Source organism: Streptomonospora wellingtoniae (genome assembly GCF_031845375.1).
Taxonomy (GTDB): Bacteria; Actinomycetota; Actinomycetes; order Streptosporangiales; family Streptosporangiaceae; genus Streptomonospora; species Streptomonospora wellingtoniae.
The window spans coordinates 1-57,671 of the sequence record NZ_JAVREK010000019.1 but is presented as its reverse complement, the minus strand read 5'-3'; the positions used below and the strand labels follow the sequence as shown (position 1 = coordinate 57,671).

Annotated in this window: 46 protein-coding genes (1 of these 46 running past the window's edge); 20 read left to right on the top strand and 26 right to left on the bottom strand. The window is 74.0% G+C overall.

Features of this window, described 5'->3' with window-relative positions:
- The 4 genes from RM446_RS17290 to RM446_RS17275 form a co-directional block, all read right to left on the bottom strand.
- Window positions 1–268, bottom strand: the 5' portion of a protein-coding gene (locus RM446_RS17290; protein ID WP_311546367.1) for a DUF421 domain-containing protein. The gene continues 278 nt to the left of window position 1, outside the view; only the first 268 of its 546 coding nucleotides appear in the window; the start codon lies at window positions 266–268; the stop codon falls past the left edge of the window.
- Between the two features lie 148 nt (window positions 269–416).
- Window positions 417–1,031, bottom strand: coding sequence for a TetR/AcrR family transcriptional regulator (locus tag RM446_RS17285; RefSeq protein ID WP_311546415.1), 615 nt, complete (start codon window positions 1,029–1,031; stop codon window positions 417–419).
- A 191-nt stretch (window positions 1,032–1,222) separates the two neighbouring features.
- Window positions 1,223–1,870: a response regulator transcription factor gene (locus RM446_RS17280; protein WP_311546366.1), complete on the bottom strand. Its 648-nt coding sequence runs from the start codon at window positions 1,868–1,870 to the stop codon at window positions 1,223–1,225.
- Window positions 1,867–3,156 (bottom strand): sensor histidine kinase, encoded by a 1,290-nt coding sequence (locus RM446_RS17275; protein WP_311546365.1) that lies wholly within the window; start codon window positions 3,154–3,156, stop codon window positions 1,867–1,869. Before RM446_RS17275 ends, RM446_RS17280 begins: the two co-directional genes overlap by 4 nt.
- 397 nt (window positions 3,157–3,553) lie before the next feature.
- Here RM446_RS17275 and RM446_RS17270 point away from each other — a divergent pair, with 397 nt between their 5' ends.
- From RM446_RS17270 to RM446_RS17255, 4 genes are all read left to right on the top strand, one after another.
- Window positions 3,554–4,327: an ABC transporter ATP-binding protein gene (locus tag RM446_RS17270; protein WP_311546364.1), complete on the top strand. Its 774-nt coding sequence runs from the start codon at window positions 3,554–3,556 to the stop codon at window positions 4,325–4,327.
- Window positions 4,328–4,333: 6 nt separating this feature from the next.
- Window positions 4,334–6,838, top strand: a complete 2,505-nt coding sequence (locus RM446_RS17265; RefSeq protein ID WP_311546363.1) for an ABC transporter permease — start codon at window positions 4,334–4,336, stop codon at window positions 6,836–6,838.
- Between the two features lie 143 nt (window positions 6,839–6,981).
- On the top strand, window positions 6,982–8,493 hold the full coding sequence (locus RM446_RS17260; protein ID WP_311546362.1) for an MFS transporter: 1,512 nt from the start codon (window positions 6,982–6,984) through the stop codon (window positions 8,491–8,493).
- A gap of 10 nt (window positions 8,494–8,503) precedes the next feature.
- On the top strand, window positions 8,504–9,283 hold the full coding sequence (locus tag RM446_RS17255) for an FAD/NAD(P)-binding protein (protein ID WP_311546361.1): 780 nt from the start codon (window positions 8,504–8,506) through the stop codon (window positions 9,281–9,283).
- Window positions 9,284–9,355: 72 nt separating this feature from the next.
- Here the strand turns inward: RM446_RS17255 and RM446_RS17250 are convergent, their stop codons facing one another.
- The 3 genes from RM446_RS17250 to RM446_RS17240 all read right to left on the bottom strand — a co-directional run bounded on the left by RM446_RS17250 (window position 9,356) and on the right by RM446_RS17240 (window position 11,267).
- Window positions 9,356–10,138: a polyprenol monophosphomannose synthase gene (locus RM446_RS17250; RefSeq protein WP_311546360.1), complete on the bottom strand. Its 783-nt coding sequence runs from the start codon at window positions 10,136–10,138 to the stop codon at window positions 9,356–9,358.
- Window positions 10,139–10,226: 88 nt separating this feature from the next.
- Window positions 10,227–11,033, bottom strand: coding sequence for a DeoR/GlpR family DNA-binding transcription regulator (locus RM446_RS17245; protein ID WP_311546359.1), 807 nt, complete (start codon window positions 11,031–11,033; stop codon window positions 10,227–10,229).
- A gap of 63 nt (window positions 11,034–11,096) precedes the next feature.
- Window positions 11,097–11,267 (bottom strand): hypothetical protein, encoded by a 171-nt coding sequence (locus RM446_RS17240; RefSeq protein WP_311546358.1) that lies wholly within the window; start codon window positions 11,265–11,267, stop codon window positions 11,097–11,099.
- A 191-nt stretch (window positions 11,268–11,458) separates the two neighbouring features.
- Between RM446_RS17240 and RM446_RS17235 the strand changes: the two genes are divergently transcribed.
- The 3 genes from RM446_RS17235 (at window position 11,459) to RM446_RS17225 (ending at window position 16,375) form a co-directional block, all read left to right on the top strand.
- Entirely contained in the window at window positions 11,459–12,202 is a 744-nt protein-coding gene (locus tag RM446_RS17235; RefSeq protein ID WP_311546357.1) for a 4'-phosphopantetheinyl transferase family protein, read from the top strand.
- A 424-nt stretch (window positions 12,203–12,626) separates the two neighbouring features.
- Complete coding sequence (locus tag RM446_RS17230) at window positions 12,627–14,798, top strand: prolyl oligopeptidase family serine peptidase (protein WP_311546414.1); 2,172 nt, start codon at window positions 12,627–12,629, stop codon at window positions 14,796–14,798.
- 398 nt (window positions 14,799–15,196) lie between these two features.
- Window positions 15,197–16,375 (top strand): JmjC domain-containing protein, encoded by a 1,179-nt coding sequence (locus tag RM446_RS17225; protein ID WP_311546356.1) that lies wholly within the window; start codon window positions 15,197–15,199, stop codon window positions 16,373–16,375.
- 99 nt (window positions 16,376–16,474) lie between these two features.
- Here the strand turns inward: RM446_RS17225 and RM446_RS17220 are convergent, their stop codons facing one another.
- The gene (locus RM446_RS17220; RefSeq protein WP_311546355.1) at window positions 16,475–17,305 is read right to left on the bottom strand and encodes a TetR/AcrR family transcriptional regulator; all 831 of its coding nucleotides are present in this window, start codon (window positions 17,303–17,305) and stop codon (window positions 16,475–16,477) included.
- A 293-nt stretch (window positions 17,306–17,598) separates the two neighbouring features.
- Between RM446_RS17220 and RM446_RS17215 the strand changes: the two genes are divergently transcribed.
- From RM446_RS17215 to RM446_RS17205, 3 genes are all read left to right on the top strand, one after another.
- On the top strand, window positions 17,599–18,618 hold the full coding sequence (locus tag RM446_RS17215; RefSeq protein WP_311546354.1) for an ATP-binding cassette domain-containing protein: 1,020 nt from the start codon (window positions 17,599–17,601) through the stop codon (window positions 18,616–18,618).
- Window positions 18,615–19,484: an ABC transporter permease gene (locus RM446_RS17210; protein WP_311546353.1), complete on the top strand. Its 870-nt coding sequence runs from the start codon at window positions 18,615–18,617 to the stop codon at window positions 19,482–19,484. Before RM446_RS17215 ends, RM446_RS17210 begins: the two co-directional genes overlap by 4 nt.
- A gap of 348 nt (window positions 19,485–19,832) precedes the next feature.
- Complete coding sequence (locus RM446_RS17205) at window positions 19,833–20,699, top strand: (2Fe-2S)-binding protein (protein ID WP_311546352.1); 867 nt, start codon at window positions 19,833–19,835, stop codon at window positions 20,697–20,699.
- Window positions 20,700–20,792: 93 nt separating this feature from the next.
- Here the strand turns inward: RM446_RS17205 and RM446_RS17200 are convergent, their stop codons facing one another.
- A complete protein-coding gene (locus tag RM446_RS17200) occupies window positions 20,793–21,407 on the bottom strand; it encodes a TetR/AcrR family transcriptional regulator (protein ID WP_311546351.1) in 615 nt (204 codons plus the stop codon).
- A gap of 129 nt (window positions 21,408–21,536) precedes the next feature.
- Between RM446_RS17200 and RM446_RS17195 the strand changes: the two genes are divergently transcribed.
- On the top strand, window positions 21,537–21,821 hold the full coding sequence (locus RM446_RS17195; protein ID WP_311546350.1) for a hypothetical protein: 285 nt from the start codon (window positions 21,537–21,539) through the stop codon (window positions 21,819–21,821).
- Between the two features lie 85 nt (window positions 21,822–21,906).
- Here the strand turns inward: RM446_RS17195 and RM446_RS17190 are convergent, their stop codons facing one another.
- Window positions 21,907–22,449 carry an MOSC domain-containing protein gene (locus tag RM446_RS17190; RefSeq protein WP_311546348.1) on the bottom strand — a complete coding sequence of 181 codons (543 nt, stop codon included), beginning with the start codon at window positions 22,447–22,449 and terminating at the stop codon, window positions 21,907–21,909.
- A 221-nt stretch (window positions 22,450–22,670) separates the two neighbouring features.
- Here RM446_RS17190 and RM446_RS17185 point away from each other — a divergent pair, with 221 nt between their 5' ends.
- Genes RM446_RS17185 through RM446_RS17175 form a run of 3 tightly spaced genes read left to right on the top strand, consistent with a single transcriptional unit; the run spans window position 22,671 to window position 24,099 of the window.
- Window positions 22,671–23,009 (top strand): ArsR/SmtB family transcription factor, encoded by a 339-nt coding sequence (locus RM446_RS17185; protein ID WP_311546347.1) that lies wholly within the window; start codon window positions 22,671–22,673, stop codon window positions 23,007–23,009.
- On the top strand, window positions 23,006–23,476 hold the full coding sequence (locus RM446_RS17180; RefSeq protein ID WP_311546346.1) for an SRPBCC domain-containing protein: 471 nt from the start codon (window positions 23,006–23,008) through the stop codon (window positions 23,474–23,476). The genes RM446_RS17185 and RM446_RS17180 overlap by 4 nt, the downstream gene beginning before the upstream one ends.
- Window positions 23,473–24,099 carry a dihydrofolate reductase family protein gene (locus tag RM446_RS17175; protein WP_311546345.1) on the top strand — a complete coding sequence of 209 codons (627 nt, stop codon included), beginning with the start codon at window positions 23,473–23,475 and terminating at the stop codon, window positions 24,097–24,099. Before RM446_RS17180 ends, RM446_RS17175 begins: the two co-directional genes overlap by 4 nt.
- 175 nt (window positions 24,100–24,274) lie before the next feature.
- Here the strand turns inward: RM446_RS17175 and RM446_RS17170 are convergent, their stop codons facing one another.
- The 3 genes from RM446_RS17170 to RM446_RS17160 form a co-directional block, all read right to left on the bottom strand.
- A complete protein-coding gene (locus RM446_RS17170; RefSeq protein ID WP_311546344.1) occupies window positions 24,275–24,880 on the bottom strand; it encodes a dihydrofolate reductase family protein in 606 nt (201 codons plus the stop codon).
- 250 nt (window positions 24,881–25,130) lie between these two features.
- Window positions 25,131–25,772 carry a DNA alkylation repair protein gene (locus RM446_RS17165; protein ID WP_398695380.1) on the bottom strand — a complete coding sequence of 214 codons (642 nt, stop codon included), beginning with the start codon at window positions 25,770–25,772 and terminating at the stop codon, window positions 25,131–25,133.
- Window positions 25,773–26,001: 229 nt separating this feature from the next.
- Complete coding sequence (locus RM446_RS17160) at window positions 26,002–26,586, bottom strand: PadR family transcriptional regulator (RefSeq protein ID WP_311546342.1); 585 nt, start codon at window positions 26,584–26,586, stop codon at window positions 26,002–26,004.
- A gap of 108 nt (window positions 26,587–26,694) precedes the next feature.
- Between RM446_RS17160 and RM446_RS17155 the strand changes: the two genes are divergently transcribed.
- The 3 genes from RM446_RS17155 to RM446_RS17145 all read left to right on the top strand — a co-directional run bounded on the left by RM446_RS17155 (window position 26,695) and on the right by RM446_RS17145 (window position 30,218).
- Window positions 26,695–27,828 (top strand): aromatic ring-hydroxylating dioxygenase subunit alpha, encoded by a 1,134-nt coding sequence (locus RM446_RS17155; RefSeq protein WP_311546341.1) that lies wholly within the window; start codon window positions 26,695–26,697, stop codon window positions 27,826–27,828.
- Window position 27,829: 1 nt separating this feature from the next.
- The gene (locus RM446_RS17150; protein WP_311546340.1) at window positions 27,830–28,834 is read left to right on the top strand and encodes a PDR/VanB family oxidoreductase; all 1,005 of its coding nucleotides are present in this window, start codon (window positions 27,830–27,832) and stop codon (window positions 28,832–28,834) included.
- A 76-nt stretch (window positions 28,835–28,910) separates the two neighbouring features.
- A complete protein-coding gene (locus RM446_RS17145; protein WP_311546339.1) occupies window positions 28,911–30,218 on the top strand; it encodes an MFS transporter in 1,308 nt (435 codons plus the stop codon).
- 108 nt (window positions 30,219–30,326) lie between these two features.
- Here RM446_RS17145 and RM446_RS17140 read toward each other — a convergent pair whose 3' ends face one another.
- The 3 genes from RM446_RS17140 to RM446_RS17130 form a co-directional block, all read right to left on the bottom strand.
- Window positions 30,327–31,145: a DUF4352 domain-containing protein gene (locus tag RM446_RS17140; RefSeq protein WP_311546338.1), complete on the bottom strand. Its 819-nt coding sequence runs from the start codon at window positions 31,143–31,145 to the stop codon at window positions 30,327–30,329.
- Between the two features lie 177 nt (window positions 31,146–31,322).
- On the bottom strand, window positions 31,323–32,651 hold the full coding sequence (locus tag RM446_RS17135) for an MFS transporter (RefSeq protein WP_311546337.1): 1,329 nt from the start codon (window positions 32,649–32,651) through the stop codon (window positions 31,323–31,325).
- Between the two features lie 292 nt (window positions 32,652–32,943).
- Window positions 32,944–33,183 (bottom strand): hypothetical protein, encoded by a 240-nt coding sequence (locus RM446_RS17130; protein ID WP_311546336.1) that lies wholly within the window; start codon window positions 33,181–33,183, stop codon window positions 32,944–32,946.
- Window positions 33,184–33,561: 378 nt separating this feature from the next.
- On the opposite strand from RM446_RS17130, the gene RM446_RS17125 reads away from it, so the two are divergent.
- Window positions 33,562–35,493, top strand: a complete 1,932-nt coding sequence (locus RM446_RS17125) for a sigma-70 family RNA polymerase sigma factor (RefSeq protein ID WP_311546335.1) — start codon at window positions 33,562–33,564, stop codon at window positions 35,491–35,493.
- 230 nt (window positions 35,494–35,723) lie between these two features.
- Here the strand turns inward: RM446_RS17125 and RM446_RS17120 are convergent, their stop codons facing one another.
- Window positions 35,724–36,554, bottom strand: coding sequence for a helix-turn-helix transcriptional regulator (locus tag RM446_RS17120; protein ID WP_311546334.1), 831 nt, complete (start codon window positions 36,552–36,554; stop codon window positions 35,724–35,726).
- 120 nt (window positions 36,555–36,674) lie between these two features.
- Between RM446_RS17120 and RM446_RS17115 the strand changes: the two genes are divergently transcribed.
- The gene (locus RM446_RS17115) at window positions 36,675–37,739 is read left to right on the top strand and encodes an aldo/keto reductase (RefSeq protein ID WP_311546333.1); all 1,065 of its coding nucleotides are present in this window, start codon (window positions 36,675–36,677) and stop codon (window positions 37,737–37,739) included.
- A 67-nt stretch (window positions 37,740–37,806) separates the two neighbouring features.
- Here the strand turns inward: RM446_RS17115 and RM446_RS17110 are convergent, their stop codons facing one another.
- On the bottom strand, window positions 37,807–38,769 hold the full coding sequence (locus tag RM446_RS17110; RefSeq protein ID WP_311546332.1) for a Scr1 family TA system antitoxin-like transcriptional regulator: 963 nt from the start codon (window positions 38,767–38,769) through the stop codon (window positions 37,807–37,809).
- Window positions 38,770–38,880: 111 nt separating this feature from the next.
- On the opposite strand from RM446_RS17110, the gene RM446_RS17105 reads away from it, so the two are divergent.
- The gene (locus tag RM446_RS17105) at window positions 38,881–39,153 is read left to right on the top strand and encodes a hypothetical protein (RefSeq protein ID WP_311546331.1); all 273 of its coding nucleotides are present in this window, start codon (window positions 38,881–38,883) and stop codon (window positions 39,151–39,153) included.
- 107 nt (window positions 39,154–39,260) lie between these two features.
- On the opposite strand, the gene panD is transcribed toward RM446_RS17105, so the two are convergent.
- The 8 genes from panD to RM446_RS17065 all read right to left on the bottom strand — a co-directional run.
- Window positions 39,261–39,695, bottom strand: a complete 435-nt coding sequence (panD, locus tag RM446_RS17100; protein ID WP_311546330.1) for an aspartate 1-decarboxylase — start codon at window positions 39,693–39,695, stop codon at window positions 39,261–39,263.
- Window positions 39,696–39,996: 301 nt separating this feature from the next.
- A complete protein-coding gene (locus tag RM446_RS17095; RefSeq protein ID WP_311546329.1) occupies window positions 39,997–40,818 on the bottom strand; it encodes a siderophore-interacting protein in 822 nt (273 codons plus the stop codon).
- A 96-nt stretch (window positions 40,819–40,914) separates the two neighbouring features.
- Window positions 40,915–42,279: an enterobactin transporter EntS gene (entS, locus tag RM446_RS17090; protein WP_311546328.1), complete on the bottom strand. Its 1,365-nt coding sequence runs from the start codon at window positions 42,277–42,279 to the stop codon at window positions 40,915–40,917.
- 76 nt (window positions 42,280–42,355) lie between these two features.
- Window positions 42,356–42,568 (bottom strand): MbtH family protein, encoded by a 213-nt coding sequence (locus RM446_RS17085; protein ID WP_311546327.1) that lies wholly within the window; start codon window positions 42,566–42,568, stop codon window positions 42,356–42,358.
- Between the two features lie 37 nt (window positions 42,569–42,605).
- Window positions 42,606–43,880 (bottom strand): enterobactin transporter EntS, encoded by a 1,275-nt coding sequence (entS, locus tag RM446_RS17080; protein WP_311546326.1) that lies wholly within the window; start codon window positions 43,878–43,880, stop codon window positions 42,606–42,608.
- A gap of 48 nt (window positions 43,881–43,928) precedes the next feature.
- A complete protein-coding gene (locus RM446_RS17075) occupies window positions 43,929–44,564 on the bottom strand; it encodes a GNAT family N-acetyltransferase (protein ID WP_311546325.1) in 636 nt (211 codons plus the stop codon).
- Between the two features lie 80 nt (window positions 44,565–44,644).
- Window positions 44,645–52,180, bottom strand: coding sequence for a non-ribosomal peptide synthetase (locus RM446_RS17070; RefSeq protein WP_311546324.1), 7,536 nt, complete (start codon window positions 52,178–52,180; stop codon window positions 44,645–44,647).
- A partial coding sequence (locus RM446_RS17065; RefSeq protein WP_311546323.1) for a non-ribosomal peptide synthetase occupies window positions 52,177–57,671 on the bottom strand: 5,495 nt, incomplete at its 5' end. The genes RM446_RS17065 and RM446_RS17070, both read right to left, overlap by 4 nt.

The following is a 57,671-nucleotide window of genomic DNA, read 5'->3' as shown; positions in this document are numbered from 1 at the left end:
GGCGGGCCCAGGCGAGGACGCCCTGCGCCGTGAACAGCACGCCCAGCGCCACCACACCCTCCAGCAGCGACGTCTTGGCGCTGACCGCGGTGGTGGCCACCATCGACCCGAAGGCCACGGTGGCGGCCATGTCGAAGTTGGTCATCTGGGAGAAGGAGCGCAGTCCGGCTATGCGCGAGAACAGGACGAGGGACAGGTAGGCCCCGCACGTGGCCGTGGCCACGATCAGCAGGGACTCCATGGGGGCTCCGAGAGCGCTGAACTGCACTTATTCCTCCTGAGACGTCGACTGCCCCGCCCACTACCCAAAAAGAACTTTGCCGCACTTAATCCACATTTGACCGTTCGACGTCCGGGTGCGCCGTATCCCGGGACGTCGCTTCGGCCGTCTTCGTGGACGGCCGGCGGCCGCGCGCTCAGCGGCCGGCCGGTGCCGGGCGCAGCGCGTCCAGCAGGAGCCGGGCGTAGTACGCGCCGATCTCGCGGGGGCTCAGCGCGCCCTCGGGGTGGTACCAGGTGCTGAGATGGTGCACGCTGCCGAAATAGAAGTCCACGACGATGTCGGCGGGCACGCGGGCGGTGAAGGCTCCGCGGTCCTGGCCCTCGACGATCAGCGAGCGGAACAGCTCGTGGTAGCGGCGGCGCTCGTCGCGCACCTCGCGCTGCTTCTCCGGGCGCAGCTGGTGCAGCGAGCGGAAGGAGATGGTCGCGTCGTCCAGGTTGTCGATGGTGCTGACCACGACGTCGGCGGCAGCGCGTTCGACGCGCTCGGCCACCGGCCCCTCCTGGCGGGCGATCTCGGAGAGCCGCGACATCTGCAGGCGCAGCACGCGGGCGTAGATCTCGGCGAGCAGGTCGTCTTTGGAGTCGAAGTAGTGGTACATCGCCCCCTTGGTGACGTCGGCCGCGTCGACGATCTCCTGCACCGAGGTGCGGTCGAAGCCCTTCTCGGCGAACAGGCGGGTCGCCACGGCCAGCAGCCGCCGCGGTACCGACGACTCGGCGGACTCGGCGGAGGTCACGGCCGGCATCCCCGTGCCCCCGTGGGTGCGAACGGCCACGGCACGCCCTTTCTCCCAGACTGCGAACGTCCTGCGCGCCCGCCGGCCTCCCCTGGGTCGCCGTGCGGAACACCACCACACAATAGACGCACACCGGTCGTACGCGGTTGCCGAGGCCGCTCGCGTCCGGCCGTGCCGCGCGCCGCGGACCGCCGGCGGGCTCAGGCCCACCCGGCGTCGTGGGCGAGGATGGCCGCCTGCACCCGGTTGCCCATGCCGAGCTTGGACAGGATGCTGCTGACGTGGGCCTTGACCGTCGCCTCGCGCATGCCCAGGCTTCGCCCGGACTCGGCGTTGGACATGCCCTGAGCGACGGCGACCAGCACGTCGCGCTCGCGGTCGCTGAGCACCTGGAGCCGCCGGGCGGCCTCGGCGGCGGGGCCGGCGGCCGGGACGGTGAACCGCTCCAGCATCCGCTTGGTGATGCTGGGCGCCAGCATCGCGTTGCCCTCGTCGATGGTGCGCACCGCGCCGATGAGGTCGCGTGGCGGCGTGTCCTTGAGCAGGAAGCCCACTGCGCCGGCGCGCAGCGCGCGGTGCACGTACTCGTCGAGGTCGAATGTGGTCAGCAGGACGACCTTGGGCGGGCGGGGCAGGTCGGCCATCGCCGCCGCAGCGGTCAGCCCGTCGGTGCCGGGCATGCGGATGTCGAGCAGCACGACGTCGGGCTCCTCCCGCGCAGCCAGGTCGAGCGCGGCGCCGCCGTCGCCGGCCTCGCCGACGACTGCGATGTCCTCGGCCGTGTCGAGGATCATTCGCAGCCCCGAGCGCACCAGCTGCTCGTCGTCGACCAGCACGGTGCGGATCATTCCGCCGCCGCCTGCACGCGTCCGCGGTCGGCGCGCGCCGCCGGCAGTACGACGCTGAGGCGCCACCCGCCGTCGGGCAGCGGCCCCGTCCGCAACTCTCCCCCCGCCAGCGCGACGCGTTCGCGCAGCCCGGCGAGCCCGTAGCCGCTGGAGGGCGGCGCCTCGGCGGCCGCGGGAGGCGGCGGGGAGTTCTCCACGGTGATCTCCAGGTTCTCGGGACGGTAGTGCAGGTGCACGCGCACGGCAGCGCCGGGAGCGTGCTTGGCGGCGTTGGTCAGCGCCTCCTGGACGGTGCGGTAGGCGGTGCGCTGAGTCTGGGCCGGCGCCTCCACCGGCGTTCCCTCGGCGCTGCGGTCCACGGTCAGCCCGGCTGCGCGCCATTCTTCGACGAGGCGGTCGATGTCGGCCAGCACCGGTTGGGGCGCGGTCGGGGCACCGCCCGCCTCGGGGTCGTCGCGCAACACGCCCAGGATCTCACGCAGCTCCGACAGCGCGTCCCGCCCCGTGCTGCGGATCAGTGCCGCGCTCTGCGCGGTGCGGTCATCGGGTGCCGAGACCTCCAGCCCGCCGGCGTGCAGCACCATCAGGCTCACCCGGTGGGCGACCACGTCGTGCATCTCGCGGGCGATGCGGGTGCGCTCAGCGGTGATGGCCTGATCGGCGAGCAGGTGCTGCTCGTGCTCCAGCCGCTCGGCGCGCTCGCGCAGGTTGGCGACGAGCGCGCGGCGCGTTCCGAACCACAGGCCCACGGCCAGCGGCAGCCCGTACACCATGATCAGCACGCTGTAGGCCTGGAAGCCGCCCATCGGACCGAGGAACCTGTAGACGGCCAGGAAGCACACCGACAGCCAGAAGGCCCACAGCGCAAGCCTCCGCCGGTCCTCGAACCAGCCCGCATAGGTGAACAGGCCCAGTGCGGCCAGGCTGAAGTCGCCGTAGAGGAGCAGCGCGGCCGTGGCCGCGACGAGCAGAATCGAGGGCCGGGTGCGGCGGAACAGCACGACGGTCGAGACCGCCGCGCACACGGTCAGCGCCCCCCAGACGGCAGGAAGAGCGGCGATGGGAGCCAGGTCGCCGACCAGCGCGACACCGCCCGCCACAGCCATCGCCGCGATGCCGGACAGGCCGTGCGGTTCGGACACCAGCATCAGCCCGGTCCAGGGGAAGACGGCGGCGGCCAGCAGCCAGTCGGCGATGCGGTGCCGACGCGACCACCACCGGTCTCTCAGCGAGGTCGGCGGCGCCGCGGCAGCGCGTGCCGGGGGTGCTGACCGATACTCCGCCATGGGCCGGAGTCTATGCCGCTCCCCACCGGCCGCAGGTCGCCGACCTGCGGCCGGGCACCCTCCCCCGACGAAGGTCGATGCCGGGTCCGGCGGCCGGTCAGCGCGGCCGCGGGGCCGCCGTCCGCCCGGCGGGAGGCCTCCCCGGACCGGCGCCACCCGACGAAAGTCGGTACCGCCAACCACCCGAAGGGTCGAGCGGCGCGCGGAAAGGCGGGCTGCGCACGCCGCCGAATTCGGCCCCGCGGCGGAGGGTTCGCCGCCTGCAGCGGCCGTAGCGTTGCCGGATGCGGCGCCGGGAAACCGAATCCCCGGCGCGCACCCGGCGCCGCACCGGCAAGCAGTGCCGCCGTCCGGTCACCCGGTCCCCGTCCTACCGTCTTCGATTCTGGAGAACCACGTGAGCCAGAGCGCGGCCCCGGCCGCCCCCGCACCCGACACCACCGACACGCGGCCCGTGGTGGCCGCCCGCCACCTGACCAAGGTCTACGGCCGCGCCGATTCGGCCGTGCACGCGCTCGACGGGGTCAGCGTCGACTTCGCCCGCGGCGCGTTCACCGCGATCATGGGACCGTCGGGGTCGGGCAAGTCCACCCTGATGCACTGCCTGGCCGGCCTGGACACCGTCTCCTCGGGAACGGTGCACCTGGGAAGGACCGAGATCACCCGCCTGCGTGACAAGCAGCTGACGCTGCTGCGCCGCGACCGCATCGGGTTCGTCTTCCAGTCGTTCAACCTGCTGCCGATGCTCACCGCCGAGCAGAACATCCTGCTGCCCGGACGCATCGCCAAGCGCAAGCACGACCCCGCCCGGTTCCAGCGCATCGTCGAGGTGGTGGGACTGGGAGACCGGCTCGGCCACCGCCCCTCGGCGCTGTCGGGCGGCCAGCAGCAGCGGGTCGCGGTGGCCCGCGCGCTGCTGGGCGACCCCGAGGTCGTCTACGCCGACGAACCCACCGGCAACCTCGACTCCCGTTCCGGCGCCGAGGTGCTGCGCTTCCTGCGCGACTCCGCGCAGGAGCTCGGCCAGACCGTCATCATGGTCACCCACGACCCGGTGGCCGCCTCCTACGCAGACCGGGTCGTGTTCCTGCGCGACGGGCGCCTGGTCGACGAGGTGTACGGGCCCACCGCCGAGACCGTCCTCGACCGCCTGGTGAAGCTGGAGTCCTGAGCCGCGATGCTGCGCACAACACTCGCCGGCCTGCGCCTGCACAAGGGCCGGCTCGTCACGACCGCACTGGCCGTCGCCCTGGGCGTCATGTTCGTCTCGGGAACCCTGGTCTTCTCCGACACCCTGCGTGAGAGCTTCGCCTCCCAGGTGATGGGCTCGGCGCAGAAGATGGACGCCGTCGTCCTGCCCGAAGACGCGCTGACCGGCACCGTCCCCCGCGAACGACTGGCCGAGGTTCGCGATCTGCCTGAGATCGACCGCGCCTCAGGGGTCACCATGGGCGACGCCCCGCTGCTGGACAAGGAGGGACGCGCGGTCGGCAGCGCGCCCACTCTCGGGGTATCGGTGGGCGGCCTCAGCCGCTACTCGGCCGTCGAGGGCGGACTGCCCGACGGGCCCGGCGAGGCGGCGCTGGCCACTGTCAGCGCCGACGCCACCGGCTACGAGGTGGGCGATACCGCGACCGTGCTGGGACCCGACGGCGAGAAGCGCGAGTTCACCGTCACCGGGCTGATCGACTTCGGGACCGCCGCCGAGGTCTCCTACCGCGGGGCGGTCGCCTTCGCGCCGCAGACCGCCGCCGAGATGACCGGCGCCGACGGCTTCGCCGAGATCGACGCCGTCGCCGCCGAGGGCGTCCCGCCACAGCGGGCCGTCGACGCCGTCGACGCCGTCGCGGGCTCGGGCACCCAGGTGCTGACCGGCCAGGAGCTGGGCGAGCGGCTGGCCGAGCAGGCGGGCGCGGAGGCCGACGTCATGGCCACCGGGCTGCTGCTGTTCGCCCTCGTGTCGGTCTTGGTGGCCGCCATCGTCATCCACAACACCTTCGCCATCCTGGTCGCCCAGCGCCAGCGCGAGATGGCCCTGCTGCGCTGTGTGGGCGCGGTGCGCCGCCAGGTCTTCACCTCGGTGGTGGTCGAGGCGCTGGTCGTGGGCCTGGTGGCCTCCGCCTTGGGCGTGCTGGCGGGAATCGGTCTGGGTGCGGCCGGCTTCAGGCTCGGCGGCGACGCCTTGAACGCCGGCTCCTCCGGCACAGCGGTCGTCGCCCAGCCGGGGGCGGTGCTGATCGGGCTGGCCGTCGGGACGGCGACGACCCTGTTCTCCGCTCTGCTGCCGGCGCGGCGGGCGATGTCCGTACCTCCGCTCACCGCGCTGCGCACCAGCGCCATGGCTACAGGCCTGGACAGGCGCGTCGCCGTCCTTCGGGCCGCGGCGGGCGCGGCGCTGCTGCTCGCCTCGGCCGGGATGGTGTACCTCGCCCGGGGCATAGACGACCCGAACGACGCTCTGTTCATGGTCGCCGGCGCGGGCATGGTGGCCTTCGTCGGCGTCGTGGTCGTCAGCCCGCTGCTGGTGCGCATGGCCGTGGGCGCGGTGTCGCCGCTGATGCGCACGCTGGGTGTCGCCAGTGCGCTGGCGGCCGACAACGCGCGGCGCAACCCCCGGCGCGCGGCGACGGCCACGATCGCCCTGACGGTGGGCGCCACGCTGATCACCGGCTACTCGGTGGTCAACGCCTCGATGATGACCACGATGAACGGCATGCTCGACGAGCAGTTCCCGATGGACTACCGGATCATGGGCCAGTTCACCGAGGAGGACCCGAACATCCCGCGGGATGTCGCCCGCGACCTGCGCGACGCTCCCGAGACCGCCGAGGTGGTCGCCGAGCGCAGCGCGAGCGACGGTCCCGGCCCGGACGCCACGCGGTACACCACCCTCGCAGGCGCCCCGCTGGAGCGGGCGGCCGCCGAGGGCGAGAAGCCGGCGGCCGGCGACCTGGCGGACGTGCGGCCGGGCAGCGTCGCGGTGCCCTCCGACTACGCCGCCGGCCGCGGCGTCGGCGACACCGTGAAGGTGGAGACCGGGAAAGGCGAACGCAGCTTCGAGATCGCGGCCGTCGTCGACTCGACGAACCTGTGGCGCGTGCTGATGACGCCCGAGGACTTCGACGCCGCCTTCCCGGACACGGGAGACGAGGCGATCCGGGTCACCGGTGCCGAGGGCGTCGGCACCAAGGAGCTGCGCGACGCCGTCTACGCCGCGGTGGAGGACCACCCCACGCTCCAGGTCGACTCGCTCGCCCAGAAGCGCAAGCAGTACGAGGACATGCTGGACACGGCGTTCCTGGCGATCGTGGCGATGCTCGGCCTGGCGGTGGTCATCGCGGTGTTCGGCATCGCCAACACGCTGGCGCTGTCGGTGCTGGAGCGCACCCGCGAGTCGGCGCTGCTCCGGGCCATGGGCCTCATGCGCGCGCAGCTGCGGCTGATGCTCGTCTGGGAGGCGGTACTGATGTGCCTGATCGGGGCGCTCGTCGGCATCGGGCTGGGCGTGTTCTTCGGTTGGGCCGCCTCGGCCGCGGTCTTCGAGGACCTGGTGTTCACCGTGCCCGTCGCGCAGATCGCCGGCTTCATCGGGGCGGCCGTCGCGGCCGGGCTGCTGGCCTCGGTGTCGCCCTCGCGCCGCGCCGCGGGCACCTCGATCACCTCCGCCATGGCCGACCAGTAGGGCGGCGCGCGGCCGGAGACGACACACCGGCGGCGTGTCGGCGGGGCGCGAGGAGCGCGCCGTAGTGTGGCGGCGGGCGGACCGGGTCCGCCCGCCGTCCGCGCCGTCCGGGCGCGGCCGGTACGGCGGGAAGGGGTGAGGGCATGGACGCCTCGGAATCCTCGGCTGCGCCGGACGGCGGTGCGGCGTGGGGAACCCCGGCCGCGCGGTGGATGCTGACCGCCACCGTGCTCGCCTCGGGCATGGCGTTCCTGGATTCCACCGTGGTCAACGTGGCGCTGCCCGCCATCGGCGATGAGCTGGACGCCGGGGTGGCCGGGCTGCAGTGGACCGCCAACGGCTACATGGTCACCCTGTCGGCGCTGATCCTGCTCAGCGGCTCGCTCAGTGACAGGTTCGGCCGGGTGCGGCTGTTCTCGGCGGGCGTGGCCTGGTTCGCGCTGGCCTCGGCGCTGTGCTCGCTGGCGCCCACTCTGGAATGGCTGGTCGCCGGCCGGGTGCTGCAAGGGGTGGGCGGGGCGCTGCTGACCCCGGGCAGCCTGGCGATCCTTCAGGCGGGCTTCCGCAAGCGCGACAGGGCGCGGGCCATCGGCGCGTGGTCGGGCCTGACCGGCGTCGCCTCGGCGATCGGCCCGTTCGCGGGCGGCTGGCTGGTCGACCTCGGCTCGTGGCGGCTGATCTTCCTCATCAACCTGCCGCTGGCGGCGGTGGTACTGCTGATCGCCCGCTTCCGGCTTGCCGAGTCGCGCGACCCGCAGGCTCCCGAGCGGTTGGACTACCCGGGTGCGCTGCTGGGCATGGCCGGGCTGGCCGGGCTGACCTACGCACTGATCACGGCGGGCGAGACCGGTCCCGGCGACTGGCGGGTAATCGCGGCCGCGGGAGTCGGCGCGGCGGCACTGGCGTCCTTCGCCGCCGTGGAGCTGCGCAGTCCGCACCCCATGCTGCCGCTGGACATCTTCTCCTCCAGCAGGTTCACGATCACTAACGCGGTGACCGTGCTGATGTACGGCGCGCTCGGCCCGCTGCTGTTCCTGCTGGTCATCTACCTGCAGGAGGTGCTGGGCTACTCCGCTCTGGAAGCGGGTGCGGCGTCGCTGCCGATCACGGTGCTGATGCTGGCTCTGTCGGGGCAGTCCGGCCGCCTCGCCGAGCGCATCGGCCCGCGCTGGCAGCTCGGCCTGGGCCCCGTGGTACTGGCCGCGGGGCTGGTGGTGCTGTCGCGGCTGGAGCCGGGCGCCTCCTACCTCACCGGCGTGCTGCCCGGCGTAGTGCTGGTGGGAGCGGGGCTGTCGGCAGCGGTGGCGCCGCTGACCGCGACTGTGCTGGCCTCGGCTTCCCAGCGCCACGCCGGGCTGGCCTCGGGGGTCAACAACACGCTGGCGCGCACTGCGCAGCTGATCGGCGTGGCCGCGGTGCCGGTGCTCGCCGGCGTGAGCGGCGCCGCTGGGATATCCGGCGGCTTCGGTCCTGCCATGCTGATCATCGCCGGCGCCGCGGCGCTGGCGGGTCTGCTGGCGCTCGCCCTGCTGCGCAGCCGGCCGTCGGTGCCGGCCGCCGAGAGGACCTTCTGCGGCGTGTCGGGCCCTCCGATGGAGGGTTGTCCCGGATCGTCGGCGGGCGCACCCCTTCGCGGAGGCGGCGAGAGGTCCTAGAGTCGGAGTCATGGGAGATGCCGCGGCCGACTACGGCGGCGTGCCGGCCATCGCGTTCGTGGGCGGCGGAGCAGGGGCCGCCCTCGCCGCGATCGCGCTGCTGCGCGCCACCACGTGGCTGCGACTGGGCTATCGCATCCTGCTGATCGACGAGTACGGGCGGTTCGCGCGCGGGCGGCCCTACGACGGTGCGGGCGGGGAGTGCCTGCTGGAGATCCCCGTCAAGCACATGTCAGCCCTGCCCGACCGGCCCTGCCACCTGATGGATTGGGCGCGGGCCGGCCGGACCCCGGCCCGGCTGCGCGACGGCGCGAACGCGGGCGGCACCGCGCTGGCGTCGTCGCCCGTCTGCGGGCCCGAGACACTGCTGCCGCGCCGGGTCTACGGCGACTACCTCGCCGACACCCTCGCGGCCACGGCGGCCTGGGCCTCCCCCTACGCGTCGGTGCACACCCGCGCGGCGCGCGCGGTGGCGGTCGGCGCCGACTCCGGCGGCGCGACGGTGCACCTGGCATCGGGCGAGCGCGTCGCGGCAGCGGCGGCGGTCGTGGCCACGGGCGACCCCGCCGCGACACCGCCGCCCGTGGCCGACGCGGCGGAGGCCGGACTGGCCGCGTGCGCCTGCGGGGCGCTGACCACGGCGGCGGGCGAGGCCGACCGCCTGTTCGCCGTCGGCGCGGTTCGGCGGGGCGAGGCCGACGCGACGGTTCCCCGCATCCGCGAGCAGGCTGAGGCGCTGGCCCAGCGCATCGCCGACACCGTGCTGCGCACCCCGCCGGGCCGCCGCTGAGCCCGGTGGCGGTGAACCGCCGAACGCTTCGCCGGTGCCGCTCGGGGGCGGGCCCGGGTCGGCGGGGCGGGCTCAGCGCTCGCGGTCGCGCCGCTCGGCGGCCTTCAGCCGGAACGGGCGCAGCGCCGACTCCAGCTGCACGGCGAGGTCCATCTTGCTGGCGCCCTCGCGGCGGTCCTCGAAGTGGATGGGGATCTCCACCACCTTCTGGCCGCGGGCGAAGGCGCGGTAGTGCATCTCGACCTGGAAGCTGTAGCCGCTGCTGGAGACGCTCGCCAGGTCGACGGCCTCCAGTGCGTCGCGGCGCCAGATCTTGAACCCGGCGGTGACGTCGCGGATCGGCATGGCCAGGATCGTCTTCACGTAGGAGTTGGCCCACGAGCTCAGCAGCCGCCGGTGGGCCCGCCACTCCTGGGACAGGCTGCCGCCCGCGACATAGCGGCTGCCGATCACCACGCCGGCGCCGGTGGACAGCACGGTGCCCAGCAGCTGGGGAACGTAGCCGGGCGGGTGGCTGAGGTCGGCGTCCATCTGCACCACGAAATCGGCACCGTCGTCCAGCGCCCGGGTCATCCCCGCCACGTAGGCGCGTCCCAGGCCCTCCTTGGCGGTGCGGTGCACCACGCTGACCCGCTCGCGCCCGGGGGTGTTGCAGTCGGCGGCGATCTCATCGGCCACCTTGCCGGTGCCGTCGGGGGAGTCGTCGTCGACCACGACCAGGCGCAGCCCGGGCAGATCCAGGTCGAGCAGCCCCCGCGCCAGTACGGGCAGATTGTCGGCCTCGTTGTAGGTCGGCACGACGACGCTGACCGCAGACCGCGCCCACGGCTCGGGCAGGGTCACCGGGGTCGGCATGGGCGCTCCTATGGGGTCTGCGGTCCTCGGGCTCACCGGGCAGCCTACGGCGCGCCGCCCCTCGGGCACCACCCGAGGAGCCCGCTCCCTATTCTCCCCGGTCGACCTCCAGTACCGCCACGTGCACGAGGGTGCCCATGTCCTCCAGGGTCATCAGCACCTCGGGGTCGGCGTGGTTGTCGGTGATCAGGTGCGCGATGTGCTCCGAGGGCACGGTCTGGACCATGGTGTCGGCGCCGACCTTGGTGTGGTCGGCCAGCACGACGACCTCCTGCGCGCAGGCGACCAGGGCGCGGTCGACGCTGGCCACGGCCGGGTTGGGAGTGCTCAGACCGCGCTCGGCCGTGACGCCGTTGCCGGAGACGAACGCCAACCGGACGCGCAGCCCCGACAGCGCCTGCTCGGCGGCGGTGCCCACGAGGGCCCGTATGGGTCCGCGCATCGTTCCCCCGGTCATCACCACCTCGACTCCCGGCGCCGAGGCGAGTACCTCCGCCACCAGCAGGGAGTTGGTCACCACGGTGAGGTTCTGCCGACCGACCAGCTCGCGGGCCAGCGCCTCGGTGGTGGTGCCCGGGCCCAGCACGACGGCGTCGTCGTCCTCGACGATCCGCGCCGCGGCCGCCGCGATCGCGAGCTTCTCGGGGGCCGCCTGGCCGCTCTTCTGCGTGTAGCTCTGCTCGTAGCCCAGACGCCCCGGCAGCGCGGCGCCGCCCCTGCGGCGGTCGATCAGTCCCTCGGCCTCCAGCGCGCGCACGTCGCGGCGCACGGTGACCTCGGAGGCGCGCACACGCGAGGCGATCTCGCGCAGCGCCATGGCCCCGTTGGCCCGCACCAGCTCCAGGATCCTCTCCCGGCGCTCGGCCGCGAACGCCGGCCTGGTCTCGTCTGCCATGGGAAAACTCCATCTCCGGTGCTGGCTGGGGGGCCGTGCGCTCCGATGATAGAGCCGCCGGGGTCAGCCCATATGCACTCCGTGGGTGCTGAAGGTCTTGTCGATGGTGTCATCGTCAGCGGGGGCGTCGTCCTCAAGCGAGGGACCGCGGACGACGAAGACGGCGACGAAGACGGCGACCAGCAGGCCGAGCACGGCCAGTGTCGCGATACCGAACAGCACCATGACGGACACGGGGGGCCTCCCTGGCGAGCGGGCTGACCGGCGACCCTGCGGCTCGGGCACCGCCCTCGCCAGAGGAGTCACCCCTTGGATGCCCGGTGGCGAAAGGTTTCATGCCCGTCCGGCGCGGCTGGTTGCGCGGCGTGTCGCCCGCGCTCGGACGCCGGTGTGCGCGGGCCGCGGCGAATGGACAGAATGGAGGGGTGACTGCGCTGACGTGCCGGCTGTGGTGGGCCTCCCCCGACGACGCTTCCCCCGCGCTCCTCGACCTGCTCGCCCCCGGCGAGCGCGAGCGCCGCGCCCGCTTCCGCGCCCGCGCCGACCGCGACCGCTATCTGGTGGCCCACGCGCTGGCCCGCCTGGCGCTGGCCCGCGAAGCCGGGTGCGACCCCGCGGAGGTCGCCTTCACGCTGCACTGCCGCGCCTGCGAGCGCCGTCGCGACCCGCGCCCCGAACCGCACGGCAAGCCGCGGCCGGCGGGAGCGGCGGCCGGGCTGGAGATCTCCATCAGCCACTCCGGCGAGCGCGTCCTGCTCGCCCTCGCGCACGGGACGGCTGTGGGCGCCGACGTCGAGCAGGTCTCGGCCGACCGCGACACCGACGGGCTCGTCGACTACTGCCTGGGCCCGGCGGAGCGGGATGCTCTGGACCGGGTGCCCGGCGACCGGCGCACGGAGGGCTTCTTCGGCTACTGGGCGCGCAAGGAGGCCCTGCTCAAGGCCACCGGCGAGGGGCTCTCCGGCGGCCTGGCCGCCGTAGGTGTCAGCGGCCCCTTCGAGCCGGCCGAGGTCCTCGCGTGGGACTCACCCGATGCACCGGGGCACGTCCGGCTCACGGACCTGGACGCCGGCCCCGGCTACCGCGCGGCCCTGGCGGCCCTCACCCCGGCCCCGCTCGCCACAGACACAGGCGACACCGCCGACCTCCTGGGAGCCGTGCGGCCCTGACCGGGCAGGCCGACATTGCCCCGCGGACCCGGTGGGGCGGCCTGCGCACGCAGGCCCGATGCGCTGCCCGGAGATCCGCGGTGCGGCGGCGCCCGCTCCACACCGGGAGTGTCGGCGCCCACCGCAGGACGCGTCGCGGCGGCGTTCCCGTAGTTGCCCTGCCACCGCGTACGCGCCGACCGGGCCTCCGGCGGCTGCGGCTGCGCGACCGGCGACCGGCCGGACACGCCGACGTTCCGCCGCCAAACCTGGCGTGGCCGCTGTATTCGCGTGATCGACGGTCAGCTAGGACTACCTTGACCGGCCACCGAGCGCTTCTGAACCATGTAGGCGTGCGCATCCGTGGCTTTGGCATGGCTCATGCACCCGCCCTCCGCGATCCCCGACCCCGCGGTTCCCGGTGAGCGCGGCCGCCCATCACGGGATCTCCGGCGGCGAGCGAGCGCCGCTCCGCGTCGACACCCTCCACGGGACACCCGTGGCCGATCCCTACCGCTGGCTGGAGGAGCCCGACTCCCCGGCCACCCGCACCTGGCTCGCCGGGCGCGAGCGCGAGTTCGCGGCCGCCGCCGCGACCTGGCCGCTGCGAGCGCCGCTGGCCGAGCGCATCCGCGACCTGGTCTGCGCAGAGCTGTGGACACCTCCGCTGCGGCGCGGCCGACGGATCTTCGCCACCCGGCGCCGCGCCGGGGGCGAGCACCCCGCCGTCGTCGCGTTCGAGGGCGCCGCAGGCGACGGCGGCCCCGACGGCGGTGCGCGCGTGCGCGTCGTCTTCGACCCGCACGCCTTCGACCCCGGCGGCGGCACCACTCTGGACTCCTGGGAGCCCTCGCCCGACGGCGAGCACGTCGCGGTGCAGACCTCCTCCGGCGGCACCGAGCGCGGAGCGCTGCGCGTGCTCTCGGCGGCGACCGGGCTCCGGGTCGAGGATCCGATCGAGGGCGTGCGCTACTCCCACGTCGCCTGGGCGGGCCCTGAGGCCTTCTACTACGTGCGCCGCGACGACGGCGACGGCCGCCGCGGGGTGTGGCTGCACCGGGTGGCGACCGCCGGGGGCGGCCCGGACGTCCTGGTGCGCGCGTGCGGCCCGCGCACGGTTCCCGGCGTGCGGCTGCTGGGCGGGCGCTGGCTGGTGGTCTCCGAGAGCCACGGCACCGGGCACCGCAACGACATATGGATCGCCGACCTCGCCCCGGACGACTCCGGTGCCGACGGCGCGCGGTTCGAGCGCCCCCGGTGGCGCACCGTCCACGCGGGCGAGGAGGCCGAGACCCACCCCGAGCTGGGACCGGACGGCCTGCTGTACCTGCGCACCACGCTGGGCGCCGAGCGGCGCCGCATCTGCGCGGCCGACCCCCGCAGCCCGGGCTCCGCCGACTGGCGCGAGGTGGTCGGCGAGGACCCCGAGGCCACCATTGACGGCTTCACCGCCACTGGCACCCCCGAGTCCCCCGAACTGCTCGTCGCCCGCACCCGGTTGGGCATCAGCGAGCTAACCGCGCACAGCGCCGCCCACGGCGGCCTGCTGCGCCGTGTCGACCTGCCCGGCGAGGGCATGGTCACCCGGTTGGAGCCCGCGGGCGAAGGGCCCGGGGCCGGTGTGCACATGTGCTACGCCGACGTTGCCACCCAGCAGGAGGTCCTGGTGCTCGACCCGGGCGCCGAGCGCCCGCGGCCCTGGCCCCGCGCCTCGCGCCCGCGGCCGCCGACCCCGGTGCGCCGCCGCACGCTGCAGTGCCGATCGGCCGACGGCACGCGCGTCCCGATTACCCTGTTCACCGCCGAGGACCCGCCCGACGCGGGTTCGGGCGCGCCCGAGCCCGGCGAGCCGGGGCCGACGATCCTGCACGCCTACGGCGGGTTCGGACGCCCCCGGCAGTTCGGGTTCAGCGCGACGGTGCTGGCCTGGTTGAGAGCCGGCGGACGCTACGCGGTCGCCCACGTTCGGGGCGGCGGCGACCTCGGGCGGCAGTGGCATCTGCGCGGCGCCCGCCGCGGCAAGCCCCGCGCGGTCGACGACCTCGTCGCCGCGGCCGACGCCCTGGCCGGCCAGGGCGTCTGCACCCGCGGCCACCTGTGCCTGTCGGGCGGCTCGGCCGGCGGACTGCTGGTCCTCGCTGCGGCCGCCCGGCGCCCCAACGTGTGCGGCGCCGTCATCGCCTCGGCTCCCCTGGCCGACATGGCGCGGTTCGAGCGGCTGGGGCTGGGACCGATGTGGATCCGCGAGTTCGGTACAGCGGCCGACCCGCAGGACTTCGCCGCGCTCATGTCCTACTCCCCCTATCACCGCGTCCTGGCCGACGGCGCCGCGGACCGCCCGGCGGTGCTGCTCACCGGGTTCCACGGCGACACCCGGACCGACGCAGCGCATCCGCGCAAGATGTGCGCCGCGCTTCTGCACCACGGCCAGGCCGAGCGCCCCGCGCTGCTGCGCTACGAGCACGACGTCGGCCACGGCCCGCGTGCGGTCACCAAGGCCATCGAGTTGGCCGCCGACGCGCATGCGTTCGCCGCCGCCGAGACCGGCCTCGCTCCGCCGCCCGCAGAGGAAGCACCATCGGGCGGCGGGTCCCCGCACCGCCGGGAGGGGACATGAGTTTTCCAGACACGCGGTCGCCGCAGGCGGCCGCGCCCCCGCGCAGCGCAGCGCGGGGGCGGCGCGCCTCCCCCGATACGGGGGCTGGCGGTGTGCCGCCCCGCGCCCGAGGGCGCGGCCGGGGCGTCCCGGCCGGTGGGCGGGCACCGGATACCCAACGCCAACACGGAACAGGAGACGCCATGGACGCCTACGAGATCGACATCGAGGTCGAGGAGCTGACCGAGGTCACGTCGCGCGACATCACCGCCGGCGGAGACAACGACGGCACCGACTCCAGCTCCGACTTCATCTGACCGACGCCGCCGGCGTAGCCCATCCGCCGTCGGCAGGGCCGCCGGAGCGCGTCTTCCGCCTCCGGCGGCCCGCCGCGATCCGCAGCAGTGGAGGCCCCCGACGTGACCGACCGACTGTTCACCGAGACCCTGTGCGCCGCCGTGGGCGAGGACCTGCTCTCCGCGCGGCTGTCCGAGGACGTCGTCTTCGCCGACCTCGGCGCCGAGACCGTGCGCCCGCTGCTGGACTTCGACGCCCTCAACGGCATCCTGGCGCGCTGCGCGCTGGAGCCCCCGCGCCTGCGCCTGCACCGCAAGGGCGCGCCGGTGCCCGCGTCGCGCTATACCGACACCGCCCGCACCTCGGGCGCCGAGCGCACGGTGATCCGCCCGGACGGCCTCTACCGCGAGCTGCGCGACGGCGCGAGCCTGGTGCTGGACGCCGTCGACCGGTTGCACCGGCCCATCCGCGAGGCCACCGACGACCTGATGCGCCTGGTACGCGAGCGCGCGCAGGTGAACCTCTATCTGATCTGGGGCGACTCCCACGGCTTCGACACCCACTGGGACGACCACGACACCTTCGTCGTCCAGGTCGAAGGAACGAAGTCCTGGCAGGTGCACGGACCCGGGAGCCGTCGGCACCCGATGAAGGTCGACTCCGACCACGGCCACAGCGCTCCGGAGGCCACCGTGTGGGAGGGCGTCCTCTCACCCGGCCACGTGCTGCACGTACCGCGCGGGTGGTGGCACACGGTCAAGGGCACCGGGGACGTCAGCATGCACCTGACGTTCGGGTTCACGCGGGCGACGGGGATCGACTGGGCGCGCTCACTGCTGCAGCACCTTTACGACGTAGATTTCTTCCGTGCCGACCTGCCGCGCTTCGGCTCGGCCGAGGACCGCCGCAAGCACCAGCACGAGCTGATCCGCCGGATCGCCGACGCCGCCGAGGAACACGACCTCGACGGCTTCCTGGCCGAGCACGACGCCCGCTTCCCGCGGCGCCAGTCCTTCGCGCTGCCGTGGGCGGTCGACGGCGCGGCGCCCCAGGCCGAAACGCGGGTGGAGTTCGTGCCGATCCTGCCCCCGCCCCTGAAGCGCGAGGGCGAGCAGGTGGCGGTCACGGTCTCGGGCAAGCGCTACCGCCTCCCGGCGGCGGCCGAACCGGTACTGGACGCCCTCGCCCGCCGACCGCACACGACGGTCGCCGAGCTGGCCGAGGACTCCGGCACCCCGATGGAGGACACGGCCGCGATCCTGCGCGCGCTGGTGCGCCACCACCTGGTCCTGCTGCGCTGATCCGCCCGGCCCGCCCGGCGGGGGCGAGGGCGGCGGGCGTTGCGAACCCGTTCGACCGCGAGCGCGATGATCAGGTGCAGCGAGGCCGGGCCCCGCCCCTCACGGATCTCCGCGCGCCCCGGACCGTGTCCGACCGCTCGCGTAGGCTTCCACACCGTCCAACAGGCGGTGCAGGCCGAAGGCGATGTCGGTGCCCATCTCGTCGACCAGCCCCCAGTCGGCGCCGTGGGCGCTGCGCCGCCCCGGGGGTCCCGGGTCGAAGACGCCTTCCGCGGCCAGAGCGGCGATGTTGGGGTAGCGCTTCGGGACGGCGAAGCGGCGCAGGACGGAGGCGTAGGCCGCGCCCGCCGCGTCGTCGCTGACCCCGCCGGCCCGCCGGGCGCCCTCGACCTGCACGGCGATGCGGGCGATCTCGCGCACGGCGCCGTCGATGAACAGGACCACGGCGACCCGCTCGTAGCCGGGCAGGCCCGCCACGGTCAGCGTCTCCAGGTATGCCTCGAACCAGGACAGCTGGTTGGGCCCCACCGGCGGACCGGAGATCTCCACCCCCAGCAGCCAGGGACGGTTCCTGTAGACCTCGACCAGCGCGCGCGAGACTGCCTCCAACCGCGCCCGCCATTCGGCCGCCTCGGGCTCGGGGGCCTCGCCCAGCGCGTCGTCGGCCATCAGCTCGACGAGCTGCTCCTTGCTCGACACGTAGCGGTACAGCGACATCGTGGTGTAGCCCAGCTCGGCGGCCACGCGCTGCATCGACACCGCACCGAGCCCTTCGGCGTCGGCCAGCCCCACCGCCGCGGCCACGATCGCGTCCAGGCTCAGCCCCGGCCGCGGCCCCCGGCGGGGCCGGTCGGCCACCCGCCACAACAGCTCCAGCCGCCGCTCGCCCTCCAGGCTCCCGTCGGCCCGCTCGCCGCCGCTTGTCGCCATCGCTATGACCACCGTCCGCTCGCGTGGCCCCCATCCTAGAACCGCGGCCTCCCCTCGCTCTCCGCCCCGCTCCCGCGCGAGCCGAGGCTCGCGGCCTGCGGCACCCGAACCCGCATCGACCGCTTGACAAACGGGGGAGCCCACCGACGCACCTCGGGGCCGCTGAGGTCCGCCCCGTCCGGCACGCCGCACCGGCACCCTCCTCCTCCGCCCTTGCCGGAGCCAGTCGCGCCGTGACACTGTGTATGCCATACACTAATAAGTGTGCGACATACACAGAGAGAAGACTCCGGATGGACGAGCCCGTGATCACCGCCGCCGGCCTGCGCAAGCGCTACGGCTCCGCGCAGGCCCTGGACGGCTTCGACCTCGCGGTCGCGCGCGGGAGCGTGCTGGCCCTACTGGGCCCCAACGGGGCAGGAAAGACCACTGCCGTGGAGATCCTCGCGACGCTGCGGCGGCCCGATGCGGGGAGCGCCCGCGTCGCCGGGTTCGACGTCGCCCGCGAGCCCGACCGCGTCCGCGAGCGCATCGGGCTGACCGGCCAGCACGCCGCCGTCGACGAGCTGCTGACCGGCCGGGCCAACCTGGTGATGTTCGGACGGCTCAACGGGCTCGGCGCCGCCGCCGCGCGCCGCCGGGCCGACGAGCTACTGGAGCGCTTCGGGCTCACCGGCGCCGCCCGCCGCCGGGCACGCGGCTACTCCGGCGGGATGCGGCGGCGGCTCGACCTCGCCGCGAGCCTCACCCGCGACCCCGAGGTGCTCTTCCTGGACGAGCCCACCACCGGGCTGGACCCGCGCAGCCGCAACGCGGTGTGGGACTCGGTGCGCGAGCTGGTGGGCGCGGGCACCACGGTGCTGCTGACCACCCAGTATCTGGAGGAGGCCGACCGGCTCGCCGACCGCGTCGCGGTCATCGACTCCGGCGCGGTGATCGCCGAGGGCACCGCCGCGCAGCTCAAGTCCCGCGTCGGCGGCGACCACGTGGACGTCGTGACCGCCGAGGCCGCCGACCTGCCCGCCGTCGCCGGCGCGGCCGCGCGCGCCGGCGGAGGAGAACCGCAGGTGCACACCGAGGACCTGCGCGTCAGCGTCGCGGTGGCGGGCTCCGCGCGGATCGCGCTGCTTACCGGCATCGTGCGGGAGCTGGACGCCGCCGGGCTCGCCGTCGAGGACATCGGGCTGCGCCGCCCCACACTGGACGACGTCTTCCTCGGGCTGACGGGCCGGCCCGGCGCCCCGGGCGCGCTCGCGGTACCCGGCGCCCCTGCCGCATCCGCGCACGCGGCCGGCGAGGAGGTGTCGGCATGACCGCCGCACCGCATGGAGGCCACCGAGACGCCGCGACGCCGGCGGCATCCGCCCCTCCCGCCGGCGGAGGACTGCGCCGAGCGCTCGACCACGGCTGGGTCATGACCGTGCGCAACCTCCAGCACGATGTGCGCGCTCCCGCCGAGGTGCTACTGAGCCTGTGCGTCCCGCTGATGATGGTGCTGGTGTTCGGCTACGTGTTCGGGGCGGGCATGGCCCATCCCGGCACCGGCGGACCCGAGGGCTTCCGCACCTTCCTGATGCCGGGCATCTTCGTGATGGCGATGCTGTACTCGGTTTCGGCCACCGCCACCGGAGTCGCCCAGGACGCCGACAAGGCGGTGATCGGCCGCTTCCGCTCCATGCCCATGGCATCCTCGGCACTGCTGACCGGCCGCGCGGCCGCCGACATGCTGCGGGCGCTGCTGGAGACCGGCGTGCTGGTGGGCTGCGGCCTGCTGATCGGCTGGAACTGGCTGGGCACCGCGGGCGAGGCCCTGCAGGCGGTCGGGCTGCTGCTGCTCTTCCGCTTCGCGATGACCTGGGTGGGCATCTACCTGGGGTTGGCGGTACGGGACCCCAGCCTCGTCGGGCTCGTCGTCTACCCGCTGGCATTCCCGCTGGGTGTTCTTTCGACGACGTTCACACCGCCGCAGCTGATGCCTGCGCCGTTGGCGGTGGTCGCCGAGTGGAACCCGGTGTCCTCGGTGGTCAACGCAGCGCGCGAGCTGTTCGGGAATCCGGGGGTGGGCGGCGGCAGCTGGGTGGCGCAGCACGCGCTGCCGATGGCCGTGCTCTGGCCGCTGGCGATCCTGGCGGTGTGCGTGCCGCCGGCCGTGGCCCGCTTCCGCCGACTGAGCCGCTGAGGCCGCCCTCGCGGCGGCGCCGAGCCGCCGCGAAGGCCGCCGCTCGCCGGCGTGCTCCCCCGGTCCCGCAGACTGCACCGGCACTCCTGTGCGGGACTGCGCTTGCCACAACCGTTCCACCGCGCAAGCCCCGCCGGGCGGGCGCTCAGGCCCGTCCGGCACTGCCGACCCACTGAGCAGGGGGTACCGCCCTGGGGACGGCCGTTGCTGCACCCTTCCCTATTAGGGTAGCCTCATCTAAAGGCCGGTGATCGACTTCGTCGTCTCAACCCGGCGGCATTCGTGCGACGCGTCCAGGCGCCGAAGCCGCACGTCCCGACGCGGTGCAGGAAGGTGGGCTGAGGCCGCATGGCCGTAGAGCAGGCTCCGCTGCGAGCGGTGATCGATGCCTGTCGGCCGCTGAAGTTTGCACCGCTGCCCGACGTGCGGACCACCACGGTGCAGTCCATGCGCGAGCACCCGGCCACCGAGCACTGGTACCGCACGGACCTGATGGTCGCCGAGGGCGCAGTGGGCGCTCTGTTCCACCAGCTCACCGCCCAGCACGGGCCCGGACACAAGCTCCCGGCCGCCACCCACTTCATGCGGTCGCTGCTGCGCGAGCCCATCTTCCTCGTCTCGGCGGGCATCTACCTCACCGGCCGGGCCGCCCTGCTGGACGAGCGCCACCTGTGGTTCCCGTGGCTGTCCACCTCGGCGTTCGGCGCTCCCACCATCACCAGCGCCCGCATGGCCGTGCTTCCGGACGACCCAGCCGCCGGCCACCCCGACGCGGTGGTCGTGCCCGACGAGGCCGCCCTCAACGCCATCGCAGCCCGCCACCTGGTGCGCACCTTCTCTCCGATCATCGACGCGCTGCACGCCCACACGCGCGTGGGGCTGCGCACGCTGTGGGGATGGGTCCTCGACACCCAGCACTTCTACATGCTCAACCCGGCCCGGTTCCTGGGCCGCGACGCCGAGGCCGCCTGGCGGCGCGCCGGGGAACTCGGCGACGCGCTGATCGAGGCCGGGGCGGTCACGCGGGCGCGCCCGCGGCTGTTCCCCTTCTATGAGGACCACCCGCGCGGCACCTGGGCGGTGCGGGGCACCTGCTGCTTCGACTACAAGGGCGACCCCGAGCACGGCTTCTGCACCACCTGCCCGCTGAAGTGCGACGACGACCGCCGCACCGAGCTGCAGGAGTGGATCCGAAACCCCGCGCTGGCGCCGTAGCAGTCGGCGCCGGCAGGTCCGTCCGCCACAGGCGGACGCGCACCCCGTGTCCGCCTGCGCCGCTTCGCCCGTTCGCAGGACAGGGTGCGCCGCTCAGCGCAGAAGGGTGCGCTCGGCGGTGGCGACCAGGGTGTCGGCGACCTCCTCGGCCGAGCGCGATCGCCCTGTGAGGAGCAGGTCGACCCCGTCGAACGAGGTGAGGAGCCAGAGCAGGTCGGACGCGCGCTGGGCGGACACGTCCGCGCGCAGCGCCCCCTGCTCTGCCAGGCGGTCGGCGAGCTCGGACATCCCGCTCAGGCGCCCCCGTTCCATGCGTTCGACCGCACCGCCGACCGCGGCGGCGTCCAGCCGCGCCATCGACGACAGGGCCCGCAGCAGATCGCGCTGGCCGACGTAGATGCCGACGACTCCCCGGATCGCCCCGCGCAGCCCTTGACGCGCGTCCGGGTGCTCGGCGTCCCTGAGCATGCCCTCGAACCCGCCGCGGTGCAGCAGGTCGGCCCCCAGCGCGTCGAATAGCCCGGCCCGCGATCCGAAGACCTGGTACACGGTGGGCCGCGCGACACGAGCGAGCCCGGCGACGCGCTCGATACTGACCGCCTCCGCCGGCCTCTCCTCCAGACAGCTGATCACGGCGTCGAGGATGCGGCGCCGGGTCCGCTCGGCCGATTCGGCGCGCAGCCGCTGCTCGTACTTGCGGGTCGCCATGCGGTACACCCTAGCATTTCGATTGACAGTTCGTATTTCGAAATACAGACTGTCGTTCGAATTAAGTCGCCGGCGGCCCTCTCTGTGGAGAGACCGCCCTGACCGGAACGGGGCCGCCTCATGCGGATCATGTTCACCTGCGAACTCAGGCCCGAGGCCGTAGACGAGAACCTGGCGCTGCTGCAGGACGTCTATGCCGAACTGGAGTCGGTGCGTCCGCCCGGCCTGCGCTACGAGACCCTTCAGGCCGACGACGGAGTCACCTTCGTGGCCTTGGTGGAGCTCGACCATGGCCCCGAGGCGCTGCAGGGCCTCGAAGCGTTCCAGCGCTACCGCTCCACCCTGGAGGAACGGTGCGTGCGCCCGCCCGCCATGACGGTGGTGCGCGAGGTGGGCGCTTACCCGGCGCCGTGAGCACCCGCGCGGCGCCGGGCCCGGGGTCTGCGGGAACGCCGTGCCGCGGGTCGCAAGGCGCCGCCGCTCCCGCCGCACACCTTCGCTAGACGCGCTGCAGCGGGCGGCGCGGGCCATGGGGCGGGCGCACCCCGATCGGGTCGCCCGGCCGCACCTCGCCGGCCGCGCGCACGACGCCCATCACGCCGGCTTTGAGCACGACCGCGCCGTCGTCGTCGCGGCCGACGACGGCCTCGAGCACTCCCCGCCGGAAGTCGTCGATCTGCCTGCAGGGGTTGCGCAGCCCGGTCACCTCGACGACCGCGTCCGGGCCGAGCGACAGCAGGGCGGCGGCGGGCAGCGAGAGCAGGTCCAGCCCGCGGGTGGTGACGTTCTCCCCCAGGTCGCCGGGGTGCACATCGAAGCCGGACGCCCGCAGCTCGTCGTGCAGCTCGGCCGGGATCAGGTGGACCTGGCGCAGGTTCGGCTGCGAGGGATCGCGCGCCACCCGCGACCGGTGGCGGACCGTCGCGCCCATGTGCGCGTCGCCCTCGACGCCGAGCCCCTCCAGCAGGCGGACGGACTCCGCCCCGGGCTTGCTGAACGTGTGCTCCGCGCTGCGTCCCACCGCCGCCACGTGCGCCGCCATCGCCGCCCTCCCGCCGCCGGTCTACCGGTCCCGGACGGCATGGTACGCCGGCGGGCGCCCGCGGAGCCGAGCGGGCCCCCGGGCTGCGGGAGGCGGGGCACGAGGACGGCCGCGGGGAAGGCGGCGCTGCTCGGGCCTCGCCGACCGGCCCCGTGCCGCCCTCCGCACGCAGCGGAGCTCAACTCTTGCGCCAAGCGTTGCGCCTTGCGATACTTAGCCTGATGGCAAAGTATTCGGAGCAGCTCGACGGGGTGTTCGTCGCCCTCGCCCACCCGACCCGGCGCGGGATCGTCCGACACCTGGGCCGCGGCCCCAGGAGCGTCGGCGACCTCGCCGTCAGGTTCCCGATGACTCTCCCCTCTTTCATGAAGCACGTGCGGACGCTCGAGTCGAACGGGCTCATCAGCACGGTCAAGGCCGGTCGCGTGCGCACCTGCGTGCTCAATCACGAACGGCTCTCCCTTGTCGACGACTGGCTCGCGGAGCAGCGCCGGAGCTGGGAGGAGCGCACCGACCGCCTGGAGCGGTTCGTCACAGACCCCGAGGAGGACGCCCGATGAACCCCGAACTCGACCTCGCCCTGGAGCGGATCATCCGCGCCCCGCGAGCCAGGGTGTGGAGTGCCTGGACCGACCCCTCCCGGCTTGAGCAGTGGTGGGTCCCGGCTCCGTCCCGCTGCAGGGTGGACCGCCTGGACCCGCGCCCCGGCGGGGCGTTCGTGACGCGTCTGAGCGAGGACGGCGCCGCGTTCGTCCCGCACCTGGACGCATGCTTCCTGGCCGTCGACGAACCCGAGCGGATCGTGTTCACCAACGCGGTCGACGGCACGTGGCGGCCCGCGAGCAGCGTCCCGTTCGCGATGACCGCCACCATCACGCTGAACGAGCACCCGGACGGCACGGACTACCGGATCCTCGTCCGGCACGGGGCGCCCGAGGATCGCGCGCGCCACGAGAAGCTCGGGTTCGCCGAGGGCTGGGGGACGGTCGCCACCCAGTTGGCCGCATACACGGAGGGAGTCCGATGAAGCTCGCACTCACCGAGTTCGTCACGCTCGACGGGGTCAGCCAGGGCCCCGGCTCGCCGGACGAGGACACCAGCGGCGCCTTCACCCGCGGCGGGTGGCTGGTACCCCACATGGACCAGGCGTTCGTGCGGCGCGCCTCCGACTGGCTCGACCTCGCCGACGGCCTGCTGTTCGGCCGGCGGACCTACCAGGCGTTCGCACGCGACTGGCCGCAGATCACCGACCCGGACGACCCGTTCGCCGCGCGGATGAACAGCCTGCCGAAGTACGTCGTGACCAACAGCCTCACCGAGGGGACCTGGCACCCCACGACCGTTCTGCGGGGCGACCCCCTCCAGTCGGTCGCCGAAGTCAAGGCGCTGCCGGGCCGGGAACTCCAGATCCACGGCAGCGCCCGGCTCGGCGACGCGCTGCTCTCAGCGGGCCTGGTCGACGAGCTGCGCCTCGTGGTCGCCCCCGCGGTCCTGCGGACCGGCCGACGGCTGCTGACCGGCGAAGGCGCCCCGTCGGGCCTGCGCCTGCTCCGCCACGAGGCCACTCCGAACGGACTGCTGCTCCTTGAGTACGAGGTGGCCGGACAAGCCCCGCAAGGCGCGTACGAGGGCGTGACGGGCGTAGCTTAGGGGGTTCCGCGGGCAGGTCGCGTTCGACGGGCAGACCGTCGTCCTTTTTTCCGAGACGCGTGCCTGTTCCGCATCACCGACGCGCACCCACCCGGGCATCTCGCAGCACGGCCTTTCTCTGGTCGTTTCGCGCCCGCCGGCCCGGCGGCGGTCCGGGCCGGCGGACAGGGCGACGTCACGCGGGGGCGCCGAGCGGCGGGTGCTCGAGCACGCGGGGCTTGTACTCGACAAGCTGGATGCGGCCGTCGAAGGTGCGGTGCTCGATCATCTCGAGGGCGACGTCCGGATAGCCGTCGTAGATGCGTTCTGCGCCCGTGGCCCCGGTGATCACCGGGAACATCACGACCCGGAAGCGGTCGACGAGTCCCGCTCGCAGCAGGGACCGGCACAGGCTCAGGCTGCCGATCGTGCTGAGGAGCCCCGAGCCACTCGACTTCATGGCGCGGACCGCCTCGACGACGCCGCCGCGGACGAGCGTACAGTTGGCCCACGCCAGCGGCTCCTCGAGCGAGGAGGAGAACACCACCTTGGACGCTTGCGTGAGCGCGTCGACGGACGCCTCTTCCTCGGGCCTGAACTCGTCCTGGCCCTTCGGGACCTCGCCGGCGGCGAAGCCCGACATCTGGCGGTAGGTATTCGCTCCCATGAGGTGGGTGGCCTCGGGCTGCTCGCCGAGCCATGCGAGGTACTCCGGGCCCTCGAGGCCCCAGAACCCGGGCCATCCCTCGCCCGATGCGTGGCCGTCGAGGGAGGTGATGAAGTCAACGAGAAGCTCTGACATCGCGATGCCCCTTCCTGAGTCACGAGCTTTGACCGGCGGGGAGCCGCAAACTCATCGGCTGCGCTGTGGGCAACGAGGAAATCCATGACGCTGCGGCCGATCTTCTCGTCCGGGCAGTGGAAGGCGGCATCGCAGGCACTGCTGGTCGAGGAAGCGTCGATGCGCGATGCGGGGAGCCGGAAGGGGGTGCGAACGCCCGGGCCGCGCGGGCCGCGCGGGCCCGGGCGTGATCAAGCCGGGGCGAACCGGCTCACCCCCGCTGCCGGCCCACCATCTCGGCGATCCAGACGGGTGCGAAGGGCGACGTGCAGCCCGGGGAGGTCGGGTAGTCCCTGAGCACCTCCAGGCGCTCGCCGATGCCGACGGCGCGGCCGCGGTACTCGGCGTGCTCGATCCCGATCTGCGCCAGGCAGTGGTTCATCGCCCACTGCAGCCGGTCCGGCGCGTCCTTCATCTGCGACTCGATGAGGTCGAGCAGTCCCGCGAGGTCGAGACCCTCGGGCCGCTTCGCCACGCGTTCGGTGGTCAGCGCCCAGCCGGCACTGGCGACCACCGGGTCCGGGTCGGCCGACCAGGCCACACGCAGATCTTCGGCGTGCGGGCTCTTCTTCACGACGTAGCTCACGAGCCAGTCGTGCACCTTAGGCGTGCGCGCTTCGCGCAGCATGGCGTCCAGCTCGACGCGTTCGAACGCCTTCGGGCGGCAGATCAGGATCGCCAGCAGTCGCGCCGCGGTGTCGCCCGTCTTCCAGAGCCGGCACGCGAGTTCCTGCTGCGTCTTCAGCCGCTTGGCGAGCGCGCGCAGCTCGGTGAGGTTCACGCCGTGGTCGTCGCCGCGCCTCTCGTTCACCTCGCGTGCTTTCGGGTCCTCGAGCGCGGCCAGCTCGGCCATCACTCCGTCCACCGTCGTCGTCTCGGCCACCGGGAACCTCCTGTCCAGCACGTGCGAGCCTCAGCCTACGACCCGGTGCCCGGCTCCTCCATCGCGGCGAGGCGGGGGATCCGCCGGGACCGGACCGGAGCCGGCCGAACCCCGTTGACCTTGTGGCCATCGCGAAGGAAAGGCGATTGCTATTCGCGATGGCCACGAGATCGACGGGGCTACCCGCGCCGGTTCGCAGTCAGGAGCCGTGCAGTTCCTCGACGAGCGCGAATCCGTCCGCGATCCAGGCCAGCTCGGTGCGGGCACGGGCGATGAGGCCGTCGTAGGCATACACCTTGTAGCGCACCGCGAGCTCGGCCTCGCGCTCGTTCAGCTTGGAGAGGCGGGCCGCCAGGGTGGGGTGGCTGCGGTCGACGAGGGTGGCCCGGGTGCCTTCGAGCATGCGCAACTGCTCCTCCCAGTACGCCTGCTGCTGCCGCAGCTGCTCACGCACGGACCCGGGGGCGGCGAAGTCGAAGTAGGCGGCCTTCAGATACGCCGGGTCGCGCTGCCGCTGCGGCACCAGCGGCGACTCCATCCAGACCCGGAAATCGGCCAGTCCGGCGTCGGTGACGTGGTATTCCTTCTTCGTCCCCTTCTTGCCCCAGGGTACCTCGACCGAGGTGAGCAGCCCGTCGCGCTCCATCCGGTTCAGCTCGGGATAGATCTGCGAGTCGGGCGCGTGCCAGACATGCGCCACCGAGGAGCTGAAGCTCTTCGAGACGTCGTAGCCGGTCATCGGCCGACCGGTCAGCAGCGCGATCAGCGCGTAGCGCAGGGACAACAGCCCTCCCCCTCCGGACCGTTCACGCCATCCATCCTTGCCAACTAACTATATCCATAGTTACTTTGTGAGCCGTGCAACAGATACCTCTCTTCATAGGGAGTTCCCTTGACGCTCACCACATCTCCCCTGGCAGGGACCGCGCCGCCGACCACAGCGGCGGCGAAGATCTTCAACCATCCCCGCAACGCCTGGTATGTCGCGGCCTGGGACCACGAGGTCACCGGCAAGCGGCCGCTGGCGCGAACCGTCGCCGGCGTGCCGCTGGCGCTCTGGCGCAACAGTGAGGGTCGCGCGGTCGCCCTAGCCGACGCCTGCTGGCACCGGCTCGCGCCGCTGTCGAAGGGGAGGGTCCTGGGCGACGAGCTGCAGTGCCCGTACCACGGCCTGCGCTACAACGCGGCCGGCCGCTGCACCGGGATGCCCGCGCAGGAGACGATCAACCCCAGCGCGGTCGTGCCGTCCTACCCCGTCGTCGAGCGCTACCGCTACGCCTGGGTGTGGGTCGGGGACCCGGACCTGGCCGACCCCGCAACCGTGCCCGACATGCACCGGATGGACGACCCCGCCTGGGCCGGCGACGGCGAGACCATCCACGCGGACTGCAACTACCAGCTCGTCCTCGACAACCTGATGGACCTCACCCACGAGGAGTTCGTGCACTCTTCGAGCATCGGGCAGGAGGAGTTGTCCGAGGCCGAATTCGACGTGACGCACGAGGGCGACACCGTCACGGTCACCCGCTGGATCCGCGACATCGCGCCGCCGCCGTTCTGGCTGAAGAACATGCGCGACAAGTTCCCCGGCTTCGAGGGCCGCGTCGACCGGTGGCAGATCATCAGGTTCGAGGCCCCGGCCACCATCTGCATCGACGTCGGTGTGGCGAAGGCCGGTACGGGCGCGCCCGAGGGTGACCGCAGCCAGGGCGTGAACGGGTACGTGATGAACACGATCACCCCGGAGACCGACCGCACCTGCCACTACTTCTGGGCGTTCATGCGCAACTACCGCCTGGACAGCCAGACCATCACCACCCAGCTGCGCCAGGGTGTGCACGGGGTCTTCGGCGAGGACGAGGACATGCTGCGCGCCCAGCAGCGCGCCATCGACGCCAACCCGGAGCACGAGTTCTACAGCCTCAACATCGACGCCGGCGGCATGTGGGTACGCCGGATCCTGGAGCGCATGCTCGCGGCCGAAGGCCGCCCGTCGTCCGCTCCGGCTTCCGGTCAGGGGACCTGAGGTGGCGGTCCAGGCCCGGACGCGCAGGCAGCGGGCCCGGGTGGTCGAGGTCGCCGACGCCGCCGAAGGCGTACGCCGCATCGTCCTGGAACCCGAGCATCCCGAGCATGCCGCACCCGGGACACACATCGACGTCGAGACCGGGAACGGCGTCGGCAGAGTGCGTTCCTACTCCGTCGTTCGCTCCGAGGACGGCGGCCGCAGGCTGACGCTCAGCGTGCAGCTCTCCCCGACATCGCGCGGCGGCTCCGCGGCGATGCACCGGCTGCGGGTCGGGGACGAGCTGAGTGTCACCGGTCCCCTCCAGAACTTCCCGCTCGCGGTCGGCGCCGCCCGCTACGTCCTCGTCGCCGGCGGCATCGGCGTCACCGCGCTGGTGGCGATGGCCTCCGCGCTGCGCCGCCGCGGCGCCGACTACGAACTGGTGCTCGCCGGCCGCAGCCGCGCCGTGATGGCCTACCTCGACGACCTGGCCGCCGAGCACGGCGACCGGGTGCGTATCCACGTCGACGACGAGGGCACGCCCCTGGCGGTCGACGACCTCGTCGCCGGCATCGCCCGGTCGTCCGCCTCCGCTGCCACCGAGCTGTACATGTGCGGCCCGATCGGGCTCATGGACGCCGTCTCGCAGAGCTGGGCGGAGCACGGCCTGCCGGCGGCCAACCTGCGCTTCGAGACGTTCGGTTCCAGCGGCCGGCACCCGGCCGAGGAGTTCCTGGTACGCCTGCCCCAGCTCGGCCGGGAGATCACCGTCGCACCCGACACCTCCATCCTCGACGCCCTCGACGCCGCCGGCGTGGAAACGCTCTCGGACTGCCGCAAGGGCGAGTGCGGGCTGTGCCTGGCCAAGGTGGTCGGCGCGACCGGCACCGTCGACCACCGCGACGTCTTCCTGAGCGAGTCCCAGAAGGAGCGCTCGAGCAGTCTGTGCCTCTGCGTCTCCCGAGCAGCGGCAGCAGACGGCGGCCCGGCGGGGCCCGCCGTCCTCTCCCTCCACCTCACCTGACCCGGCGCACCACCGCGTACGGGTCCTCACCCCCTGGACAGCCATGAACATCTCCGCACGTATCTCACAGGCACCGATGAGCGGCTACCAATGGCTGATCGTCGCCCTCTGCGCCTTCATGAACTGCCTGGACGGCTTCGACGTGATGGCGGTCGCCTTCACCGGCCCGTCGGTCACCGAGGAGTTCCAGCTGACCGGGTCACAGTTCGGGCTGCTGGTCTCGGTCGGCCTTGTCGGGATGGCGATCGGCTCGATGCTGCTCGCTCCCTTCGCCGATCTGATCGGTCGGCGCCCGCTGATCCTGATCAGCCTCGCCCTCGGCACGATCGGCATGTTCGGCGCGGCGATGGCGCCGTCGGCGCCCGTGATGGGCGCCTTCCGCCTCGTCACCGGCATCGGCGTCGGCGGCATCCTGGCCAGCACCAACGTGATCACCAGCGAGTTCTCCAACGCCAAGAACCGCGGCCTGTCCATCGGCATCTACACCGCCGGGTACGGCATCGGCGCCACCGTGGCGAGCCTGGTCGCCAAGGCCGCGGTCGGCGGCGATTGGCGGGTCGTCTTCTACGCCGGCGGGTTCGGCACGCTGCTCGCCCTGGTCGTGATCGCCTTCGTCCTGCCGGAGTCGGTCGCCTTCCTCGAGCAGAGGCGCCCGAGCGGCGCGCCGGCGCGGATCAACAAGACACTGACCCGGATGCGCATGCCGACCGTCACCGACACCGACCTCGACCGTTCGGCCGCGACGCGCAAGGAGGCCGAGCGGGCCGGCGCGGGATGGCTCAGGCAGCGGCTTCCTCCGACCGTCCTGCTCTGGATCACCTTCATCACGATCATGTTCGGCTTCTACTTCGTGAACAGCTGGACGCCCACGCTGCTGGTCGAGGAAGGCCTATCCGAGAGCGCCGCCGTGACCGCCGGGATGGCGATCTCGATCGGCGGCACCGTCGGCTCGGTCCTCTACGGCCTCGTCGCCCGGCTGCGTACGCCGCGGGTGGTGCTGATCGGGTTCTCCCTGCTCGCTGCCGCGATGATGATCGTCTTCATCGTGAGCGCCTCGACCCTGTGGCTCGGATTCGGCATCGGCGTCGTCGTCGGCGCCCTGATCAACGGCTGCATCGCCGGTGCCTACACCGTCGGCCCGCCGCTGTACCCTGCCAACATCCGAAGCGTCGGCATGGGCTGGGCACTGGGGATGGGACGCATCGGCGCCATCCTGTCGCCGACCGTCGCGGGCATGCTCAAGGACGCGGGCGCCTCTGCGACCCAGCTCTACATCGGCGCCGCCATGGTGGTCGCCGTCTGCGCACTCGTCCTGGTCGGCCTGCGCCGGTACGACCCCGAGTCCGGCCCCGCGGCCAAGGAGGCGCTGGGCAGCGCCTCGTGACCCGGCACATCAACCGTTGATCTTGTAGCCATCGCAAATGGAAATCGCTTTCCTTCACGATGGCTACAAGATCGGCGGCGGCGGGCCGCGGCCCGCCGCCCCCGGCGGCTAGCCGGCGGTCCAGCTCTCCAGACGGACGACCGCGGGCGTGTCGGCGGAGGTGAAGTCCTTCAGGTGCAGGGCCGCGGGCTCGCTGCCGGGCGGAACGTCGAAGACCAGTCCGCCGCGGACCTGCTCGCCCGGGGCGAGGCGTCCGAACAGGGCGTCGGGGTTGCCGGCCCGCAGGCCCGCGGTGCTGTCCGGACGGTGGCGCGCGCCCGCGGTGTCGGCGAGACGCTGATCGGCGTCGGTGAAGAAGGCGGCCTCCTCGCCCACGTTGCGCACCGTCAGGCGGGCGACCACGAAGCTGCCTTGCGCGGCCTCGCCCTGCACGGTGCCGCCGACGTAGTCGAGGCCGGTGTGCACGCCGGTGACGGTGAACTCGAAGGAGCCCGAGGATACGGGGTCGCCGACGCGGCCCCACGCACCGTCGGGGGGCGGCTGTTCGACCTGGCGGGCCGCCGTGGGCAGATGCGCGGCGACGCCGCCGAGGGTGTCCGAGCCGCCTCCGGCGAGCAGCACCGCGGCTCCCGCGGCCCCGATCGCGGCCGCGGCACCGAGAGCGGCGGCGATTTTCGGCCACCTGCGCCGCCGGGGAACCGGTTCGGCTTCAGCGGCGCCGGGACCGCTCTCGGCCGGTTCGGCGGCCGCATCGGGGACCGCGGGAGCGTCGGGTGCCGCGCCGGGCACGGTGGTCTCGGCGGCGCCTCCGGACGCCTCGTCCGCACGCGGCGCGGGAGGCTCCCGCGGGCCGGAAGCGGTGCCGCCGAGGTCGGACACGGCCGCCCCGGCGGCACCGCTGTCCGCTGGTGCCTCTCGCTCGTCCACGCCGCCTCCTTCGCGGGTGCCACACACGATTCACGGACGGTGACGCCTGCTGGGGAGGATACCGACAGGCACTCAACGAAACACGCAGGTCGACGGGTGTTTCCACGCATCTGGTCGTGACTGTGCGTCATGTTCGCGACGGGGCGGACGGTGCCGCGTAGGGGTGCGCGGGACCGGTCAGCCGGCCCGGCGGGCCCGCACGGCGAGCAGCAGCACGGGCAGCGTCAGCACCGCGGCGAAGGCGTTGAGCGGCCCGAACCCGAAGACCACCAGCAGCGCGCCCGATAGGGCCGCCCCCGCTGCACCGAAGGCGTGCATCAGCAGGTCGGCCGTTCCCTGCGCCTGCGGGCGGCGTTCGGGAGGCAGCGATTCGGCCAGCAGGGCCGACGCCGACACCAGTCCGAAAGACCACCCCAGCCCGAGGACCGCGAGGCCGACCGTGACCTGCGCGTCGCTGTGGCCGGCCGTGCCCGCCAGGACCGCCGCGACCAGCAAGAGCCCTTGCCCCGCCAGCAGAACCGGAACGCGGCCCAGCCGGTCGGAGAGCCAGCCGACCAGCGGAGAGAACGCGAACATGCCCGCGATGTGCAGGCTGATCGTCAGCCCGACAACGTTCAGCGCCGCGCCGCCGGACTCCATGTGCACCGGGGTCATCGTCATGACGGTGACCATGGCGGCGTGCGAAGCGGCCATACCCGTGATGGCCAGCAGCGCCCGGGGTTCGGAGGCGATCGCCCGCAGGGACGCGGCCAGCGGCCGGCGCTCCCGGCCCCGCTCGCGCGCCTCCTCCGGCGCGGCGCTGACTGCAGCCGCGCGGGCCAGCGCCAGCGGGTCGGGGCGCAGCAGGAGAACGACGACGGTCCCGGCCGCAGCGAAGGACGCGGTGCTGAAGACCAGCGGTCCCGCCAGCGGGTCGAGCCCCAGCACCCCGGCCAGGGCCGCGCCCGGACCGGTCAGGTTCGGACCGGCAACCGAACCGATCGTGGTCCCCCACACCACGAGTGAGAGGTCCCGGCCGCGGGTGCGGTCGGTCGCCAGGTCGGTGGCGCTGTGGCGGGACTGCAGTCCGGTGGCGCTGCCGGCGCCGAAGAGCGCCATGCCCAGCAGGAAGACGGGGAAGAGCGCGGCCTGGGTGCCGGCGATCGCGGCGAGGCCGCCCAGCGCCGCCAGGAACCAGCCCAGGCCCAGTCCGAAGCGGCGCCCTCGGCGCACCGCCGCTCCGGCCAGCGGGAGGGCCAGCGCGGCGGCGCCGACCGTGACCATGGTCGTGGCCATGCCGGACCAGCCCTGGGAGCCGGTGAGGTCGCGGGCGATCAGGCCGATCACCGATGCGGCGGCCGCCACGCCGACACCGCCGACGACCTGGGCCGCGGTCAGCACGGCAAGCACACGCGGGCGGGCGCGGGCCGCGGTGCGCACCGCCTCCTGGCCGGCGGAGGCTGCGGGAGGGGCGGGTGCCGCGGAGGCGCCGGGGGACGGCGCCGCGGTTTCGTCCGGCGCCGTCATCGCCGCTGCGAGCCTGCGCGCATACTCTCCCCCGTCCGGTCTCGCGGGCCGCGCCGCTGCGGCTACTCGAAACGGACCGAGCATAGCGACCGCAACCGACGGATCATGACTTAGGGGACCCCGCGGGAGCGGACGCGAACTCCCGCCCTCGGAGATCGGCGGGGGCCGCGCCGAAGACGGCGCGCAAGGACGCCGACGGAGCGAGACCCTCCTGGCGAACACCGAGGAGGTCCGGACGGACCGGGTCGGCGAAGCCGACCGGCGCCCGTGCCGAGCGAGCGGAGAGGGCGGGTCACCCCCGGCCGTAGCGCCAGCGCAGGAACCCGTGCTCGCGCTCTATGCGGCGCATCTCGGCGTAGAGGGCGTCGGGGTCGACGGCGGAGACGACGGCGCCGCCCTGGGGGACGGGCCAGCACGCATACGCCCAGAAGCGGCGGGTGTAGGCGCCCCACAGCACGATCCACATGCCCTGCTTCTGCCACTCGATGTAGGAGGCTGTCTCGCGCCGGTCGTCCTCTTCGCCCTCGTCCATAGCGAGTGGCTCATACCCGGCCCGATATCGGCCGATCGGGCCGGATGTGGTCACCGCGGAGGCCTGGACACCCCCGCCTCGCGCGCACCGGGAGCGCACACGCGTACCGCCCGACGGTGCCGCCTCCTCCGCTCCCCCGCCATCGTCGCCGTCCGCGGTCGGCCCCTGCCCCTTGGCGGATCCCGCGCCGCGCTGGAGACTGTCGGCTGCCGTCCGCCCGCACCGCGGGGCGGGCGGAGCGGGCGGAGCCGCGCCGGAAATCGGTGGCGGGATTTCCGTTGTCCCCCGGGCACGCCCCCGTCTCCCAAGGGTGGAACGGGGCGAGGGGCCCCTGGCGCTCCCCCGTCGCCGCCGGAGACATCCGAAGGGAAACGAGCAATGAGCCACGATCCCGGCCCGGGGCAGGACCCCGCACTGGTGGCCGCCGCCCGCGACGGCGATCCCGAGGCCGTCGAAGCGCTGCTGTCGCAGTCGCTGCCGCTCGTCTACAACATCGTCGGCCGCGCCCTGGACGGCCACAGCGATGTGGACGACGTGGTGCAGGAGGCCCTGCTCCGCGTCGTCCACGGCCTCGGCCGGCTGGAGCGCCCGGAGGCGTACCGATCCTGGATGGTGGCCATCACCGTGCGCCTGATAAGGGACTGGATGCGCGCCCGGCAGCGGTCCCGGGAGAACCTCAGTTCGCTGCCGCAGGCCGAGCACCTGCCCGACTCGTCGGACTTCGTGTCGCTGACGATCCTGCGGCTGAACCTGACCGACCAGTGCCGCGAGATCGCCGAGGCCACCCGCTGGCTCGACGGCGAGGACCGCGAGCTGCTTTCGCTGTGGTGGCTTGAGGAGACCGGCCGGCTCGACCGCACCGAGCTGGCCGAGGCGCTGGGACTGTCGGGACGGCACGCCGCCATGCGGGTGCGCCGCCTGAAGGACCGGCTCGACGTCAACCGCGGCATCGTACGCGCCCTGGCCGCCCGGCCCTGGTGCTCGGACCTCGACGCGGTCGCCGACGGCTGGGACGGCCGGCCGAGCCCGCTGTGGCGGAAGCGGCTGGACCGCCACGTCCGCGCCTGCTCCCGCTGCGGCGACCGCTCCGAGCGGCTCGCGCCGGTGGAAGGGCTGCTGCGCGGCCTGCCGCTGCTGGCGCCGCCGCCGGAGCTGTACCGAGCCCTCGCCGAGTCCGCCCTGGTCGGCTCCCCCTACGCTGCGGGGTCGCCGGCAGACGCGGGCGGCGATGGGGGCGCGCACGCGGGCGGCGGCCCGTCCTCGGCGCATCACCGCCCTCCTGCTCCAGGACTCCGCCGGGCACGCCCGCCCGCTGCCCGGCGGAGCATCCTGGTCGCCGCGGGCGCGGGAGCGGTCGCCACGGGTGTCCTGGTCGCGGCCGCAGTCGCGGACAACACCCCGGCCGCGCCGCAGTCGGCCGCTCCCGCCCCGGGGCCTACAGCGGTCCGGGAGTCCAGCGCGGCACCGGACTCTCCCTCCCCCTCGCCGCCCGCCTCTCCCACTGCGGCACCGTCCGCTGCCTCGTCCTCTCCGGCCCCCGCGCCCGAACCGGAGACCGCCGAGGCCGCCCCTGCGGACGGCAAGGGAGTGGCCGCGTGGGAGTTCGGCGGCGCCGAGGCCGCTCTGCGGCAGTCGGGGGCCGGCTGGTACTACACCTGGTCCACCGCCCATCCCGGCGTCGACGCCGGGGCCGGGGCCGAGTTCGTCCCGATGATCTGGGGCGCCGAATCGGTCACCGACCAGGCCCTGGCCGAAGCCGAGGCGGCCGGACCCCACCTGCTCGGGTTCAACGAGCCGGACATGGCCGAACAGGCCGACATGTCGGTGGAGCAGGCCCTGGAGCTGTGGCCGCGTCTGGAGGAGACGGGCAGCACGCTGGGCAGCCCGTCGGTGGCCTACGGGGCCGACACCGAAGGCGGCTGGCTCGACCGCTTCATGGACGGGGCACAGCAGCGCGGCCACCGGGTCGACTTCATCACGGTGCACTGGTACGGCTCCGACTTCCGCACCGACGCGGCCGTCGAGCAGCTGCGCGGCTACCTCACCGCAGTACACGAGAAGTACGGCATGCCGGTCTGGCTCACCGAGTACGCGCTGATCGACTTCTCCGGCGGCGCTCCCCGCTATCCCGCACCTCCGGAGCAGGCGGCCTTCGTCTCCGCGTCCGCGGACATGCTGTCGGACCTGCCCTTCCTCAAGCGCTATGCCTGGTTCGGCCTGGGCACCGACGAGTCCGGCCCGACCACCGCGCTGTACCGCAGCGGCCCCACTCCCACGGAGATGGGGCGCGCCTTCCAAGCGGCTCCTTGACCCTCCGCCTGCGACCGGCCGCCGTGCACCCGCGGTCGACCCGCAACGCAGGCGAGGACCGCTTGGCAGGCGCCCCCGTGCCCGCGCCCCTCGGGCACGGGGCCCGTCGGCCCGGCGGCGCCCCTGCCGCGCCGCCGGGCCGGCGGTTTCATGCGCGCCCGGGGATCAGAGCGTGTGCGCGGCCGGGAGGAAGGCCTGCCGTCCGGAAAGGGGGAACGGACGGTTCGAGATCACCGTGCGTACAGCCGGTCCAAAGCCGACTGGCTGTCGTCGTCCGCTGCCCGGAAGATCAGCAACCGCTGGTCCGCGTCCTGAAGCGGCATGAGCACTTCGAAATGCACGTCGATCAGACCGGCCTCGGGATGCCGCAGCGCCTTTCGCCCGCGGCCGTTGACCTCGACGTCCCGCTCGGCCCACAACCGCGCGAACTCCTCGTCGCCGGCCATGAACTCGGTGATGAGGTCGGTCAACGCCTGATCCTCCGGATACGCGGCCCACGCAGCACGCAGATGGGCGATCCCCTCCCGCAAAGCGCCTTCGCGGTCGACGTAGAACTCGCGCATCTGCGGATGCATCAGGCACAACCACATCGAATTGCGCTGCGACGGCGGCAGGGTGTCGAAATCCAGGAGCAGCCTCGCCATTTCGCCGTTCCAGGCCAGGATGTCGTAGCGGTGGTTCATCAGCATGGCCGGCAGCGGCGACAGGTCGGCGACCAGCCGGGTCAGCGGCGGCGCTGCTGCGGTGGCCGGCTTGTCGGCGCCGCTGAGGCGCTGCCGGGTCAGGTTGAAGAGGTAGACGCGTTCGTGGGGGGCCAGTCGCAGCGCCCGGGCCAGCCCTTCCACCACGTTCACCGAGGGCCGCAGTCCGCGCCCCTGTTCCAGCCGCACGATGTAGTCGACGCTTACCCCGGCCAGTTCGGCGACCTCTTCGCGGCGCAGTCCCGGGGTCCGCCGGGCCTGCCGACGCGACGGGAGGCCGAGAGCGCGCGGGTCCAAGCGTTCGCGCCGGGTCCGTAGGAACGCGGCCAACTCCTGCGTCGTGTCCACGGTGCGGGTCATCGCCTTCGACCCTACAGCCAGGGTGGGATCCGCAGTCCCAGGAGCTTCCTTCCCTTAACCCCGGCTCGCGCCGGTCGCAGGCTTGTTCCCGACATCGGATCACAAGCACGGGAGGACACCATGTCGCTCACTCTCGACACCTATCGGCTGCTGGGCCGCTCCGGGCTGCGGGTCTCACCGCTGGCGCTGGGCGCCGCGACCTTCGGTACCGAATGGGGTTGGGGCGCCGAGCAGGACGAGGCGCGGAGGCTGTTCGACCTCTACGTCGAGCGCGGCGGCAACTTCATCGACACCGCCAGCACCTACACCGACGGCAGCTCCGAGCGCATGCTGGGCGAATTCACCCGCGACAACCGCGAAGGCCTGGTGCTGGCGACGAAATACACGACGCAGCGCCGGCCCGGAGATCCGAACTCCGGGGGCCCTCACCGAAAGAGCCTGTTCGCGTCGGTGGAATCCAGTCTGCGACGACTGAATACGGACTACCTCGATCTGCTCTACCTGCACGTGTGGGACTCCACGACGCCGGTCGAGGAGATCCTGCGCGGCATGGACGACCTGGTCCGCCAGGGCAAGGTCCTGTACGTGGCGATCTCCAACGCGCCGGCCTGGCAGGCGGCCCGCATGCAGGCGATCGCCGACCTGCGCGGCTGGTCGCCCCTGGTTGCCCTGCAGATCGAGTACAGCCTGATCAATCGCACCGGGGAACGGGACCTGATCCCCATGGCACGCGAGATGGGGCTGGGGGTGGTGCCGTACTCGCCGCTGGGCGGCGGGGTACTCACCGGCAAGTACAGCCGCGACGACCTGACCGCGACGACCGCCGGATCCGACGGCAGTACCCGCAAGAGCCTCAACCTCACCTTGGGCAACATCAGCGAGCGCAACTTCGCCATCGCTGAAGTGGTGAAGGAGATCGCCACGGAGCTGGGCCGACCACCCGCCCAGGTCGGGCTGGCCTGGACCCTGCAGAACCCGGGTGTGACGGCGCCGATCATCGGCGCCCGCACCGTCGGGCAGTTGCAGGGCAATCTGGGCGCCCTGGAGGTCGATTTCACCGCCTCTCAAGCGGCCCGCCTCGACGAGGCCAGCGCGATCGAACTCGGCTCCCCGCACGACCTGATCGCCGGCGGCTTCGCCCGCGCGCAGACCCGCGGCGACCTGAAGATCGAAGCCCGCCGCTGACGCGCCGACGATCCCCCGAGGGCGGCAGTGCCGCCCTCGGGGCGTGCGGCTTCTCCTCGCCCGCGGCTCAGAGCGCGTGCGCGGCCCGGAGGAAGGCCTGCCATTCGGCGAGGGGAAAGGCGAGGTGCCCGGCCTCCCGGTGCCGCGTGTCCCGGACAAGAGCCAGGTCGGAGTCGGTGCGGCACTCGACGCAGTTGGTCGCGCCGCCCTCGGAGTAGGAACTCTTCTTCCACTCGTTCTGCATCATGTTGAGATTGTCCCTGATGAGCTCTCGGGACGCGCCCGGGGGCAGAGCGACCGAGCAGAGGTCGGTGAAGACATGCGCGTAGATGTCCACGACATCGGGGCTATCGGACGGCATCCCGGAGACCTTGGTCTCAACGAAAGCCACGACTCCTTTCTCGGGGACAGTGAAGAGCAGAAACCCTCCGTCCTGTCCGGGGTTGGACTCGGCTGCCATAGGAATGACGAGGACACGCACACGTGGACGCCGGGACAGCAGGAGGAGCCGCTCCAACTGTTCGACCATGACTTCCCGACCACCGGTCGGCCGTTTGAGAACAGATTCCTCCACGACAGCGCGGATGGTCGGAGGGCGCTCACCCTCTAAGATCTCCTGGCGCTCCATCCTGGCTCTGACGCGTCCCTCGATCTCCGCCTCGGTATCATCCGGGCGGCCTGTTCTGAACGATGCGCGCGCGTAGCGTTCGGTTTGGAAGAGGCCCGGTATCAGGAGCGGGCTGTACTCTCTGATCTCCCGGCTCTCGCGCTCGGTCACAGTGACGCCGGCGAACCAGCTCGCGTAGCCGGACGGCGATTTTCGGCTGTCTTCCCACCGACGGACCAGCTGACCGCTAGCACTAAGCAGGGCATCGAAACGCAGTACTTGTTCCTCCGTTGTCCGTTTCGCTCCTCGCTCGATAGCAGAGATGTGGGATTGGGAGATCGGAACAGCACGTGCGAGTTGCGTTTGCGTGTAACCGCAATTCTCACGCCAGCGCTTGAGTTCCCTCCCGAAGCGTACGTCCATGGAATCACTATCCAGCTCTCGAATAGCTCTGGGCAATACCGAGTAACAAAGCTGTGTCCTGCTTGGAAGTAGAGCTAGCACAGCTCTCGCCGTTGGTCCGAGCCTGAAGACATGGAAACCACAGCACCGGCCCACTGGCCGATCGAGATCCGCACGCGAATCGCCGACCTGAATCGGGTCAATCCGTCCATGTACCGCGTTTGGGGATCACAACACGGGGACGGATCCTTCGCCGCCTACTACGCCTCTCTCCATCCGCACCTCAACCGCACCGGCAGCCGGTTCGCGCCGACGCTGGCCAGCGGAAGCCATCTGCACCTCGAACGGCTGCTCATGTGCCCGCCCGACCGGATCGATGTGCTGAGGTGGCCGGGCGGCGAGTGAGCGCCCTCGGGCCGCCCGCCCGCTGCCGGAGCCCGCACAGGCGAAGGCCCTCGGAGCCGTCGGCTCCGAGGGCCTTCCGCGCTGGCGCCGGGCAGGGCCCGTCGGCTTCAGGCACCCGCTGCCGGGACTCCGGCGAGTGTCGCTCCCGAGACGAGGGCCGATCCCGGGACCGGTTCGGCGGGGTCGTCGCCCAGCGCGACGATGCGGTTGGCGCTGTCGACGTGGACCACGCGGGGCTGATGGCGGGAGCGCTCTGACTCCTCCAGTTCCACGTAGGACATGATGATGGCGAGGTCGCCCGGGTTCACCAGGTGGGCGGCGGCACCGTTGATGCCGATGACGCCGCTGCCGCGCTCGCCCGCGATGGTGTAGGTGATGAGCCGGTTGCCGTTGTCGATGTCGACGACGTGGACCTGCTCGCCCTCGACGATGTCGGCCGCCTCAAGGAGGTCGGCGTCGATGGTGATGGATCCCACGTAGTGCAGGTCGGCCTGGGTGACCGTCGCGCGGTGGATCTTGCCGTGGAACAGGGTGCGGCGCACGATCTCCTACCTCGTTTCCCTCACTGCGGTATGACTACAGGCCCTGGAACAGGGTCCCGTGCACGCTCGTGGCGGCGTCCGAAGCACCGCGGCGGCGCGCAGCGCCGGACGATTCCGAAAACGCCCCCGATACGCGCCGAATTCCGCGATCGCCCCCGAGGGTAGTGCGCGCCGGTCCGCGCGTGCGCATCGGGGTCGGTGCATGTGCATCCGGGCCCGTACGGACGCCGAGCGGCCCGCGCGCCCGACCGCCGCAGAACCCGCCCGACCGCCGCGCCCCCCGCCGACCCGGACCCGGCCTTCAGTCGTCGTCGGCGGCGTCGTGGTGGTCGTGGTTGCTGGTACCGCGCCGCCAGTAGCCGTCGACGTCGAGGCTTGTGCCGCGTTCGAAGCCCGCCTCCTTGAGGTACCGCCGGATCGGCTTGAGGGTCGTGGCCTCGCCCGCGCACCAGGCGAACCCGCGGCCGTCCGGCAGCTCGGCGCCGCGGATGGCGCTCTCCAGCAGGACAGTGCTGCCGGGGGCCGCGCCGTCGCGGTGCAGCCAGGTCACGGAAGCGCCCGCGGGGACGTCCAATTCCTGCTCCTCACCCGCGTCGGCCACCTCCAGGAACGCCAGCACGCGCGCGTCGCGCGGCAGCTCCTGCTCCAGCCAGCGGGCGGCCGCGGGCAGGGCCGTCTCGTCGGCGCCGATGAGGTAGTAGTCGAAGCCGTAGTCCATGTGGTGGGTACCGCGCGGGCCGAGGACACCGAGCCGGTCACCGGGGCGGGCGCGCGCCGCCCAGCGGCCGCCCGGCCCGTGGTCGTGGGCGACGAGGTCGATCGTCAGCTCGCCGGCGCCGGCGTCGAAGCGGCGGACCGTGTAGTCGCGGTAGACCAGCTCGGGCGCGCGCATGTTCCACCGGCCGTCGTCGTCGAACCGCGGCAGGTGCAGCTCGCCGGTCCGCTCGTCGGGGAAGAACAGCTTCACGTGGTCGGTGTAGTTGTCGCTGCGGAACCCTTCCAGGTCGGAGCCGGTGAGGACCACGCGGATCATCGCGGGCGTGACGCGCTCGGCCGTGCGCACCTCCAGGGTCCGAGAGCGCAGGGGATAGAACTCCACGCGGGGGTCGCGGACGGTGGTCATGGCACATCACTCCTGGTGTCGTCGGGTGCGGACCGCGCGCCGCGCCCGGTCCGAGGGGCGGTCCGGGCTCCTTGGCGCACTTTAGCTTAGGTTAGGCTAACTTGACATCCCCGGGTCCTCCGGAGCTCCGCGCACAGGTGCGACCGGGGCCGAGCGCGGAATGGACGGAGCGGACGGCCCCGCGTCCGTGTCCGCTCCCTGGTCTTCGGCGCCCGCGACGACGGCTCGGCGCAGCCCGGGTGCGGCCGCCGCCAGCACCGCCACCAGGACCGCGGTCACCGCGCCGCCGGCCACGACGGCCGCACCGGCCCCGATCAGCGGCGCCAGCGACCCCAGCGCGAGCGAGCCCAGTGCTCCGCCCGCGGTGTTCTGGGCGGTCCAGACGCTGTTGACGCGGCCGCGCAGCGCATCGGGTGTGTGCGACTGGAGCAGGGCGAAGCGCAGGATCTCCTCGACGATCTCGGCGAAGCCGAGCACCGTCAGCGCCGCGAGCGCGAGCGCCAGCTGCCCCGAGGCACCGAACCCGGCCGAGGCGAGGCCGCAGCCCCCCACCGCGACCAGCAGCACCGTTCCGGTGCGCGGGACGGTGCGCGTCCACCCGCTCGTGAGAGAGGCCAGGACCGCTCCGGCGGCGGAGGCGGAGTAGAGGAGCCCGGCGGCGGTCTCACCCGCGTGCAGGACGGTGTCGGTGAACTCCGGGATGAGGACGTAGGGCGTGGCGAACAGCAGTTGGACGAACCCGAGCGCCAGCAGCGGACCGACCGTGCGGTGCCGCACGGCGAAGCGCATCCCGTCGATCGCGGCGGATGCCGTCCCCCGGGCCTGCTCGCCGCCTCCCGCGCCGGTCGGCTCCAGGGGCGGCAGGCGCAGCACCAGCACCGTGGTCACCGCGCAGACGGCGGCCGTGATGCCGAAGACCGCGGGGTAGCCCCACAGCGCGATGACGGCGCCGCTCAGGGCGGGGGCGGCGATGGAGCCGAGCTGGCCCGTCAGCGCCAGCAGCGCCCCGGCGGCGGGCAGCCGGTCGCGCGGAAGCAGCCCGGGAACGGCCGCCTGCAGCGCCACCGTGCTGAAGGTGCCCGCGAAGCCGTTCAGCGCCGCGCAGAGGCAGATCAGCGCGAAGGCCGCAGCGCCGCCCTGGGGCGCCCACAGCGCGTTCAGCGCGAGGCCGGTGAAAGCGACCGTGGCGGACGCGCGGCCGGCCACGATCAGCCGGCGGCGGGGGAACCGGTCGGCCAGCACTCCCCCGACCAGCGTGCCGCCGAATATCGAGGTCCCGTTGACGGCGCTGACCACGGCGACCAGGGCCGAGGACCCGGTGGCCGCGTAGACCTGCATCGGCAGCGCGACCAGCGCGAAGCCGAGGCCGAAGACGGAGATGAGCCGCGCGGTGAACACAACCCGGAACGCGCGGCTGACCCGCAACGGGGTGAGGTCGATGAGTGCGTCGCGCAGTTTCACGGCCGCGCCCCCGCGGAGGTCGGCGCCCGCCCGCGCGCGGCGCACCGGCGGGCGCCGCTGCCGCGGGTCGTTCGGCTCACTCCTCGCCCATCGCCACGCGCAGGCTACGCGGGCGCAGGTCGGTCCAGTTCTCCTCGACGTAGGCCAGTGCGGCCTCGCGGTCCGCGGGCCCGTGCACCCGGCGCCAGCCGTCGGGCACCTCGGCGAACTCCGGCCACAGCGAGTGCTGGTCCTCGTCGTTGACCAGCACCAGGAAGCGGCCCTCGGTGTCGTCGAACGGGTTGCTCATGCTGCAGCTCCTTTCATTTTAGGAAAGCCTTACCTTATCAATGGGTCATGTCGTCGGGAAGTGCGGGAGCGACGCCCCGGGTGGCCAGCAGACCCGGCGCGGTCAGGGCGATCGCGCCGACCAGCACCGCCCCCAGAGCGCCGGCCGCCACCAGCGCCGCCGCCGGGCCCAGCACCGCGGCGAGCCCGCCCATCAGCGACGCGCCCAGCGACCCGCCGACCGTGGCCTGGGCCAGCCAGGCGCTGTTGACCCGGCCGCGCAGGGCGTCGGGGGTGTGCGCCTGGATCAGCGAGTAGCGCAGGATCTCCTCGACGGCCTGGCAGCACCCCAGCAGGACCAGCGCAGCCAGCGCCGCGACCGCGGTGCGGCCGAGGCCGAGGAGCACCACCGAGATCCCGCACAGCGCCACCGCCGCGGGCACGATCGCGCCCGTGCGGCGGACGCTTCCGGTCCAGCCGCTGGTCAGCGACGCCAGCAGCGCCCCCGCCGCCGGGGCGGTGTAGAGCAGCCCGGCCAGGGCCGCGTCGCCGCCGAGCACGCGGTCGGTGAACTCGGGGATCAGCACCGTGGGCATGGTGAACAGCACCTGGGTGAACCCGAGCAGCAGCAGCGGCCGCACCACCGGGTGGCGGGCGACGAACGCCAGCCCGTCGGCGACCGCGCGCAGCGCGGGCTCGCTGCCGGCCGCGGTCCCGGCGGGCGTGGGCGGGACGAACCACACCGCCCCCGTGGCCACGGCGGCGATCGCGCAGGTGGCGAGGTAGCCGGAGCCGACGCCGCCGAGCGAGATCAGGACACCGCCCAGCGCCGGCGCGGCCACCGCGCCCAGTTGGGCCGTCACCGCGAACAGGGCCCCGGCGGCGGGCAGCCGGTCCGGGCCCACCAGGGCCGGGACCAGGGACTGCTGGGCGATCAGGCCCATGGTGCCGATGACGCCGTTGACCGCGGCGCACAGGTAGACCACGCCCAGCAGCGGCCCGCCCGGAAGGTGGGTGTTGACCGCGAACATGCCGACGACCAGCGTCTCCACGGCCAGACTGACCAGCATGAGGCGCCGGCGGTCCAGCCGGTCGGCCAGCAGCCCGCCGAGGACGGTGCCGCCGAAGCCGGCCGCGCCGTTGACGACGGCGACGCTGGCCACCAGCGCCGAGGAGCCGGTCATGGCGTAGACCTGCATCGGCAGCGCCACCAGCCGGAACCCGCCGCCGAAGAGCGAGATGAGCCGGACCGCGAAGACGATCCGGAATCCTCTGCCGCTGCGCAGCGGGGCCAGATCGATGACCAGGCCCTGCAGCACCGGCCTCGCGGCCACGGCGCCCCCTTCCCTGCTCATGTGTCGCGCTCTGCCGCCCGGACGCAGTCACTCCCGCGCCCGGACGTAGAGCGCCGCCCGCTTGTGCGGCAGGTCGGCCTCGGCGAGGAAGGCCAACCCGGCCTTGGCCGCCGCCCGGCGGGCCGCGGCGTTGGCGGCGTCGGGCTCCATGAGGATGCGGCGGCACCGCGGTTCGGCGGCGAAGACGGCGGCGGCGAAGGCGTCGAGGATCTCCTTGCCGACCCCGCGCCCGGTCCGGCGCGGGTCGCCGATGGCGATGTGGAAGCCGATGTCGTGTGGCATTGCGTCGTAGTGGCGGGCGACCACGTCGCGGGCGGCCCGGTACAGCTCGACGTAGGCGAGGTCGGCACCGTCGCGGCTGACGACGAACGGCCGCGAGAACGTTCCTGCGCGCTGCGCCGCCAGCTCCTCGGCCCACCGCCGCCGGCTCCAGGCCTGGCCGTAGAACGGGGCGACGTGCGGCAGGTGCATCCAGGCGTGCACGCGGTCGAGGTCGGCCCCCTGCGGCTGCGCCGGACGCGCGGCGTAGGGGGGCGCGAGCACGGGGGTCGGCGGCGGGCCTGCGGCCAGGACGTCCTCGCCGACCGGGATCTCGCGGGGCGAGGGGCGGCGGAGCGCTGCGCCGGGCACCTGCTCGACGCCGGTCGATTCGGGCACGGACACGTGTGTCACCTCCGGTGCCGCCCCGTTCGCGGGGGCGGTGTGCTGGTGTGCGTAAACGGTGGGGCTCGGGTGGTCGGCGGTCATTCCCGGCGGTCCGCCGGCCCGCCGAGGCGGGCGGCGAGGACAGGGCCGATCACGGCCAGCCCTTCGGCGGACAGCAGGTCGTCGTGGGCGGCGGGGACCTCGTGGTGCTCGATCCGGCCGCCGATGTGGGGCTCCCAGGCGCGAGCGGCCCCGGCGGGGGCGTCCTTGGCCGTGAAGCAGAGAGCGCCGCCGGGGTGGCGGCCGGGCTCCTCGCCGGCGGAAGCCTCCAGCAGGCGCGCGGCCCAGCGGCGGGTGGCCTCGGCCATGCCGGGGTCGCCGCGTTCGGCGCCCGCTTCGACTGCCATCGCCCCGGTACCGGAGTCCGCACCGCGCCCCCGTTCCGCGCACGAGCCCTCGGCGGGGGCGTGGTCGGCGCGGGCGGCGGCCCGCTGCGCGTGCCAGGACGCCGGGTAGGCGTCGAGCAGCGCCAGCAGTTCGACGTCCGCGCCCGCCCCGGCGAGCTCGGCGGCCACAGCCTGGGCCAGGGTGCCGCCGAAGGACCACCCGGCGATCCGGTAGGGGCCGCCCGGCGACTCCCGGCGGATGCGCGCTGCGTAGGTGCGGGCAAGCCCGGCGACGGTGCCGGGCGCCGCCGCCCCGGGCACGGGCGCCTCCAGGCCCAGGACGGGCACGTCGGCGCCCAAATGGCGGCGCAGACCGACGAAGGGCCAGCTGAACCCGCTCGCGGGGTGGATGCAGAACAGCGGCGGCTGTGCGCCGCCCGCGCGCAGCACGGCGACGCCCGGTTCGCCGGGCGCCTCCTGCGCCGCCCCCGCCCCGCCCGGCGCGCCGGGGCCGCCGGGACGGGCGTCGGGGGTGGCCAGGTGCGCGGCGAGAGCGGCCGGCGAGGAAGCGGCGAACAGGTCGGCGATCGCCGCACGGGTACCGGTCTCGGCCTCGACGCGCGATCGCAGCCGCACCAGCAGCATCGAGTGGCCGCCGAGGTCGAAGAAGTCGTCATCGGCGCCGACCCGGTGCGCGCCCAGCACCTCGGCGAACACCTCGCACAGCAGCGCCTCGGCCGCGTCGCGCGGCTCGCGCCCGGGCCCCGGCGCCAGCTCGGCCGGGTCGGGCGCCGGAAGCGCCGTTCGGTCGAGCTTGCCGTGCGCAGTCAGCGGCAGGGACTCCAGCGGCAGGAAGGCCGCGGGCACCATGTAGTCGGGCAGCCGCCCGGCCAGGTGGGCGCGCAGGCCGGCGGTGTCGGGGGCACCGCCGGCGCACGGCGTCCCGGACGCCTTCCGCTCGGCGGGCGCGGGGACCCTGCCCGCCCCGACCGCCTCTCCCGGTACCGCAGCCGCCCCGGAACCCGTCTGCTCCACGGGCGCGGGGATGATGTAGGCGACCAGGCGCCGGTCACCCGGCGCGACCTCCCAGGTGTCGACGACGGCCTGGTCGACGCCGGGGTGCTCGCTCAGCGCCGCGGCGATCTCTCCCGGCTCGACGCGGAAACCGCGCACCTTGACCTGGTCGTCGGCGCGCCCGACGTAGTCCACCGACCCGTCGGGCATGCGCCGCACCAGGTCGCCGGTGCGGTACATGCGCGCTCCGGGCCGCCCGAAAGGGTCGGCGACGAACCGGTCGGCGGTCAGCCCGCCGCGCCGCAGGTAGCCGCGCGCGAGCCCTCCACCGCCCAGGTACAGCTCGCCGACCACGCCCGGGGGCACCGGGCTCAGCCGATCGTCGAGCACATGGGCGGCGGTGTTGGCGGTGGGGCGGCCGACGACCGGACGCTCGTGGTCGCCCGCCCGCGCGGCGAGGGCGTCGACGGTGGTCTCGGTCGGACCGTAGAGGTTGTAGGTCGCGGTGCCCTGCTCCTCCAGCTGGCGCAGCCGCCGCCACAGCGACGCCGGCACCGCCTCGCCGCCCACGCCCAGCGTCGTGGGGGTGTGCGTGCCCGGCTCGCCCAGCCCGGCGCGGATCAGCTGGAGCAAGTGGGAGGGCGTCACCTCGATGAAGTCGAAGCGCTCGGTGCGGATGCGCTCCACCAGCAGCGCCGGGTCGTGCATGGCCTCCTCGGTGACGACGTGCACGGCGTGGCCGTCCAGCAGCCACAACTGCGGCTGCCAGGCGGCGTCGAAGGAGAACGACCACGCGTGGCCGACGCGCAGCCGGTCGCGGCCGGCGCGGCACCGGGTGGGCCGGTGCAGCGTCTCGCGGTGGCTGTGGAACAGGTTGGCGACGCTGCGGTGGGTGACCGCCACGCCCTTGGGCCTGCCGGTGGAGCCGGAGGTGTAGATGACGTAGGCGGGGTGGTCGGGGTGCAGCGGCGCGGTTCGGTCGGCGTCGGCGGGATCGGCCGCCGGCCGCGCGGCCGCGGTTTCGGGGGTCAGGGCGAGGGTCTCGCGGGCGCCCAGGGCGGCGGCCCGCTCCGCGAGCTCCGGCGCGGCGGCGGTGAGCAGCGGGGCGGCGTCGGCCAGTATGTGCGCGACGCGCTCGTCCGGGTAGGCGGGGTCGATCGGCAGGTAGGCGGCGCCGGACTTGAGCACGGCCAGGATCGCGACCAGGGTTTCGGGCGAGCGCGGCAGCAGCAGCGCCACGATCGACTCCGGCCCGGCGCCGCGGGCGATCAGCTCGTGTGCGAGCCGGTTGGCGCGCCGGTTCAGCTCGGCGAAGCTCAGGCGCACGCCCCCGCCGACCAGGGCGGGCTGGTCGGGACCGCCGGCGGCCGCGGCCTCGAACAGTGCGGGAAGGGTCGCCGGGGCGGCCACGGGTACGTGCGGCCCTTCGGCGTCGCGGGTGATCCGGGCGGACTCCTCGGCGGTGAGCAGGTCCAGGCTCCCGACGGGCGCGGCGGGGTCGTCCGCGGCGGCCGCGAGCAGCCGCTCCAGCCGCAGCGCGACATTGCGCACGGTCGGCGCGTCGAAGAGGTCGGTGCTGTAATCGACGATGCAGCGCATCGCACCGCCGATGCCGTCTGCAGCCCCTTCGCCGGGGTCGCGGAACTCGAAGGCCAGGTCGAACTTTCCGCCGGGGGCGGCTAGGGGCTCGCGCTCGGCCCGCAGGCCCTCCATGGTCAGCCGGGGTCCGGCGCCGCTCTGGTAGGCCAGCATGACCTGGAACAGGGGGTGGCGGCTCATCGACCGCGCGGGATTGACGACCTCCACCAGGTGCTCGAAGGGGATGTCGGAGTTCTCGTAGGCGGCCAGGTCGGCTTCGCGCACCCGCGCCAGCAGTTCCGCGAAGGCGGGGTCGCCGGAGGTGTCCGTGCGCAGCACCAGCGTGTTGACGAAGAATCCGACGAGATCGTCGAGCGCGGCGTCGTCGCGCCCGGCCACCGGCGAGCCGATGGGGATGTCGGTGCCGGCCCCCAGCCGCGTCAGCAGCGCGGCCAGCGCGGCCTGCAGCACCATGAACACGGTGGTGTCCTGGCCGCGGGCGAGGGCGCGCAGCCGGGCGCTCAGCTCGGCGGGCAGCTCCAGCTCGACGGCGGCGCCGCGTCCGCTGGAGACCGCCGGCCGGGGCCGGTCGGTGGGCAGGGGCAGCTCCTCCGGAAGGCCGCGCAGCGCCTCGCGCCAGTACGCCGCCTGCGCGTGGACGGCGCTGCCGGGGTCGTCCTCGGTGCCCAGCACCGCGCGCTGATGCATACCGTAGTCGGCGTACTGCACGGGCAGCGGCGCCCAGCCGGGCGGGCGGCCGCCGCTGCGCGCGGTGTAGGCCGTCCCGATGTCGCGCAGCAGGGGGCGCGCCGACCAGCCGTCGCCGGCGATGTGGTGCAGCAGCAGGAGCAGCACGTGCTCGTCCTCGCCGGTGCGGAACAGGCGGGCGCGCAGCGGCGGCTCGGCGTCCAGGTGGAAGCCGTGGGCGGCGGCCCCGGCCAGCATGCCGGGCAGCTCGTCCTCGCCGGCCTCGGTGAGCGGCAGGTCCGGGCGGGCCCGCTCGGGATCCAGGATGCGCTGGTAGGGCACGCCGTCCTCGTCGGGGAAGACGGTCCGCAGGCTCTCGTGGCGCGCGGTGACGTCGGCCAGCGCCTCGGCGAGCGCCCCGCGGTCCAGCGGGCCGCGCAGCCGCGCGCAGAAGGGGATGTTGTAAGTGGGGCGCGGGCCGTCGAGCCGGTAGAGGAACCACATCCGCTGCTGTGCGTGGGACAGCGGGGGGCGCTCGGGCCGCCCGGCGGGCCGCAGCGGCGGGGGCCCTCCGGCGGGGCGCAGCCGCTGGGCGAGCCCGGCCACGGTGGGCGCGTCGAAGACCGTGCGCAGCGCCACGTCACGGCCCAGCACCGCGCGGATGCGGGTGACCAGCCGGGTCGCCAGCAAAGAGTGGCCGCCCAGCGCGAAGAAGTCGTCGTCGACGCCGGCCTCGCCGACCTCCAGGACCTCACGGAAGAGGCCGCACAGCAGCTCCTCGACCTGGTTGCGCGGCGGGCGCCCGCCGGCGGTCGGGTCGGGGGCGGGCAGGGCTGCGCGGTCGATCTTGCCGTTGGGCAGGACGGGCATCTCCTCCAGCGGGACCACCACCGCGGGCAGCATGGCGGTGGGCAGTGCGGCGGCGAGGTGGCCGCGCAGCGCCCGCGCGTCCAGCACCCGGCCCGGCAGCGGTGTGGCGTAGGCGGCCAGGACCGCCGAGTCCGCGCCGTCGCGGTGCACGGCGGCGGCGCAGGTCGCAACGTCGGGGTGGGCGGCCAGCGCCGACTCGACCTCGCCGAGCTCGACGCGCATTCCGCGGATCTTGACCTGGTCGTCGGTGCGGCCCAGGAACTCCAGGTCGGCTTCGGCGTTCCACACGACCCGGTCGCCGGTGCGGTACATGCGCGCGCCGGGCCCGCCGAACGGGTCGGCGACGAACCGGGCCGCGCTGAGCCCGTGCCGCCCCAGGTAGCCGCGCGCCAGCCCGGCGCCGCCGAGGTACAGCTCGCCGGGCACACCGGCGGGGAGCTGGCGCAGCATGGAGTCGAGCACGTAGGCGCGCACACCCGGGTCGGGGCGGCCGATGGGCACCCGGTCCCCGACCGCGTCGGGACGGCACTCCCCCAGCGTGGCGTTGACGGTGGCCTCGGTGGGCCCGTAGCAGTTGAACATGGCGCGTCCGTCGGCGGCGAACCGGCGCACCAGGGCGCCCGGCACGGCCTCGGTGCCGGCGAGGACCGTCATGCCGTCGGGCAGGTCGGCGTCCTCGGGCAGCGCCGACAGCAGCGCGGGCGGCAGTCCGGCGTGGGTGGCGCCGCGTTCGCGCAGGTAGTCGGTCAGCGGCGGCCCGGGAACGCGCCGCTCGGGCGGCACCACCACGAGCCGGCCGCCGGAGAGCACGCCCATGACGAACTCCCAGAAGGCGACGTCGAAGCTCGGCGAGCCGAGTTGGGCGATGCGGCTGTCGGCGCCGACGCCGAGGCGGTGGGCGGCGGTGGCCACGAGCTTGGCCACTCCGGCGTGGCTGACGACGACCCCCTTGGGCAGGCCCGTGGAGCCGGAGGTGTAGACGAGGTAGGCGGCGGTGGCGGGCAGGATCGCGGCGCCGCGCTCGGCACCGGTGATCCCGCCGGGCGGGGCAGCGCCGATCTCGCCGGCGGTGGCGGGGTCGTCGATCACCACCCGCTCGGCGCCGGTGAGACCGGCGACACGCCCGCTCAGCTCAGCGGTGGCGACGACGCAGGCGGGCCGGGAGTCGGCGAGCATGTGCGCGAGCCGGTCGTCGGGGTAGTCCGGGTCGAGCGCGAGGTAGGCCGAACCCGACTTGAGCACCGCCAGTAGCGCCACGACCAGCTCCGCCGACCGGGGCACGGCCAGGGCGACCACGCGCTCCGGCCCGGCGCCGCGGGCGAGCAGGACCCGCGCGAGGCGGTCGGATCGGTCGTCGGCCTCGGCGGCGGTGAGGACGGTGTCCTCGTCCTCCACCAGCACCGAGCCCGGCGCGGCGGCCACCCGCCGCCGCAGAAGGTCGGGGAAGGCGACCGGGCGCAGTGCCTCGGCCTCGGCCGCCTCCTCGGCCCGCGGGGGCCGCGCCCGGCCCCCGCCGGGGACAGCTGCGGCCGCCGGGGCCGAGGACGCGGCACCGGCGTCGGACTCCGCCGCCGGCCCCGCGGTGTCGGCGGAGTGGTCGGCGGGGGTGAACAGCGCGTCCGGCTGTGCGCCTGCGGTGGTCGGCGCGTCGCCGGGGCGCCGGCGGGGCCCGGTGCGGCCGATCGCCGCGTAGGCCGCCGTGCGGTGGGCCGCCAGGGCGGTGGTGGGCGCCGGTACGCGGTGGGGCGGGAGGACGTCCAGTCGCGCCAGGGGCGTGCCCGGCGCGGCCGCCATTGCGCGCAGGACGGTGGCCAGGCATTCCGCGGCCAGTTCGGCGCGGGCCCGGGAGAGGGTGTCGGGCCGGTAGCCGAAGGTCAGCCGCACCGGGGCGCCCTGCGCGCCCGGCGGAGGGGGGACGACCGCGAGGGACAGGGGGTAGTGCGTCGCGTCGGAGGACCCCAGCACCCGGGCCCGCAGCCCGGGGACCCCTTCGGCGGGGTCTGTTGCCTCCACGGGGTAGTTCTCCACGACCATCAGGGTGTCGAACAGGTCCGGCACCCCCGCCGCCCGCTGGATCTCGGCGAGTCCGACATGGCCGTGGTCGAGGAGCGCGGCCTGCTCGCCGCGCAGCCGGGCGAGGAGCGCGGCCGCGCTCTCGGCCGGGTCCAGGCGCACCCGCACCGGCACCGTGTTGACGAACAGCCCCACCGTCTCGTGGGAACCGGGCAGCTCGTGGGGGCGTCCGGATACAGCGGTGCCGAAGACGACGTCGCGGCTGTCGAGCAGGTGGCCCAGCACCAGCCCCCACGCCGCCTGGAGCACGGTGTTGAGGGTGGCGCCCTGGGCGCGCGCGAAGTCGCGCACCGCTGCGGTGAGCTCGGTGGACAGGTCGCGGGTGAGGGCGCGCGGCTCGGCCGGGCCGCCGCCGTCCGCCGGCGGGTCGGCGGTCGCGGCCCCGAAGGCGTCGGCGACGCGGGTGGACCCCTCCACACCCGCCAGCGACGCGCGCCAGGCCTCCAGTGCCGCGCCGGTGTCCTGACGGGCGAGCCAGCCCAGGTAGTCGCGGAACGGCGCCGCGCGGGGCAGCGCGGCGCCGTCGGCGGCGTAGAGGCGGAAGAGGTCGCGCACCAGCAGCGGCAGCGACCAGCCGTCGAGCAGGATGTGGTGGTGTGTGAGCACCAGGATGTGGTCGCCGGGCGCCCGCCGCACCAGGACGAAGCGGATCAGAGGCGGGGTTGCGAGGTCGAAGCGGGTGCGGCGCTCCTGGTCGCGGACGCGCTGCAGCTCGGCGTCCTGCGCGGCCGCGTCCCGGCCGGACAGGTCGGTCCGGGTCCAGGGGGCGGGGACCCGCTTGCCGACGAGGGCGGCCGGCTGCCCGCTCTTGCGGCGCCGGAACGCCGCCCGCACGTTGGGGTGGCGCGCCAGCAGGGCGTCGGCGGCGGCGCGCAGCCGCTCGGTGTCGAGGTCCCCCGCCAGCTCCAGGGCGATCTGGACGTTGTAGACGTCGGCGCCCTCGGCGTCGATCTGGCTCTGGAACAGCAGCCCTTCCTGGAGCGGCGTCAGCGGCAGGATGTCCTCCAGGCCCGATGCGTTGCTCACGTGAGCCTCCACTCTGCTTCGAATTCGTCGATCTCGTCCTGATCGAGGTCCGGCAGGGACAGGTCCGACGGCGTGTGGCCGCCCGCCTCCGCCGCCCCGGCGTGCGCGACGAGCCCTCTGAGCTGGGCGAACCAGGCGTCGGCGAGGTCGCGCACGTCCGCTTCGGCGAGCAGCCGCTGCGGCCAGGCCCAGGTGGCCGCCAGCACGGGGCCCTCGGCGCCGTCGCGGGTGAGCGCGTTGAGCTCCAGCGTGTGGCGCACGGGCATGCCGGGGTCGGCGCCGTTCGGCAGAGCGCCGGTCTCCGGCGCCACCGCCCACGACTCGTGCTCGCCGGCGACGGCGACGCGGCCGAGGTAGTTGAACAGCAGCGGCGGCTCGGGGGCTGCGGCAAGCGCCCCGGAGGTGCCGGGGTTCAGGTAGCGCAGCAGGCCGTAGCCGATGCCCCCGTCGCCGGGGCGGGCGCGCAGCTGCTCCTTGACCCGCTTGAGCGCGTCGCCGGAGGCGGGCCCGCCCGTGCGGGCGTCGGCGGGGTCGAGCCCGGTGACGTCCAGGCGCGCGGGGTGGACGGCGGTGAACCAGCCGACGGTCCCGGAGACGTCGGTTCCGGGGAACAACTGCTGTTCGCGGCCGTGGCCCTCCAGTGCGAGGCGCAGCACGGCGTCCGCGTCGCCCGCGCCGCCGGAGCGCGCTGCGCGCCACTCGGCGGCGGCCAGCGCGAGCGCGCTGAGCAGCACGTCCTCGATGCCGGAGTGGAAGGCCTCGGGGACCCGGGTCAGTAGCGCCGCGGTGTCGGACGCCGACAGCGATGCGGTGACCCGGCGCACGGTCGCGGCCGTGTCGTGCCCGGGGTCGGGTCTGCCGAACGCCCGCGCCTCCGCGGCCGCATGCTGCTCCGGAACGGCGGTGATCTCCTGCCAGGAGGCCAGTTCGGAGGCGCGGCGGGCGGTCGCCGCCTCGGCGCACAGCCGCTGCGCCCAGCGGGCAAAGGAGGTCTGCGGCGCCGGGAGGACCGGCGGTCGGCCGGAGGAGGCGTCGTTCCACGCGGCGGCGAGGCCGGCGCGCAGGACGTGCCAGGAGACGCCGTCGACGGCGAGGTGGTGGACGACGAGCACCAGCCGCCCGGCCCGGTCGGCGCCCCGGTCCAGCCACACCGCGCGCAGCATCGCGCCGGCGTGCGGGTCGAGGCGGCGCTGGGCGTCGGCGGCCGCGTCGGCGGCCGCGCGGGCCAGTCCGGCCTCGTCCAGTCCCGCCGCGTCGCGCCGCGCCAGCACGTCGGCGGCCGCGACGGCACCGGGCTCGGCGGCGCGCAGCCGCCATCCGTCGTCGCCGGTGACCAACCGGGCGCGCAGCATGGCGTGCGCGTCCAGCACCGCCTGCAGCACGACGGCCAGGCTTGCGGTATCGGCGCCCGCGGGGGTATGGACGGCGGCGGCCTGGCTGAACCCGTCCAGCGGTCCGCCGCGCTCACGCAGCCAGTGCATGACGGGGGTCGGCTCGACGTCGCCGGTGCCGTCGTCGCGGCCGCCCTCCTGCGCACCGGCGTCCCCGGCGGGTGTGCTCGCGGCGGCCAGGGCGAGGCGCTCGGGGGTCTGCTCGGTGAAGACGTCGGCCGGGGTCAGCTCCAGTCCGCGGGCGCGGGCGAGGCCGACGAGCCGGATTGCGAGGATGCTGTCGCCGCCGAGTGCGAAGAACCCGTCCTCGGCCGCGACGCGCTCCAGCCCCAGCAGCTCGGCGAAGGCGCCGCACAGCAGTTCCTCGCGCGGGCCGTGCGCGTCGCGGCCGCCGCCCGCACGCTCGGCGGGCTCGGGTTCGGGCAGGGCGGCGCGGTCGAGCTTGCCGTTGGGCGTGAGCGGGAAGGCGTCGAGGACGGTCACCGCAGCGGGGACCATGTGCTCGGGCAGCCGACCGGCGAGCCGGCGCAGCAGTGCCGCGGGGTCGGGGGCGCCCGCTCCGGCGGCGGGCGTCACGTAGGCGGCGAGCCGGTCGGCGCCCGCCGCGCTGCGCCGTGCGGTGACGACGGCGCCACCGACCCCGCCGAAGGCGGTGAGGGCGTGCTCGATCTCGCCCAACTCGATGCGCATGCCGCGCACCTTCACCTGGAAGTCCGAGCGGCCCAGGTACTCCAGCCGGTCCGCGCGGTCCCGCCGGACCACGTCGCCCGTGCGGTACATGCGGGTGCCCGCCGGGCCGAAGGGGTCGGCCACGAACCGCTCGGCCGACAGCCCCGCCCGGTCGGTGTAGCCCCGCGCCAGCTGCACGCCCGCCAGGTACAGCTCGCCCTGCACGCCGGCGGCGACCGGAGCGAGGCGGTGGTCGAGGACGTAGACACCGGTGTTCCACACGGGCCGCCCGATCGGCACCCCCGGCCCAAAGAACCGGTCGGATTCGGCGCCGGTGTCGAAGGCGGTCACGTCCACCGCCGCCTCCGTCGGGCCGTACAGGTTCGCCAGCGCCGCGCGCGGAAGCAGGTCCCGGAACCGGCGGGCGGCGTCGGCGCCCAGTTCCTCGCCCGAGGCGAAGACGCGGCGCAGGGACGTGCAGCCCCCCGCCTCCGGTTCCTCGATGAACACGCGCAGCATCGACGGCACGAAGTGGCACACCGACACGCCCGCGTCCCGGATCAGCCCGGCCAGGTATCCGGGATCGCGGTGCCCTCCCGGCGCCGCGACGACCAGGCCCGCGCCCGCGGCGAAGGGCCAGAACAGCTCCCACACCGACACGTCGAAGGACACCGGCGTCTTCAGCAGCACCCGGTCGTCCGAACCGAGCCCGTAGGCACCCTGCATCCACGCCAACCGGTTGGCGATCGCCCGGTGCGAGACCACCACACCCTTGGGACGGCCCGTGGAACCCGACGTGTAGATGACATAGGCCGGATGCCCGCCCCGCAGCCCCACCGCGCGCTCCGCGTCGGCGAGAGGGCTCGCGTCGCGGCTCTCCACCTGCTCCGCGGTGGCGGGGTCGTCCAGTACGAGCCGCGGCACTGCTGGCTCCCCGGGCAGGTCCGGGGCGTCCTCGCTGCGGCAGACCACCAGCGCCGGACGCGCGTCCTCCAGCACGAACGCCACCCGCTCACCCGGCTGATCCAACTCCACCGGAAGATAGGCCGCACCCGCCCACACCACCGCATGCAGCGCCACCACCAGATCCACCGACCGCGGCAGCGCCACCGCCACCACCGACTCCGGACCCGCACCACGAGCGATCAGCTCCCGCGCCAACCGGAACACCCGCGCATCGAACTCACCACGCGAAAGATCACCCCCGCGGGCACCGACCACCACGGCATCCGAACCCGCACCCCGGGCGAGCAGTTCCGGCAGCGTCTCCTCGACCACCGGGTGGGACGCCGCCTCCGCCCCCACCACCAGCCGGTCCCACTCCCCCTCCGCCAGCAGCGGCAGGTCGCCCACCGGCCGGTCCGGATCGACGGCACCCGCGGCGAGCAGGCGCAGCAGCCGGTCGCCGAGGTCGCGGACGGTCTCGGCGTCGAACCGGTCGGCCGCGTAGCGGACGGCGAACTCCATGCCGTCCTCGCCCGGGCGCTCCACGAACTCGAACTCCAGGTCGAAGCGGGCGGCCGTGCGGCTCACGGCGTCGTCGACGGCCGCATCGGCGCCGAACAGTCCGCCGTCCAGCTCGGGGCGGGTCTGGTGGCTGACCATGACCTGGAACAGCGGGTTGCGCCCGGCCGCGCGCACGGGGTTGAGGGCGTCGACGACCCGGTCGAAGGGCAGGTCGGCGTTGGCGAACGCCGACACCGCGAACGCGCGGGCGCGCTCCACGACCTCGCCGAAGCCGGGGTCGCCCGACAGGTCGGTGCGCAGCACCAGGGTGTTGAGGAACATGCCCACGGCGTCGTGCAGCGCCTCGTCGGTGCGGCTCGTGGAGGGCGTCCCCAGCGGAATGTCGTCCCCCGCGCCCATGCGGTGCAGCAGCACGGCCACCGCCGACTGCAGGACCATGAACGGCGTGGCGGCGCGGTCGCGGCCCAGGCGGGTGAGTGCCCGGACGAGATCGGCGGGGATCCCGAACGCCGCGGTGCCGCCCTCGTCCGTCGGCGCGGCGGCCCGCGGCCGGTCGGCGGGCAGTGCCACCTCCTCGGGCAGCCCCGCCAGAGCCTCCCGCCAGAACCCCCGCTGGCGGGCCGCCCTGCTGCCCGGATCCTCCACCGAACCCAGCACCTCGGCCTGCCACACCGCATAATCCGCATACTGCACCGGCAGCGGCTCCCACCCCGGAGCCCCGCCCGCACACCGCGCACGGTAAGCCGCATCCAGATCCCGCAGGAACGGCGCCTGCGACCACTCGTCCACCGCAATGTGGTGGAACACCGCCAGCAGCATGTGCCGTTCGCCGCCGTCGGTGAAGAGGGTGAACCGCGCGGGTGTACCGCCGACCAGGTCGAAGGGCTCGCGCGCGGCCCGGTCCAGCGACTCGGCGGGCTCGTCGCCCGCGGTCTCCACCGCCACCAGCGGCCGGGGCAGCCGGTCGAGGGGGACCACGCGCTGCTCGGGCTCGCCGTCGGCGCGCCGGGGGAATCCGGTGCGCAGCACGTCGTGGCGGGCGAGCACGTCGGCCACCGCCTGCTCCAGGGCAGCGGCGTCGAGAGCGCCGCTGATCCGCAGCGCCCAGGGCACGTTGTAGGCGCCTCCGGGGGCCGCCCCGCCGGTCTGCAGCAGCCACAGCCGCCGCTGTTCGGCGGAGAGCGGGACGCTGTCGGGCAGCGGCCGGGCGGCCAGCTCGGGCCGGGCGCCGGCGGCGGTCCGCACCCTGTCGGCGATGCGCGCGGCGATGCGGGCCGGGGTCGCCTCTTCGAACAGGTCGCGTACGCCGATTTCGGCGCCCAGGCGGGTGCGCAGCAGGTTGGCGGCGCGGGCCGCGGCGAGGGAGTGGCCGCCGAGTGCGAAGAAGTCGTCGTCGGCGCCGACCTCGCCGGTGTCCAGCACCTCGCCGATCGCGGCGCAGACGGCCTCCTCCTCGGGCGTGTGCGGCGCTCGCCCGGGGCCCCCGGCGGTCTCGTGCCGCTCGGGCGCGGGCAGTGCGGCCCGGTCGGTCTTGCCGTTGGCGGTCAGCGGGAGCCCTTCCAGCACCACGACGGCGGAGGGGACCATGTAGTCCGGCAGGTGCGCCGCCGCGTGCGCGCGCACCGCCGCCGGGTCGATCGGAGCTGCGCCGGGAGCGGGCACGATGTAGGCGGCGACCGACGCGTCGGCGCCTTCGCCGGCGCGCACCGCCGCCACGGCCTGGGCGATCCCGGGGTGCCCGGCGAGGACAGTCTCGATCTCGCCGAGTTCGATGCGGAACCCGCGGACCTTCACCTGGAAGTCGGAGCGGCCCAGATACTCCAGCTCCCCGGCGCGACTCCAACGCACCACATCCCCGGTGCGGTACATGCGGGTGCCCACCGGGCCGAACGGGTCGGCCACGAACCGCTCGGCGGTCAGCCCGGCACGGCCGTGGTAGCCGCGCGCCAGACCCGCGCCCGCGA

Coding starts and splice junctions, on each gene's coding strand:
- RM446_RS17285 (WP_311546415.1), bottom strand. CDS start 1,031: ATGCCGGCCGTGACCTCCGCCGAGTCCGCCGAGTCGTCGGTACCGCGG.
- RM446_RS17280 (WP_311546366.1), bottom strand. CDS start 1,870: ATGATCCGCACCGTGCTGGTCGACGACGAGCAGCTGGTGCGCTCGGGG.
- RM446_RS17275 (WP_311546365.1), bottom strand. CDS start 3,156: ATGGCGGAGTATCGGTCAGCACCCCCGGCACGCGCTGCCGCGGCGCCG.
- RM446_RS17265 (WP_311546363.1), top strand. CDS start 4,334: ATGCTGCGCACAACACTCGCCGGCCTGCGCCTGCACAAGGGCCGGCTC.
- RM446_RS17260 (WP_311546362.1), top strand. CDS start 6,982: ATGGACGCCTCGGAATCCTCGGCTGCGCCGGACGGCGGTGCGGCGTGG.
- RM446_RS17255 (WP_311546361.1), top strand. CDS start 8,504: ATGGGAGATGCCGCGGCCGACTACGGCGGCGTGCCGGCCATCGCGTTC.
- RM446_RS17250 (WP_311546360.1), bottom strand. CDS start 10,138: ATGCCGACCCCGGTGACCCTGCCCGAGCCGTGGGCGCGGTCTGCGGTC.
- RM446_RS17245 (WP_311546359.1), bottom strand. CDS start 11,033: ATGGCAGACGAGACCAGGCCGGCGTTCGCGGCCGAGCGCCGGGAGAGG.
- RM446_RS17220 (WP_311546355.1), bottom strand. CDS start 17,305: ATGGCGACAAGCGGCGGCGAGCGGGCCGACGGGAGCCTGGAGGGCGAG.
- RM446_RS17215 (WP_311546354.1), top strand. CDS start 17,599: ATGGACGAGCCCGTGATCACCGCCGCCGGCCTGCGCAAGCGCTACGGC.
- RM446_RS17210 (WP_311546353.1), top strand. CDS start 18,615: ATGACCGCCGCACCGCATGGAGGCCACCGAGACGCCGCGACGCCGGCG.
- RM446_RS17205 (WP_311546352.1), top strand. CDS start 19,833: ATGGCCGTAGAGCAGGCTCCGCTGCGAGCGGTGATCGATGCCTGTCGG.
- RM446_RS17200 (WP_311546351.1), bottom strand. CDS start 21,407: ATGGCGACCCGCAAGTACGAGCAGCGGCTGCGCGCCGAATCGGCCGAG.
- RM446_RS17195 (WP_311546350.1), top strand. CDS start 21,537: ATGTTCACCTGCGAACTCAGGCCCGAGGCCGTAGACGAGAACCTGGCG.
- RM446_RS17190 (WP_311546348.1), bottom strand. CDS start 22,449: ATGGCGGCGCACGTGGCGGCGGTGGGACGCAGCGCGGAGCACACGTTC.
- RM446_RS17185 (WP_311546347.1), top strand. CDS start 22,671: ATGGCAAAGTATTCGGAGCAGCTCGACGGGGTGTTCGTCGCCCTCGCC.
- RM446_RS17180 (WP_311546346.1), top strand. CDS start 23,006: ATGAACCCCGAACTCGACCTCGCCCTGGAGCGGATCATCCGCGCCCCG.
- RM446_RS17175 (WP_311546345.1), top strand. CDS start 23,473: ATGAAGCTCGCACTCACCGAGTTCGTCACGCTCGACGGGGTCAGCCAG.
- RM446_RS17170 (WP_311546344.1), bottom strand. CDS start 24,880: ATGTCAGAGCTTCTCGTTGACTTCATCACCTCCCTCGACGGCCACGCA.
- RM446_RS17165 (WP_398695380.1), bottom strand. CDS start 25,772: ATGGCCGAGCTGGCCGCGCTCGAGGACCCGAAAGCACGCGAGGTGAAC.
- RM446_RS17145 (WP_311546339.1), top strand. CDS start 28,911: ATGAGCGGCTACCAATGGCTGATCGTCGCCCTCTGCGCCTTCATGAAC.
- RM446_RS17135 (WP_311546337.1), bottom strand. CDS start 32,651: ATGACGGCGCCGGACGAAACCGCGGCGCCGTCCCCCGGCGCCTCCGCG.
- RM446_RS17130 (WP_311546336.1), bottom strand. CDS start 33,183: ATGGACGAGGGCGAAGAGGACGACCGGCGCGAGACAGCCTCCTACATC.
- RM446_RS17125 (WP_311546335.1), top strand. CDS start 33,562: ATGAGCCACGATCCCGGCCCGGGGCAGGACCCCGCACTGGTGGCCGCC.
- RM446_RS17120 (WP_311546334.1), bottom strand. CDS start 36,554: ATGACCCGCACCGTGGACACGACGCAGGAGTTGGCCGCGTTCCTACGG.
- RM446_RS17115 (WP_311546333.1), top strand. CDS start 36,675: ATGTCGCTCACTCTCGACACCTATCGGCTGCTGGGCCGCTCCGGGCTG.
- RM446_RS17110 (WP_311546332.1), bottom strand. CDS start 38,769: ATGGACGTACGCTTCGGGAGGGAACTCAAGCGCTGGCGTGAGAATTGC.
- RM446_RS17105 (WP_311546331.1), top strand. CDS start 38,881: ATGGAAACCACAGCACCGGCCCACTGGCCGATCGAGATCCGCACGCGA.
- RM446_RS17095 (WP_311546329.1), bottom strand. CDS start 40,818: ATGACCACCGTCCGCGACCCCCGCGTGGAGTTCTATCCCCTGCGCTCT.
- RM446_RS17085 (WP_311546327.1), bottom strand. CDS start 42,568: ATGAGCAACCCGTTCGACGACACCGAGGGCCGCTTCCTGGTGCTGGTC.